Below are 55,080 nucleotides of genomic sequence, written 5' to 3' on the forward strand. Positions count from 1 at the left end.
CAGCGCCTCCTCCGACCGGCCGAGCCGGTGCAGCAGGTTGCCGCGTTCGAGGTAGTAGTCGGGGTAGCCGGGGTCGGCCTCGACGGCCCGCGTGTAGTCGGCCAGCGCCTCCTCCGTCCGGCCCGCCATGGCCAGGAGCTGCCCCCTGTTGGCGTGGAGCACGAGCCGGTGGATCGGGTGCTCGCCGGCCAGGTCCGTCTCCGCCAGGTCGATGGCCTGCCGCACGAGCTCCATCGCCGCCTCGTGACGGCCCATGCGCACCTCGACCAGGGCCTTGCCGTTGAGGTCGAACCCGAGGTGGAAGGCCCGCTCGCGGCGGTCGGGCAGCAGCGACGTGATCGTGATCGCCTCGTTGATCCAGGCCAGGGCCTCTTCGGGGTCGCGCCGGGCGGGGTCGTGGTGGCGTACGAGGATCATGGCGGTGGCGTACGCGACGGTGGCGCGGTGCTTGGGCTCGGTGCTCACGCGCCTGGCCCGGTCGTAGAGCTCGCGAGCCTCGTCCTCGCGCTCGATGGCCTCCAGGGCGCCGGCGACGCGCTGCAGGAGGTGCTGCCAGCCCTCCGGGTCGTCCTCGTACGCCATCCCGCGCAGCACCGCCAGGCCCGACTCGGCCATGGCGTGATGGAAGCCCTCGTCGCGGAAACGGTCGAAGTCCGCGCACAGCGGTCCGGCACCGGGGGCCGTCGGGCCCTCGTCGATGCGCAGCAGCCCCGGGTCGAGCCTGCGCCGCAGCACGGCCACCAGCTCGGTGTCGGTGGGGTCGGCCGCGCCCAGGTTCGTCACGGTGAGCGCGAGCGGGCCCGCGTCGCGCAGGTGGTCGCGGACGAACTCGGCCAGCCCGTTCGCGATCCTGAGGCTGCGCCGGGCGCCGGGCACGAGGATGCGCTGCCCCTGGGGCAGGCGGCCGGCCAGCGAGCTCCTGCGCTCGGGGACGGACGCGCGCAGCTGCGGCGCGGCGGTGCGGATCTCGATGTCGTGCGCGGCGACCAGCTCGGGCCGGCGCTCCAGCGCCCGGGGGACCAAGTGGCCGAGGAGCCCGGCCGCGAAAGTGTAGGGGCCGCCGATCCGGCGGTCGGCGTCAAGGGAGATCGTGTCCACGAAAGGCCTTCCGTGCTGGCCGGCGCCCCACGAGACGCCGGCCGGGCGGCTCAGGCGCTGTGCCTCGGCGCGGCCGCTGCGGTCGGCTTCACGGTTCCTGGCCGATGAACGACGATCTTCTTCATGGCGCCCCTTTGCGCGGAACGAGCGATCATTGATGACCGCTACATGTCAGCACGTGAGAAGCTCTCAAACAATTGTTTATCTGGTAATGGCTATTATCCGGACAATTACCGCGCGCCCGAATCGTTTCGCGTCACTCTCCCAGGATCGCGTCCACGAACACCTCAGGGTCGAACGGCGCCAGGTCGTCGGGCCCCTCGCCGAGCCCCGCGAGCTTGACCGGCACCCCCAGCTCCCGCTGCACGGAGATCACGATGCCGCCCTTGGCGGTGCCGTCGAGCTTGGTCAGCGCGATGCCGGTGATGTTGACCACCTCGGCGAACACCTGGGCCTGGCGCATGCCGTTCTGGCCCGTGGTGGCGTCGAGGACGAGCAGCACCTCGTCGACCGTGGCCTTCTTCTCGATGACCCGCTTGACCTTGCCCAGCTCGTCCATGAGGCCGGTCTTGGTGTGGAGGCGGCCCGCGGTGTCGACGATGACCACGTCGACCTTCTCCTCGATCCCCTTGGCGACGGCGTCGAACGCCACGGAGGCCGGGTCGCCGCCCTCGGGACCGCGCACGACGTCGGCCCCCACCCGCTCGCCCCAGGTCTGGAGCTGGTCGGCGGCGGCCGCACGGAAGGTGTCGGCCGCGCCGAGCACGACCTTCTTGCCGTCGCCGACGAGCGAGCGGGCGAGCTTGCCCGTGGTGGTGGTCTTGCCGGTGCCGTTGACGCCCACGACGAGGGCCACCGCCGGCCGCTCGCCGTGCTTCTGGATGCGCAGCGTGCGGTCGAGGTCGGGGTCGATCTGGGCCAGCAGCTCCTCGCGCAGCAGGCCGCGCAGCTCCTCGGGGGTGCGGCTGCCCAGCACCTTGACCTTGGTGCGCAGGTCGTCGACGATCACGCGGGTCGGCGCGACGCCGACGTCGGCGGTGATCAGCTTCTCCTCGACCTCGTCCCACACGTCGTCGTCGAGGCGGTCGCGGGAGAGCAGCTCCAGCAGGCCGCGCCCGAGGGCGCTCTGCGAGCGTGCCAGCCGTGAGCGCAGCCGCACCATCCGGCCCGCGGACGGCGGCGGCACCTCGATCTCGGGCGTGACGACGGCCGGCTCGGCGGGCTTGACCGGGGGCGGCAGCGTGGTGGTCGCGCCCTCGCCCTCCTCGCCCGCCACTCCCGCGGGCCGCTCCTCCTGCTCGGGAAGAACGGGTTTCTCCGGCGGTTTGACCGGCGGGGCCGCCTTGCGACCCGGCTTGAAGTACAGCAGAAGGCCGCCGGCCGCCAGCAGGGCGACGACGGCCACGATCACTATGACGCCGAGGTAACCATCCACAAGATGTCAGTTTTCCAGATCGACCGGCATGGTCATGCCCAAGGCACCACCGATCAGGCCCAACTCACGCCCTCCGACCGGCTGTCCGGCGCGCCGCCGGGCAGGGGCCAGGGTCAGGCCGGCTCGCGTTCGCGCAGTCGCTGGCTGACGACCTGCGTCACGCCGTCGCCGCGCATCGAGACGCCGTAGAGCGCGTCGGCGATCTCCATCGTGCGCTTGTTGTGGGTGATGACGATCAGCTGCGAGCTCTGCCGCAGCTCCTCGAACAGGGTCAGCAGCCGCTGCGTGTTGGTGTCGTCGAGCGCGGCCTCGACCTCGTCCATCACGTAGAACGGCGAGGGCCGCGCCTTGAAGATGGAGATCAGGAACGCCACGGCGGTCAGCGAGCGCTCCCCGCCCGACAGCAGCGACAGCCGCTTGACCTTCTTGCCCGGCGGCCGTGCCTCGACCTCGATGCCGGTGGTCAGCATGTCGGCCGGCTCGGTCAGCACCAGCCGCCCCTCGCCGCCAGGGAACACCCTGGTGAAGATCTGCTCGAACTCCCGGGCCACGTCCTCGTACGCCGAGGCGAACATCTGCTCCACCCGGTCGTCGACCTCCTTGACCACGGTCAGCAGGTCGCGCCTGGTCTTCTTGAGGTCCTCCAGCTGCGAGGTGAGGAACGCGTGCCGCTCCTCCAGCGCCGCGAACTCCTCCAGGGCGAGGGGGTTGACCTTGCCGAGCTGGTTCATCTGCCGCTCGGCGGCCCTGGCCCGCTTCTCCTGCTCCTCGCGCACGTAGGGCACGGGCGGGTCGCCGGGGACCGGGACCTCGGGCCCGTACTCGGAGATCAGGGCCTCGATCTCGACCCCGAACTCCTCCAGCGCCCGCTGCTCCATCTGCTCCAGCCGCAGCCGCTGCTCGGTGCGGGCGACCTCGCTGCCGTGCACCCGGTTGACCAGCTTGTCCAGCTCCTGGCCGAGCTCGCGGACGCGCAGGCGCACCTGCTTGAGCTCGGCGTCGACGGCGACCCTGGCGAGGTCGGCCTCGTCGCGCTCCCTCGACGCGAGCCGGATGGAGGACTCCAGCTCCCTGAGCACCTGCTTGGCGCCCTTGCTGACGGCCTCGGCCACGGCGGCCTGCCGGCGGCGCCTGGCGCGCTGGGCGGCGGCCTGGGCGCGGTCCTGGCGCTCGCGCTGGGCGGCCCGGACGAGCCCGTCGGCGCGGCCCTCGATGCCCTTGACCCGCTCCTCGGCGGTGCGGACCTGGAGGCGGGTGTCCATCTCGCGCTGCCTGGCGGCCTCGCAGGCGCCGGCCAGGTCGTCGCGGAGGTCGGTGGTGGGCTCGGACTCCAGCTCCTGGGCGTATTCGGCCTCGGCCAGGCGGATCTCCAGCTCGGCCAGCTCCTCCAGCCCTTCGGCGCGGGCCTCCTCCGCCTTGGTGACGCTCACGGCCAGGCGCTCGGCCTCGTCGCGGGCGGCGTTGGCGGCGGCCTCGAGCTGGGCCAGCCGCTTGGCGGCGGCGGCGTTGCGCTGGTCGGCCTCCCGCTGGCGGCCCCTGACCTGGTCGAGGGCCCCCTGGGCGGCGCTCACGCCCGCCTGCGCGGTGGTGACGGCGGTCTGGGCCTCGTTGACCTTCGCCTGGGCGGCCTCCAGCGCCGCCTGGGCCGCCTGCTCCTGCTCGACCGCCTGGTCGAGGACGACGACCGTCTCCTCCGCCCGGCTCTCGGCCTCCTCCAGGTCCCTGACGGCCTCGTCGAACGCGGCCCGCACCTGCAGCACGGAGGTGCCGCCCTCGGAGCCGCCGCTGACCAGGTGCGCGCTCACCAGGTCGCCCGCCTTCGTGACCGCCCTGAGCCCGGGGTGGCCCTCGACGACCGCGCGGGCGGCTTCGAGGTCCGCCACGACCACGACGTCCGCGAGGACGTGGTCGAGGGCGGGCCGCAGGTGGTCGGGGACCGTGACGAGGTCGGCGGCCCACTGGCCGCCCTCGGGAGCGGTCGTACGGGCGCGCCGGGCCTGGTCGCCGTCCGCCCCCACCAGGAGGGTCGCCTGGCCCGAGCCCTGGGCGCGCAGCAGGTCGAGGGCCTCGACGGCCGTGTCGAGGGTCTTGACCGCGACGGCCTCGGCGACCGGGCCCAGCACGGCCGCCACCGCCGGCTCCGCGCCGGGCGTGACCTGCATCGAGGCGGCCAGCGGCCCCAGCACCCCGGCCAGGTCCGCCTCCAGCAGGGCCGCGCCACCGTCGCCCTTGGCGAGCCCCAGCTCCAGGGCGTCCCGGCGGGCGATCAGCGCGGCCACGGACCGCTGGGCCTCCTGGTCGGCGGCGCGCGCGGTGGTCATCCCGGATTTTGCGGCCTGCAGGGCGGCGCGTGGCGCGTCGAGGCCCGCCTTGGCCTCCTCGGCCGCCGCCCGCGCCTCGTCGGCGACCGCCCTGGCCTCCTCCACCAGCGCCTGCGCCGTGGCCAGCTCCTCGGCGAGCGCGGGATCGACCGCGGGCTCCTCCAGCCGCTGCGCCTCCAGGTCCTCCCTGGCCCGCCGCTCGCGCCCGGTGGCGTCGGCCACGGACTGCTGGAGCCGCCCGATCTCCTCCTGGGCGGCCCGCGTCCGGCTCCGTACGGAATCGACCTGGCCGCGCAGCTTGGCCAGCCCCTCGCGGCGGTCGGCGGCGGCCCGGGCGGCCAGGGCGAGGCGGTGCTCCTCGGCGCTCAGCTCGGCCTCGGCCTCGGCCCGCCGCTGGACGGCCTCCTCCAGCAGCTCCTGCGCCTGCTCCAGCTCGGCCCTGAGGATCAGCTCCCGCTCGCGCACCTCGGCGGCCTCGCGTTCGAGGTCCTCGGGGTCGCGGCCGCGGCGCTCGATGGCGGCGGCGTCGAGCGCGTGCCGGTGGCGCTCGGCGGCGAGCTGCGCCAGGCCGGTGATGCGCTCGCGCAGCGACGAGAGCCGGAAGTACGTCTCCTGCGCGGCGCTCAGCCGCGGCTGGGTCTCGGCCTCGGCCGTCTCCAGTGCCGCCTCGCGCTGCTGGCCCTCGGCCAGCTCGGCCTCGACCTTGTGCCGCCTCTCCGTGATCGCGGCCTCGTCGGCGGCCTCGCGCTGCAGCGTGGTGCGCAGGATGCACACGTCGTCGGCCAGCAGCCGCAGCCGGGCGTCACGCAGGTCGGCCTGGATGACGGCGGCCTTGCGGGCGATCTCCGCCTGCCGGCCCAGCGGCTTGAGCTGGCGGCGCAGCTCGGTGGTGAGGTCCTGCACTCGGGTCAGGTTGGCCTGCATGGAGTCGAGCTTGCGCAGCGCCTTTTCCTTGCGCTTGCGGTGCTTGAGCACGCCCGCGGCCTCTTCGATGAACGCCCGCCGGTCCTCCGGCCCCGCGTGCAGGACGGCGTCGAGCTGGCCCTGGCCGACGATCACGTGCATCTCGCGGCCGATGCCGGAGTCGGACAGCAGCTCCTGGATGTCGAGCAGGCGGCAGGTGTCGCCGTTGATCGCGTATTCGCTCTGCCCCGACCTGAACATCAGCCGGCTGATCGTGACCTCGGTGTAGTCGATCGGCAACGCGCCGTCGGAGTTGTCGATGGTCAGCGTCACCTCGGCGCGCCCGAGCGGCGGCCTGGAGGAGGTGCCGGCGAAGATGACGTCCTCCATCTTGCCGCCGCGCAGCGACTTGGCGCTGTGCTCGCCCATGACCCAGGCCAGGGCGTCGACGACGTTGGACTTTCCCGAGCCGTTGGGGCCGACGACGCAGGTGATGCCCGGCTCGAGACGCAGGGCGGTCGCCGAGGCGAAAGACTTGAAGCCGCGCAGGGTGAGGGTCTTCAAATACAAGCGCGGCCCCCTTCTGCCTGATGCGGACTCCGGAAAGCCTACTGGTCCTCACTGCCCCACGCGGGCCGGTGCGGTACACGCCGGCCCGACCTGGGCAAAGGAAGCTTTCCGAATATGCGCAAATAACAAGGGACGCCTCTTTGAGACGTCCCTGGGGTCTTGCGCTCCGATCACTCTCAGGTGAGTGCCGGCTCGCGCTCTTGCATGCGGCTTAGTGCCTCGTCGCGGGTTTGCGCCGCAAGAGCGTCATTGGTGGCCTGAAGTCGGATGAGTTCTGCCTCCAGATCCCGGATACGCTGCTGCAGGCGGCGCATCTCCGAGACCATCCGAGGGTCAGGACCGCCGACGTGGCCGAGTAGAGCCTTCGCCATGGTAAAGGGTCCTCCACGCTGAGTGACCAGACTGGTTCGCGCACTTCTATTCCGCGGGAGGGGTGCGCGTGGTACCTAACAAGAGTCGCACCGGCAGTGTGGGCGGTCAAGTCGAACGAACCGCTGAGCCCTACTGATGGGCACTCCCGACATACAACTATACCCTATTTGAGCGGTTAAACGGAAGCCACTACCGCTCCACAAACCCACCCAAACTACCTCGGGGTTCACTCCAACGTTCCACTACTCCATCGACCCTGCCCGGCGTGTCGCAACCTCTGAGCAGCGCCAGCAGCTTGACGCACGCCTCGCGCGGGCCCTCCGCGACCACCTCCACCCGTCCGTCCTCGGTGTTGCGCGCCCATCCCACGAGCCCCAGCTCCAGTGCGCGCGCACGGGTCCACCAGCGGAACCCCACCCCTTGGACCCTGCCCCGTACCCAGGCGGTCAGCCGTGAGTTGTCATTGTTTTCCTGCATTTCATCTCCCGTCAGGCCACAAGGGACTCCATCCGGTGTGCGTGCCCGACGGCCGCCTCGTCGAACGCCAGCACGGCGGCGGTCTCGGCCGCCTTCACCCAGGCCAGGCCCATGACCGACGGGCTCAGCCCGGCGACGGGGACGAAGCTCACGTCGGGCCGCCGGTGGTGGGCCGCCGTCGGCGCGCAGAACAGCATGCCACCCCGGTCGAGCGCCACCTGGGTCAGGCCCTCCTGGCTGGTCGCCACGGTGCCGGCCCGGGGAATCGGACGTCCGGAAGGGGTTACGGACGGTGCGATCCGCTCGCGCCAGGTGCGCGGGGCCGGGCCGTCCATTCCGATCAGGGGCACGTTCGCCAGCTCCTCCGCGGCGATGCCCGGGCGGGCGGCCAGCGGATGGCGGATGGAGACGCCCAGCTGGTAGCCGACCTCGTTCAGCCCCTCGCCGGTCGCGAGATCCGGCTCGTTCACCGGGAGCAGCGTGAACGCGAGGTCCACCTGCCCGGCGCGCAGCTTGCCGAAGGGGTCCGAGAGCGGGATCTCCACCAGCTCCACCTCGCACTCCGGATACCGGCGTTCGAAGGCCCGCACGCTGCCGGTGACGACCTCCGTGGGCGTGGCCAGGAAGCCGACCCTGAGCCGGCCGGTCACCTCGCGGGCGGCCGCCTTGGCCCGGCGCACCGCGTCGGCCAGGCCGTCGTAGGAGGGGCGCAGGTCCGCCAGGAAGCGCTCGCCCAGGGGCGTGAGGCGCACCCTGCGGCTGGTGCGCTCGAAGAGCCTTCCGCCGATCCTGGTCTCCAGCGAGCGCATGAGCTGGCTCACCCGGCCGGGCGACAGATAGAGGCGCTCGGCCGTACGCGCGAAGTGCAACTCCTCGCTGAGCACCACGAAGCACTCCAGCTCCCTGAACTCCATCCCCATCCCCCCGGATCGCTTAGCCTGCCTAAACCAAGCCTTCGGACTTCGTCATTGTTCCCGTCCGGCGCCGAACCCGAGGCTGGGGGCATGACCATTACCGATGTCTCCTCCGCCACCCGGGCGCGCTGGCTCGCCGTGTCGTCGGTGGCGGTGGGCACCTTCACCATCGTGACCAGCGAGATGCTGCCCGTCGGCCTGCTGACCTCGATCGGCGCCACCCTCGGGGTGTCCGACGGGACGGCCGGGCTGATGATGTCGGCCCCCGGGCTGGTCGCCGCCGTGTCCGCGCCGGTGCTGGCGCTCACCGCCCGCCGGCTGGACCGGCGGGCCATCCTGATCGGGCTGATGGCGCTGCTGGCGGTGGCCAACCTGGTGGGCGCGTTCGCGCCCGGCTACCCCGTCATCCTGGCCGCCCGGGTGCTGACCGGGGTGAGCATCGGCGGGTTCTGGGCGTTCGCGGCCGGCCTCGGGACGCGGCTGGTGCCGGAACGGTCCGTCGGGCGGGCCACGTCGATCATCCTGGCCGGGGTGTCGGTGGCGTCGGTGCTGGGGGTGCCCGCGGCGACGTTCGTGTCGTCGTTCGCGGGGTGGCGCAGCGCGTTCGCCGCGATGGGGGTGGTGGCGCTGGCCCTGGTCGCCGTCCTGTACGCGACCCTGCCGCCCCTTCCGGGCGAGGCCCCTGCCCGGACCTCGGGACCGCGGCGCGGATGGCTCTCAGGGCCGCTCAAGACCGTCCTCGTCATGACCGTGCTCGTCGTGTCCGGCCACTTCGCGGCCTACACCTACGTCCGGCCGTTCCTGGAGCAGGTCTCGCACGCCGGGCCCGCCCTCGTCAGCACGATCCTGCTCCTGTACGGCGCCGCGGGCGTGGCGGGCAACTTCGCCGCCGGCGCGTGGGCGGCCAGGAACCCCAAGCCGGTCCTGATCGCCCTGGCCGCCCTCATCGCGCTCGCCACGGCGGCGCTGGCCTCGATCGGCCTGCCGCTGGTCGTGCTGCTGGTGTGGGGCTTCGGCTACGGGGGCGTCGGGGTGACCCTGCAGCTGTGGATCATGCGTGCGGGCGGCGGGGAGCTCGGCACGGCGCTCTTCGTCGGCGCCTTCAACGTCTCCATCGCGCTCGGCGCGTTCGCCGGCGGCCGGGTCGTGGACGGGGTGTCGACCACCGCGGTGATGTGGCTGGGCTCCGGGCTCGCCGTGATCACCGCGGCCGTCGCTGGCATCTGGGGCAGGAGTAGGACGAGCGGTTCATGAACGGCTCGCGCCTGATCGCGGTGCCGCAGCGGGAGCAGGGCAGGTCGCGCCGGCCGTAGACCTCAAGCGAGCGCTCGAAGTAGCCGCTCTCGCCGTTGACGTTGACGTACAGGCTGTCGAACGAGGTGCCGCCCTGCTGAAGCGCGGAGGACATGACGGCACGGACGCCGGCCAGCAGCTCGGCGATCTTGGGACGCGTGAGCGTCTCCGTCTGCCGGGCCCCGTGCAGGCGGGCGATCCACAGGGCCTCGTCGGCGTAGATGTTGCCGACGCCGCTGATCAGCGACTGGTCGAGCAGCGCGCGCTTGATCTCCGTGTGCCTGGCCCTGAGCCTGCGGGCGAACTCCGCGTCGTCGAACACCGGCTCGAACGGGTCGGGGGCGATGTGGGCGATCGGCTCGGGGACGCCCTCGGCCAGGCCGGTCAGCATGACGTGCCCGAACGTCCGCTGGTCGACGAAGCGCAGGTCGGGGCCGCCGTCCTCGAAGCGGAGGCGTACCCGCAGGTGCTTCTCCAGCGGCGAGTCGGGCTCGACGACCAGCAGCTGGCCGCTCATCCCCAGGTGGGCCAGCAGGGCCTCCTCGGCGCCCGACAGCGGGAGCCACAGGTATTTGCCGCGCCGCTCGGCGGACAGCACCGTGCGGCCCTTGAGGCGCGCGGCGAACTCGTCGGCTCCGGGCGCGTGCCGCCTGATGGCGCGGGGATGCAGCACCTCCGCCGAGGCGATCTCGCGCCCGGTGACCCACTGCGCGAGGCCGCGCCTGACGACCTCGACCTCCGGTAGCTCAGGCACCTCAGACCCTTTCCGGCACCAACCTGCTTGTGCGGCCCGCTTCGGGCGACCTGCTTATGCGGCTTATGCGGCCCGGTCCGGGCGTCCTGCCCATGGCTGGCCCCGGGCGGGGGCGTTCAGCCGGCGGGCTGGCTCTCGCGCTGCTCCCGCCGGGTTTTGATCCGGGTCCAGGCCGCCTCGGCCGCCTGCTGCTCGGCCTCCTTCTTGCTGCGCCCGTTGCCCGAACCGTAAGACTCGCCGCCGACCCGCACCATCGCCGTGAACGACTTGGCGTGGTCGGGGCCGCTCTCCTCGACGTGGTATTCGGGCACGCCGAGCGCCTCGGAGGCGGTCAGCTCCTGCAGGGAGGTCTTCCAGTCGAGCCCGGCGCCGAGCGAGGCCGAACGGACGATCAGCGGGTCGAACAGCAGGTGCACCACCCGGAACGCCTCGTCGAGCCCCTTGTCGACGTAGATCGCGCCGATCAGGGCCTCGAGGGTGTCGGCCAGGATGGACGACTTGTCGCGCCCGCCGGTGCCCTCCTCGCCCCTGCCGAGCCGCAGGAACCGGCCCAGGCCCAGGTTGCGGGCCACGTCGGCCAGCGCGCGCATGTTGACCACCGCGGCACGCAGCTTCGCCAGCTGGCCCTCGGGCAGGTCGGGGTGGTTGCGGTAGAGGGTGTCGGTGACCACCAGGCCCAGGACCGAGTCGCCGAGGAACTCCAGGCGCTCGTTGGTGGGCAGGCCGCCGTTCTCGTACGCGTAGGAGCGGTGCGTCAGCGCCCGCTCCAGGATGTCGGGGTCGAGGCCGACCGCCAGGACCCGCTCCAGCTCGTCTCGGGCGACCTCTACGGCCACCGGCTTAGGACCTGTGCCCACGTGCTTTCCTCCTCGGACATCTTCGCATGGTGCGCGGAGTGCGGAAGATGCCCGAAAACGTGGTGGGCGTCGGGGTAACGCGTAGCCCCGGCGTCCACCACGGCCGCGGGCGAACCGCCGCCGCACGCATCTGAGACGGTAACGCCGACCGAGGCACCATCGCACCCGGTCGGCATCACGTCAACTGCTGACGGATCAGGCGGACGGCTCGATGACCTGACGCCGGTTGTAGGTGCCGCAGGTGGGGCACGCGATGTGCGGCTGCTTGGGCGAACGGCACTGCGGGCAGCTCACCAGGGCGACAGCAGTCGTCTTCCACTGGGAGCGACGGTGGCGGGTGTTACTCCGCGACATCTTTCGCTTCGGGACGGCCACGTCACTTCTCCTGATCGTTATCTTTGTCGGTAATCAGACCTTGCAACGACGCCCAGCGGGCATCGATCTTCTCGTGCCGGTGATCCTCGCCGGCCTCGGCCAGCTTGATCCCGCACTCCGTGCAGAGCCCTTCGCAGTCCTCACGGCACACGGGGCTCAACGGCAGTGCGAGCACCACCGCGTCACGGAACGTCGGCTCGAGGTCGAGCAGCTCGCCGTCGAGCAGTGAGTCCTCCTCCGAGGCGTCCTCGTCGGAGTAGAAGAACAGCTCCTGCAGGTCGACCTCGAGGTCCGAGGTGACGGGGTCGAGACAGCGAGCGCACTCCCCGGCGAGCGGGGCCTGCGCCGTGCCCGACACGAGCACGCCTTCCATCACTGCTTCGAGCCGGAGGTCCAGCTCGACTTCGGCGTCTTTGGGGACACCGATCATGTCGACGCCGAGATCTGCCGGTGCCGGGAGGGTCAGAGTCATCTGCCGCATCGTGCCCGGCCGCTTTCCCAGGTCATGAGTGGAGATCACCCACGGGGAGCGGGGGTCGAGGTGCTGAGTCATCCTGCTCTCGCTAGGCATGGCGAGACGATCGCCGTCGTACAAGGCCGAAATGAAAGGATAGCAGGTCGCGCTCAGCCCCTGAGCCGCTCGATGAGCAGCTTGTGCACGAGATCGGGCACGAGGCCCGAGACGTCCCCACCATACCTGGCGATCTCCTTCACCCTGCTGGAGGACAGGAACGAGTATTCGGGGTTCGTCGGCATGAACAGCGTCTCGACCCCCGACAGGCGGTAGTTGAGCTGTGCCATCTGCAACTCGTAGTCGAAGTCGCTGACCACCCTGATGCCTTTGACGATGGCGGGGATGTCGTTCTGCCTGCAGAAGTCGACCAGCAGTCCGTGGAATTTCCGCACCGTGACGTTCGGATATTCCTTGGTCACGGTCTGCAGGATCTCAATTCGTTCGTCCACCGTGAACAGGCTGCTTTTCTCGACGTTGATGAGGACTGCCACGGTCACCTCGTCATAGAGCCGGGCGGACCGGCCGATGATGTCGAGGTGGCCATTCGTGATGGGGTCGAACGACCCCGGGCAGACTACGCGGCGCAAGACGCCTCCCAGGTTTACGGGTTCCCGGCGGCGCGACCGTACCAAACGGACGCTTCGCCATAACGACGGACCCTCTCCTCAACGTAGCCTTCCGGCCACATCAGTGCCTTTCCCCTGCTTTCCCTCTCGAATGCCACCAGCGCCTCATCCAACAGCCATCCGTTGTCGCGCAGCGCCTCCAGCGTCCGCCGGACCTCCTCGTCGGACACGGCGTAGGGCGGGTCGGCGAAGACGATGTCGTACGGCTCGGCGGGCGGCTTGCCGAGCACGCGCTCGACCTTGTCCGCGATCACCTGGGCGCCGTCGAGGCCCAGCGACTGGACGTTCGCCTTGATCGTCCTGACCGCCTTGGGGTCGGACTCCACCAGCACGGCCTCCTTGGCGCCCCTGGACAGCGCCTCCAGGCCGATCGCGCCGGACCCGGCGTACAGGTCGAGCAGGCGGGCGCCGGTGAGGCCGTACAGCGAGTCGAGCGTCAAGAAGATCCCTTCTCTGGCCCTGTCGCTGGTCGGTCTCGTCCCCCGCCCCGGCGGCACCGCCAACCGCCTGCCACCCGCGCTGCCTGCGATGATCCGCGTCATGTGACCCATTGTTCCGCATGTTCGCGCAGGTCAAGAGTGGACAAGTGTCTGCCTCGAGTGCGCAAGGGTGATTCACATCGGCGCGACGGGCCCGCATGATGAGTTCTGCGGCCTTCAAGGTGACCCACATGAAGGCCGACCGGCGTGATCGTGAGCCCTTCCGCACGCCGGTTCCCTCGGCACCTGACCCGAGGGTGGGCCCAGCCGGGGACGGCATTCGGGGGGAGGCCGTCCCCGCGGCTGGGCATCTCACTACCGTTCAGCTTCCCCACCGCCCCGGCGCCCCGACTACCGCCCGGGCAAAGCACCGCACGCCGCTCCCCGCCAGCAGCCCGGCCCCGACCCGCCGCACGCGTCGCGCCGAACACCACCGCACACCACCCCACCGCACCGTCGCCCGAGATCCCCTGTGCCACCCGACGGCCGCTATCCGCCTGGCGCCGCCTCCCGGGCGACCGTACGCCGCGTGCCGCTCCCCCAGCCCGGGGCTTGCTCAGGCGGCCCCGGCCATCGGGTCAGGTCTTCTCCAAGTACTCCGCGCGTTCGTCCGCCAGCAGCCGGGCGATCTCCGCCCGCAACCCCTCGTGCGACTTCAGGTCCGGATCCTCCTCCAGCAGGGCGGCGGCCTCGTCGCGGGCCGTGGCGATCACGTCCTCGTCCCGCAGGAGCTGCAGCAGCTTCAGCGACGACCGCTTGCCCGACTGGGCCGCCCCCAGGACGTCGCCCTCCCGCCGTTGCTCCAGGTCCACGCGCGACAGTTCGAAGCCGTCCAGGGTGGTGGCCACCGCGTCGAGGCGGGCGCGGGCCGGGGTGCCCTCGGAGAAGTCGGAGACCAGGAGGCACAGGCCCGGGAGGCCGCCGCGGCCGACGCGGCCGCGGAGCTGGTGGAGCTGGGAGACGCCGAAGCGGTCGGCATCCATGATGATCATGACGGAGGAGTTGGGGACGTCGACCCCGACCTCGATGACGGTCGTGGCCACCAGGACGTCGAGCTCGCCGCGCGTGAAGGAGCGCATGATCGCGTCCTTCTCCTCCGGCGGCAGCTTGCCGTGGAGCGTGCCCACCCGCAGGTCGTGGAAGGGGCCGCTCTTCAGGAGCTCGGCCACGTCGAGGACCGCCAGCGGCGGGCGGCGGTCGTCGTCGCCGGCCGGCGCCGCCGCCAGGTCGCCCTCGTCGCCCTCCAGGTCGCCGATGCGCGGGCACACGATGTACGCCTGCCGCCCCAGCGCCACCTCCTCCCGCACCCGCTGCCAGGTGCGTTCGAGGTAGTGGGGCTTCTCGGCGGCCGGGACGACGTGCGTGGTGATGGGGGCGCGGCCCGACGGGAGCTGGGACAGCGTCGAGATCTCCAGGTCGCCGAAGACGGTCATGGCGACCGTGCGCGGGATCGGGGTGGCCGTCATGACCAGGACGTGCGGCCGGCCGCCGGCCGCCTTCTCGCGCAGGGCGTCGCGCTGCTCCACGCCGAACCGGTGCTGCTCGTCCACCACGACCAGCCCCAGGTCGGCGAACTGCACGTGCTCCTGCAGCAGCGCGTGCGTGCCCACGACGATCCCCGCCGTGCCCGAGGCGGCGTCCAGGAGGGCCGCGCGGCGGGCGGCGGCGCCCATGGAGCCGGTCAGCAGCGTGACCGACGTGCCCCCGAACATGCCCCCCTGCGCCAGATCCCCGAGCATGCCGGTGATCGAGCGGTGGTGCTGCTGGGCCAGCACCTCCGTGGGGGCCAGCAGCGCCGCCTGGCCGCCCGCGTCGACCACCTGGAGCATCGCCCGCAGCGCCACCACCGTCTTGCCCGCGCCGACCTCGCCCTGCAGCAGCCGGTGCATCGGGTGCTCGAGCGCGAGGTCGGCGGCGATCTCCTCGCCGACCTGCGCCTGCCCCTCCGTCAGCGAGAACGGCAGCCGCGCGTCGAAGTCGGTCAGCAGGCCGTCGCCGCGCCTCGGCCTGGGCTTGGCGGGCAGCGCGGTGGCGGCCTGGCGCCGCCGCAGCAGCACGGCCTGCAGCACGAACGCCTCGTCGAACTTCAGCCGCTTGCGCGCCCGCCCCACCTCGGCGAAGTCCTTCGGCCGGTGGATGCCCGCCAGCGCCTCGCCCAGGTCCTGCAGCCCGTGGCGGGCCCGCAGCTCGGCGGGCAGCGGGTCGTCGAGCGGGCCCAGCGTGTCGAGCACGACGCCGACCGCGCGCCTGATCGCCCACGGCGTGACGTCCTTGCCCGCCGGATAGATCGGCACCGGCGCCGCCGCGAACTCCTCCGCGTTGGCCTCGCCCTCCTCGAACAGCTCGAACTCCGGGTGGGCGAGCTGCCAGCGCGGCTTGGCCCGGGCCCCGAACAGCCCCACCTTGCCCGCGAACATGCCCCGCTGCCCCGGCTTGAGCCGCGACTCGGCCACGTGGGAGCCCTTGCCGAAGAACGACAGGTAGAGCCGGTTGCCGTTGCCGTCGACGACCTCGACCTCCAGCCAGGTGCCGCCGCGGTTGCGCATGGGCTTGCGCATGAGCCTGGTCACCTCGCCGACCACGGTGACGTGCTCGTCGACCTCCAGCGCGTCGAGGGTGGTCAGCTCGCCGCGCTCGGCGTAACGCCGGGGATAGTGGCGCAGCAGGTCGCCGACCGTCTCCAGGTCGAGCACGCTGTGCAGCAACTTGGCGGTCTTCGGGTCGAGCGCCTTCGTCAGAGGCTCGTCGAAACGGCTCACGGCATTAAGTTCTACCGCGTCGGCCCGACAGGAATCCCGTCCATCGGTGTCACTCCACGCCGATCAGGAGCGGATAGCCGCCCTGCTCGCCGTCGTACACGACCAGATCCACGTCGGGCCGCGTGCCGCGCAGCTGTTCCTCCAGCCGCGCGGCGAGGCCCGGCGGCGCCTGCGCGCCCGTGACCAGGGTGACCAGCTCGCCGCCGCCGGCCACCATCCGGTCCACGACCATGGTGGCCACGCGGTCGAGCGAGCCGCCGATCACGGCGACGTCCCCGTCGATCATGCCGAGCACGTCGCCGGGGCGGCACAGCCCCGCGCTCGTCATCGCCTCGCGGTCCGCCACCGTCACGTGTCCGTACCGCGTGTGCCCGGCCGCGTCCGTCATCGCCACCACGTCGTCGTCGAAGCGGCGCAGCGGATCGTGTACGGCCAGCGCGGCGAGCCCCTGCACGGTCGCCTTCGTCGGCAGCACGCTGACCACGACCCCGTCCTCGCGGGCGACCTCCGCGGCCGCGGCGGCGACCGACCTGACGCCCTCGTCGTTCGGCAGGACCGCGACCTCGCTGCCCGCCTGCCTGATCGCGGCCAGCAGGGCGGGCAGGCTGGGCCGGGTGCCGGGCTCGCGGCGTACCACGACCGCGCCGCACTCCTCGAACAGCGCCGCGATCCCGTCGCCCGCGGCCACCGCCACCACGCCCCGGCCCGCGCTGCCGCGGTGGGTGCGTTCGGCCAGGTACGTGATCCTGATCCGGTGCGGCCGCCCCGCCCGCAGCCCGGCCTCGACGGCGGGACCGGCCTCGGCCACGTGGACGTGCACGTTCCACAACCCGTCGCCGCCGACCACGACCAGCGAGTCGCCCATGGCGTCGAGCTCCTCGCGCAGCGCGGCCACCGCGGCGTCGTCGGCGTCCAGCAGGTACATCACCTCGTAGCCCGCCCCCACCTCGGCCATCGGCGCGACCCGCGAGGTCGGCGCGGGCACGTCGTAGTGGTCGCTGTAGGAGTCGGTGATCACGGAGGCCAGGGTCTCCAGCACGATCGCCGCGCCCGCGCCGCCCGCGTCCACCACGCCGCTGCGGGCCAGCACGTCCAGCTGGGAAGGCGTGCGGCGCAGCGCGGCGCGGGCCTCGCCCGCCGCCTGCCGCGCCACCGTCCGCAGGTCGCCCTCCTCCACGTCCTGTACGGCTCGCGCGGCCGACTCCAGCACGCTCAGCACCGTGCCCTCCACCGGCCTGGCCACCGCCTCCCTGGCCAGCACGGCGGCCCTGAGCAGCCCGGCCCGCAGGTCGGAGCCGTCCTTGAGCACCTCGGCGAGGCCGCGTAACGCCTGGCTGACGATCACGCCGGAGTTGCCGCGGGCCCCGACGAGCGCGCCGTACGAGAGCGTCTGCCACACCACGGCCGCGTCCACGTCGTCGGGCAGCGACTCGACGGCCTCGGCCGCGGACAGCATGGTCAGGTGCAGGTTGGTGCCGGTGTCGCCGTCGGCCACGGGGAAGACGTTCAGCGCGTCGATCTCGGTCCTGGCCCGGCCGAGCGCGTCGGCGGCCAGGCGGGCCCAGCGGCGCACCGCCGGCGGGTCGAGGATCTTCATCTGCACCCTCCCGGCTCCCGGCGTCGCCCGAATGCGCTACGGTTGTCGATGGAGAATATCGCCGCCGGACCACCGGTCCAGCGTTCCGGTTCGCGCCCATCGGTGTGGATCGGATATTCTCGTCTGGCTGGCCGGTTGTCCCGGCATGCCCTCCGCCCGGAAAGCATCAGCGGACAGGGCTACATCGACTGTTTTAAGGAGCGAACCGTGGCTTCCGTCTGCGATGTCTGCCGCAAGGGCCCGACCTTCGGCAACAACGTGTCCCACTCCCACCGCCGTACCCGTCGTCGTTGGAACCCCAACATCCAGACGGTCCGCGCGGTCGTCGGCGGCACGCCGAAGAAGCTCAACGTGTGCACCTCGTGCATCAAGGCGGGCAAGGTCACCCGCTAGTCTTCCCACTTTCGCGCAAGCCCGTAGCTCCCCAGGGAGCCGCGGGCTTGCGCGTTTTCTTCACCAAAGCGTTTTCTTCCCCGAAGTCAGCGCCAGCGCCAGGCGTGGTCCACCGGGCCGATGCCGCTCCCCAGGGGGAAGCCGCGCGCGATCGCGCCCGTCACGTACTCCTTCGCCTTCCCCACCGCCTGCGGCACGTCGTCGCCCAGCGCGAGCCGGGAGGCGATGGCCGAGGCCAGCGTGCAGCCCGTGCCGTGGGTGTGGCGGTTGTCGAGGCGCTCGGCGGCGAACCGGTATTCGTCCGTGCCGTCCGTGAGCAGGTCCACCGGCGCGCCCGGCAGATGGCCGCCCTTGATCAGCGCCCACCTGGGCCCGAGCTCCAGAACGGCCTCGGCCGCCGCCCGCAGCCCGTCCTCGTCCTCCACCTTGACGGAGGTGAGCTGCTCCACCTCCCACAGGTTCGGCGTCACCACGGTGGCCACGGGCAGCAGCAGCGTCCGCAGCGTGTCGACGGCCTCGGGCGCGAGCAGCGGGTCGCCGTGCTTCGACACACCCACGGGGTCCACGATCACCGGCGCGGCGTACGAGCCGAGCGCGTCGGCCACGACCTCGACCAGCGCCGGGGAGGCCAGCATGCCGGTCTTCACCGCCTGGGCGCCGATGTCGCCCAGGACGGAGTCGAGCTGCGCGCGTACGGCCTCGGGCGGCAGCTCCCAGTAGCCCTGGACGCCCAGGGAGTTTTGAGCCGTCACCGCGGCGATGACGCTCATGCCGTGGACGCCCATGGCCAGCATGGTCTTCAGGTCGGCCTGGATGCCCGCGCCGCCCCCGGAGTCGGAGCCGGCGACGGTCAGCACGCGTGGAGGGGTCGAAACCGTCATGTCCCCCATCCAACCACTCAGCTGATGGCGCAGTCCCCGCTGACCAGCCCGCAGTTGGCGGCCTTCTGGCCCTTGCCCGTGGCGGTGAACGAGACGTTCACCGAGTCACCGGCCGACAGCGACGCCGACAGGTCGAGGATCAGCAGATCGCCGTCCTGCGTCCACTGGGCGCCGGTCACGGTCATGACATCGCCCTCGACCGGGACGGAGACCGTCGGGTTCTCCAGCGTCTCCTTGGAGGAGTTCGAGAGCGTCATGTCGGCCCGGTAGCTGAGCACGCGCTGCTTGATGGTCTGGGTGATGTTCATCGCGCCGCTCTGGCCGGACCCGAACGTGTTCGTGCTGGACGGGAGCGGGGTGCTGCCGCCGCTGGTCCCGCCGCCGGTGTCGGAGTCGTCGATCGTCGAGGGCTCCTCGGTCGGCGTCTCGGAGGCGAGCTCCTCGACGGGCGGCGTCGGCTCCTTCGTCGGCTTCGCGGAGGTCTTCACCTTGGTCTTGGTGGGCGTGGGGGTCGCGGAGGCGGTGCGGCGCGGCGTACGGGCGCTGTACGAGGCCGTCGGCGCCGCGGTCTTGGACGGCGTCGGCTCGTCCGTCGCCGACTCCTCCTCGGACGGCTCCTCCTCCGGCGTCGTCTCCTCCTCGGTCGGCTGGGAGGCCGCGGGACCCGGCTGGTTGTTCGTCGCCTGGACGGCGGCGCAGGTCGCGCCCGCGCACTTGTCGGGCGTACCCGGCGAGCTCATGAACTTGACGCCCGCCACGGTGCCGCCGAGGACGACGGCGACCGCCGCGACCGACAGCAGCGCGACGCGGCCCTTGCCGCCGCCCGACGACGGGGGCGGGGTGAGCACGTCGTCGCCGCCGCGTCCGCCCTTACGGCGCCCGCGGCGGCCCTTGGACTCGTCCGGCCCGTCGAGGCCGGGGTCGGCCGCCCAGTCGGAGGCGAGGAAGCCGGTCTCGGCGTTCGCCCAGGCGGGCGCCTGCACGGCCGTGGGCTCCCCGGCCACCTTGACGTCCCCTGGCTCGGGAGGACCGGCCGACATGGGCACCGCGCCGGTACGGTCGCCGGGCCCGTCGAACGGCCCGGGCCGGTCGCCGGGAGGTGGTCCGCCGAAGGCGCCACCCGGCACGTCGGGGCCGTCGAAGAAGGCCGTGTGCTCCATGGGCCCGTCAAAGGGACCAGGCGTCTCGAAGGGGCCGCGCCCGGCGGCCGGCCCCGGACCCGGCCCTCCAGGACCGGGGGGAGCGTCCGGGCCGCCGAAGAAGGCCGTACGCTCGGCGGGCCCCTCCATGGGAGCCGCGGCGTCGAAAGGGCCCCGCCCGCCGGGCGCGCCCGGCGGGCCGTCGAAGAAGGCAGTGCGTTCCATCGCCCCGTCGAAGGGGCCGGGACGGTCGGCGTCAAAAGGGCGGTCGCCCGGTTGGCCCCATTCCGGCGGCCGGGCGAAGGCGCCCGTCGTCTCGAACGGCCCGGCCTCCTCCCCAGGACCCGGCTGCGGGAAGCCACGCACGGGGTCGTTGGCCGAGGGGAAGCCGCCGTCGGAGTTGTTGGGCAGCGCGAAGGCACCGGTGGTCTCGAACGGCTCGGACTGCGGCCCGCGCGGAAGCGGTCCGTCAGTGCGCCGCGGCATGGGAGCCCACTGGCCCGTCACCTCGGGTTCGTCCGGCAGCGAAGGCCAGCCCGGCGGCTCGGCCTGCTCGTCAGGACCCCAGAATGCGCTGTTGTTCCCCCGTTCATCCCCGTCGTCGGATCCACCTGTGCCGTGGCGGCCCATGGCTGCCCTTTCTCGCGGTTACAGTGGCCGCCAATCTTCATAACACCTTTGCGACACCGTTGTCACAGCAATCCCCGGAGTCCCACCACAAATCCGGAAAATGTCACTTAAATCGGGACAAGTCATCACCGAAAGTGATCCCAGCCGCGGCGGCCGATCTCCCGTCCCCGCACCAGCACGCCTTCGCCCTCGACCACCCGGCCCACGACCTGCCACGACGGCGGCAGACGTACCTCCGCGGGGAAGACCGCGGCGAGCGCGTGATCCTCACCACCCGTGAGCACCCACTCCAGCGGATCGGCCCCCAGCTCCTTGGCCGCGACCGAAACCGGCTCCCCCACGGCGAACGCCCCCGGATCCAGCTCGATCCGCACGCCACTGGCCTCGGCGACGTGGCCGAGGTCCTGCAGCAGCCCGTCGCTGACGTCCAGCATCGCGCTCGCGCCCAGCTCGGCCGCCCCCGGCCCCATCGCGTACGGCGGGCTCGGCCGCCGATGCGCGACCACGACCTCCTCCACGACGGGGTTGTCCGGCACGCCCGCCTCCAGCAGCGCCCACCCGGCGGCGGCGTACCCCAGCCGCCCGGCCACCGCCACCACCTGCCCGGGCCGGGCGCCCGAGCGCGTCACGGGAGCCCGCCCGCCCAGGTCGCCCAGCGCGGTCACCCCGATGACCACCAGGTCGCACCGCGTGATGTCGCCCCCGGCCACGCTCGCCCCGACCACCGCGCACTCGTCGCGGAACCCGTCGGTCAGCCCGTCCAGCCACTCCAGCGGCAGGTCGGCGGGCACGCCCAGCCCGACCACGAGGGACGTCGGCACGGCGCCCATGGCGGCCACGTCGGCGAGGTTCTGGGCGGCGGCCTTACGACCCACGTCGTAACCGCTGGACCAATCCCGCCGAAAATGTCTACCCTCGATCAGCAAATCCGTTGAGACCACGACCCGGCCGTCAGGCGCGCTGACCACGGCGGCGTCGTCCCCCGGACCGAGCATTACCGCCGCACCCTGGGGCAGACGACCGGTAATCCGATTTATCACTCCGAATTCGCCGAGATCTCCGACTGTGATGACGCACCTCCTGACGCACACAGGGTACGGTGGCCCTTCGGCGTGATCCAATCGCCCGGGAGGACGTGATGGTGCAGGCCTACATCCTTATCCAGACCGAGGTCGGCAAGGCCGCTGCCGTGGCTCGCGAGATTTCCGGGATTCCCGGGGTCACTCAGGCGGAAGACGTGACGGGGCCCTACGACGTTATCGTGCGCGCGGAGGCCAACAACGTCGACGAGCTGGGCAAGCTCGTCGTCGCGCAGATTCAGGCGGTGGAAGGGATCACGCGTACTCTTACGTGTCCGATCGTCCACATTTGAAGGTAGTCGTCGCATGCGTGCCGCCGCCGCCCTGCTCGTTCTCCTCGCGCTCGCCGGTTGCGGCGGCACCGTACAGGTCGATCCGCCCAAGCCGACGGGCGAGGCGGTGACGGCCTGCGGCAAGCTGGCGACGCTGCTGCCCCAGACGCTCGACGGCGACCGGCGTGGCACGTCCACGCCCGAGTCGCCGTACGTGGCCGTCTGGGGCGACGGGAGCATCGCGCTGCGCTGCGGCGTCCCGAGGCCCGCCAGGATGGCGCCCACCGACCAGCTCCAGGAGATCGGCGGGGTGGGGTGGTTCGCCGATCCCGACAAGCCCACGTTGTTCACCGCGGTCACGGACGCGGCCTACGTGGAGGTCACGGTCGGCGGCGAGCACGTGGCCGCCGAGGTGCTGGCGGACCTGTCGAAGCCGATCGCCCAAATCTCGCCGCCGTCCCGGTGACCGCGCGAGCTCAACGCAGGCCAGCCGAGCGCGACAGCGCGAGCTGGATGAGCCGGTCGACCAGCGCCGGATAGTCCAGCCCCGAGGCGGCCCAGAGCTGCGGTGCTACCGACAGCGACGTGAACCCCGGCATGGTGTTGATCTCGTTGAAGACCAGGTGGCCCTCGGGCGTGTAGAAGAAGTCGACCCGCGCGAGCCCCTCGCAGTCGAGCGCCTCGAACGCGCGCACCGCCATGGCCCGCAGCTGCTCGGCCGCCTCCTCGGGGAGGTCGGCGGGCACGGTGAGCGACATCTGGTCCGGGTAGTACTTCGCCTCGAAGTCGAAGAACTCCTGGCCGCCCTCGACCTTCACCTCGCCGGGCCGTGACGCGACCGCGGGCTCGTCGCCGAGCGACTCCAGCACCGCGCACTCGATCTCGCGGCCCACGATGGCGGCCTCGATGAGCACCTTGGGGTCGTGCTGCCTGGCGAACTCCACGGCCGCCTCCAGCTCGCCCAGGTCGTGGGCCTTGGAGATGCCCTGCGAGGACCCGGCCCTGGCGGGCTTGACGAACACCGGCCAGCCGAGCCCCTCCGCCTCCTTCAGCACGCGGTCGCGGTCGAGCCGCCAGTCGCGGTCGCGTACGACGACGTGGCGGCCGATCGGCAGACCGGCGGCGGCCATCACGGTCTTCATGTGGGCCTTGTCCATGCCCACCGCGCTGGCCAGCACGCCCGAGCCGACGTAGCGCACCCCGGCCATCTCGAGCAGCCCCTGGATGGTGCCGTCCTCGGCGAACGGGCCGTGCATCACGGGGAACACCACGTCCACCGCGCCGAGCTCCACGGGGATGCTGCCGGGGTCGTACGCCACCAGCGAGCTCCCACCGGACGGCAGCGCCAGCGCCGCGCCCGAGGTGTCGACGATCGGCAGCTCGCCCGACTCGATGGCGAACCGCTGGTCGGAAGCCGCCAGCACCCACCTGCCGTCCTGGGCGATCCCGATGGGGATCACCTCGTACTTGCTCCTGTCGATCGCATCCAGCACACTGCCCGCGCCCATCAGGGACACGGCGTGCTCCGAATTGCGGCCTCCGAAAACAACGGCGACGCGTGGCTTGCTCATGGTGTCCGAATCTACCGGGGTGTCCGGGTCACAGCGAGCCGAGCACGCCGTAATCAGGACTTTCTCCCACGCTCATACCCCGTAACGCTCCGGCTTGGGCGATCGGGACATGAGCAACATACCCGCCTCCGCCGGCGACATGCCGTCGTGCACGACCCCGACGACGACCTCGGTGATCGGCATCTCGACGTCGTGCTTCCTGGCCAGCTCCAGCACGGACTCGCAGGACTTCACGCCCTCGGCGGTCTGCTTGGTGGCGGCCACGACCTCGGCGAGGGTCATGCCCCTGCCCAGGTTCTCGCCGAAGGTGCGGTTGCGCGACAGCGGCGAGGTGCAGGTGGCCACGAGGTCTCCCATGCCCGCGAGCCCCGCGAACGTGTGCTGGTCGGCCCCCAGGGCCGCGCCCAGGCGGGAGATCTCGGCCAGCCCCCTGGTGATGAGCATGGCGCCGACGTTGTCGCCCATGCCCATGCCCGCGGAGACGCCCACGGCCAGGGCGATCACGTTCTTCACCGCGCCGCCCAGCTCGACGCCGACCACGTCGGGGTTGGTGTACGGACGGAACCACGGCGGCAGGTGGCAGATCGCCTGCAGCCGGGCGGCGACCGACTCGTCGGTGCAGGCGACGACGGTGGCGGCGGGCTGGCGTTCGGCGATCTCCCTGGCCAGGTTGGGGCCCGAGACGACCGCGACCCGCTCCTCGGGCACCTCGGCGACCTCGCGGATCACCTCGCTCATCCGCTTGGTCGTGCCCAGCTCGATGCCCTTCATCAGGCTCACCAGGACCGCGTTCGGCGGGAGGTGCTCGCGCCAGGCGGCCAGATTGGGCCGCAACTGCTGCGACGGCACCGCCAGCACCACGAACTCGGCCCCGTCGAGCGCCCGGGCCGGGTCGGTCGTGGCGCGCAGCCGCTCCGGGAGGGGGATGCCCGGCAGGTAGTCGGGGTTGACGTGGTCGCGGTCGATCGCCTCGACCAGCTCCCGCCTGCGCCCCCAGAGCGTGACCTCGTTGCCTGCCTCGGCCAGGATCATCGCGAACGTGGTCCCCCAGGAACCCGTGCCGAAAACGGCCACCTTTGTCATGCCATCACCGCCCGGCGGGATCGTAGGGAGTCTCGGGGGCCTTCTCGCCACGCAGCTCGGCGAGCTGCTGGGTGATCGCGGCCGTGATGTCGGCCGTCGCCGCGCGCAACACGTCCGCGTGCAGCTCCTTGCCTTCGTACTTCGACAGGTCCACCGGTGGGCCCACCGACACGCGGAACGTCTTGCGCGGGAACAGCCTGGGCTTCTTCTCCCCGTACGGCAGCAACTCATGCGCGCCCCAGTGGGCCACCGGGATGACCGGCGCGCCGCTCTCCAGCGCCAGCCGCGCCGCGCCCGTCTTGCCCACCATGGGCCACAGATCGGGATCGCGGGTGCAGGTGCCCTCGGGATAGAACAGGATCGCGCCGCCGTCCTTGAGCCGCTGGGCCGAGATGTGCAGGGACTTCGCCGCCTCGGCGCTGCCCCGGTCGACGGGGATGGCCAGGAGCGCCGTCACCGCCCTGCCCAGGAACGGCACCCTGAACAGACCGGCCTTGGCCAGGATTACCGGCCAGCGCCCGTTGTTGTAGAGGAAGTGCGACAGCAGGACCGGATCAGTCCATGAGAGGTGATTGGCCGCGATGATCACACCGCCGGTGCGCGGGATGCGCTCCCCACGACGCCAGTCCCTCTTGACCAGGAGCCGGGACAGCGGTTTCACGAGGACGACTGCCAGGGTTTCCCAGAAACGCGACGGTCGCGCGGGGCGGCTCATGGTCTCCTCCAACACGTACGGGATGCGCCCCAAGTCTCCCGGTTGGCCGCGCGGGATGTCGAGGCGGGATGCTTAAGACTATGAGCATCCGCTGGTCGCTGGTCATCCCGGTGAAGACGCTGGTCGCGGCGAAGACGAGGCTGGCGGCGGCCACGGGCCCGCACCGGACCCGGCTGGCCGTGGCCGTGGCGAGTGACACGGTGGCGGCGGCGCTCGCGTGCGCGCGGGTCGCCCGGGTGATCGTGGTGACGGCCGACCCCGCCGCGGCCGGGCCGCTGGGCGCGCTGGGTGCCGAGGTGGTGCCCGACCCGGACCGCGGCCTGAACACCGCCCTGCGCACCGGGGCCGCCCATGCCGTACGCGTGGCGCCCGGCGACGCGGTGGGGGCGCTCCAGGCGGACCTGCCCGCCCTGCGGTCGCCGGAGCTGGGGACGGCGCTGGAGGCCGCCGCCGAGTTCGACCAGTCCTTCGTGCCGGACGCGCTCGACGTCGGGACGACCTTCTACGGGGTGCGGCCCGGGATGCCGTTCACGCCGAGGTTCGGCGGGGAGTCGCGGGCCAAGCACCTGGCGGGCGGGGCGAAGGAGCTGTGCGTGCCGGGGATCGACTCGGTGCGGCGGGACGTGGACACGCCCGACGACCTGCGCGCGGCCATCGCCCTGGGCCTCGGCCGCCACACGGCCGCGGTCGTCGCCGAGCTGTGGCCCGGCTCATGACGTCTTGCCGGAGATCCTCATGACGTCTTCGCGGAGGTCCTCATGACGTCTTCACGGAGATCCTCATGACGTCTTCGCGGAGATCCTCATGACGTCTTCGCGGAGGTCCTCATGATGGCGGGCGAGGTCGCCACCGCCAGGTGCGCCAGGCCCATCACGGCCACGCCCGCGGCGAAGGCCGCGTAGCCGCCGAGCCACTCCCCCAGCGCGCCCCCGGCCAGCCCGCCGAGCGGGTACGCCCCCCACATGAGGAAACGCATGCTGGCGTTGACCCGGCCCATCAGGTGGTCGGGAGTGATGCGCTGGCGGTAGCTGAGCTGGGCCACGCCGAAGATCGAAGTCACCACGCCGAACAACGACGAGGCCACCGGGAAGATCAGCAGCCGCCAGCCGGGGCCGGTCGCCAGCGCGGGCAGGTAGAGCACGGTCGCCAGGACGGCGGAGCCGTACAGGGCCGGGCCGCTGCCGAAGCGCGCGGTGACGCGGGCCACCAGCGCGGCGCCCACGAGGGAGCCGACGGCGGCGGCCGACAGCAGCAGCCCGTACTGGGCGGAGCCGACTCCCAGCTCCTTGACCAGGTAGAGCGGCAGGCCGACCGTGGAGATGCCGTTGGCCGTCATGACGAGCGCGCCCCCGACCGCGACCCTGCGCAGCACCCGCTCTCCCGCGACGAACCTGATGCCCTCCGACACCTCCTGGCGCAGCCTCCGCTCGCTTCGCCGCGGGCTCTCCTCGGCCCGCACGCCCGACAGCAGGAGCGCGGAGAGGAGATAGCTGACGGCGTCGGCGAGCAGCGCGATCGGCGCGGTGAACACGGCCACCGCCCAGCCTCCTAAGCCCGGCCCCGCGAGCAGCGAGGTGTTCCTGGTGACCTCCAGGACGCCGTTGCCGCGTTCGAGGCGCTCCTTGGTCACGATGGCGGGCAGGAAGCTCATGTGGGCGACGTCGAAGAAGACCGTGCCCACGCCCAGCACGAGGGCGACCGCGTACAGCTGCGGCAGCGTCAGCACGTCGAGCCAGGCCGCCACCGGGATCGACAGCAGCGCCACGCCCCGCGCGACGTCGGACCAGATGAGGATCGGGCGGCGCCGCGACCGGTCCACCCACACGCCCGCGGGCAGCCCGATCAGCAGGAACGCGAGCATCTCGGCCGCCGACAGCAGGCCGAGCTCGAAGGCCCCGGCGTCCAGGACCAGGAGCGCCGCCAGGGGCAGGGCCACGACCGTGACCTGCGTTCCCGTCTGTGTGATGGCGTTCGCCCACGCGAACCGCCAGAAATCGCCCGTACGCCCCATGTCGCTTCATCCTGGTGGCCTGGCCGGGCGAGGGGCAAACGAATTACGCTGATCAGCGTGCAGGGAACGGTACGCAGCTTCGACGAGACCACGCGCTCGGGGACGGTGTTCCTCGACGACGGGACCGTGCTGGAGTTCGGCACGCCCGCCTTCGACGCGGGGCCGCTGCGGCTGCTGCGCACGGGGCAGCGGGTCAACCTCGGGATGTCCGGCGGGCGGATCGCCTACATCACGCTCTCGACCTTCCCGGTCCCCGACGCCTTCGGCGGCCGGCCGCCGGCGGGCGATTCCGAGTAACTTTTGCCGGGTCCCGGCCGCGCCGATTGCGGGCCGAAAAGCGAAACGCCCGGGCCGATGGCCCGGGCGGAAGCGCGTGCTGGGTTTACTTCTTCTTTCCGACTTTCTTGCCGCCCTGGTTGACCAGTTCCTTGAAGTCGGATCCCGGGCGGAACTTCGGCCCCCAGCTCTCGGGAACGTTGATTTCCGCGCCGGTCGACGGGTTCCTGGCCGTGCGGGCGGGCTTGTTCACCATCTCGAATGCGCCGAAGCCCGTGATCGAGACCTTGTCGCCGCTCGCCACGGCTTTCTGGATGGTGTCGATGACCGCGTTGACGGCCTCGGTGGCCGTCTTCCTGTCGCCCACCCGATCAGCGATGGCCTCGACGAGTTCTCGCTTGTTCATGAAAGTCCTGCTCCCCCAGTTACGGCTCGGGGTTCCAGCTCACGAGTTCGCCCTAGAAACCCCTTACGCGCTTGAAAGTAGGCGGGATCGCGAGTGAACTCAATCACCTAGCGCGTTTTCCTCACTACGTGGCGTGTCGAGAGCGGCCAGAAACGCGTCGAGGCGGGCGGCAGCCCTTTCCGGGTCGCGCTTCGCCAGATCGCAAATCGCGAGGTAGCGGCGGGCCAGCCGGTCCTTCTCGGCGGCGGGGAGCAGGCGGACGCGGCGGTGCGCCTCGCGCAACCGCCGCGCCAGTTCGTCGTCTTCTAGACGGTCGTCGGCAGCCATGGCTGCCGACCATTCTCGTACGCCGCCACTTCGTCGGCGTGACGCAGGGTCAGCCCGATGTCGTCGAGGCCCTCCATGAGCCGCCAGCGGGTGTAGTCGTCGATCTCGAACGGCACGACCTCATCGGCCCAGCGGACCTGGCGTTCGGCCAGGTCGACGGTGACCTCGAGCTTCGGGTCCGCCTCGACGGCCGACTGCAGCGCCTCGACCTTGTCGCCCGGCAGGGCGACCGGCAGCAGGCCCATCTTGGTGGAGTTGTTGCGGAAGATGTCGCCGAAGCGGGCTGCGATCACGACGCGGAACCCGTACTGCTGCAGCGCCCAGACCGCGTGCTCACGCGAGGAGCCGGTGCCGAAGTCGGGGCCGGAGACGAGGATCGAGCCGCCCTCGTAGGACGGGTCGTTCAGCACGAACGTCGGGTCCTCGCGCCAGGCCGAGAACAGGCCCTTCTCGAATCCGGTGCGGCTGACCTGCTTGAGCCAGACGGCCGGGATGATCTGGTCGGTGTCGACGTTGCTGCGGCGCAGCGGCACCGCCGTACCGGTGTGGGTGGTGAATGCTTCCATCGGTCCAGGTCTCCTTTTACAGGTCGGCGGGCGCGGTCAGACGGCCGGTGACGGCGGTCGCGGCGGCGACCTGCGGCGACACCAGGTGGGTGCGGCCACCCTTGCCCTGGCGGCCCTCGAAGTTGCGGTTGGAGGTGGAGGCGCTGCGCTCGCCGGGCTGGAGCGTGTCGGGGTTCATCCCCAGGCACATCGAGCAGCCGGCCTCGCGCCACTCGGCGCCGGCGGCCTTGAACACCTCGTGCAGGCCCTCCTGCTCGGCCTGCAGCTTGACCAGCATCGAGCCGGGGACGATCAGCGTGCGGGTCCTCACCTGGCGGCCGCGCAGGATCTCGGCGGCCGAGCGCAGGTCCTCGATGCGGCCGTTGGTGCACGAGCCGACGAACACCGTGTCGACCTCGATCTCACGCAGCGGCGTGCCGGCGGTCAGGCCCATGTACTCCAGCGCCCGCTCGGCGGCCGAGCGCTCGACCGGGTCGGAGAAGCTCTCCGGCGACGGGACGGACTCGCCCAGCGGCAGGCCCTGGCCCGGGTTGGTGCCCCACGTGACGTACGGGGTCAGCGTCGAGGCGTCGATCTCCACGACCTTGTCGAACACGGCGTCGTCGTCGGTGCGCAGCGTCTTCCAGTATTCGACGGCCTCGTCCCACGCCTGGCCCTCGGGCGCGTGCGGGCGGCCCTTCAGGTACTCGAACGTGGTCTCGTCCGGCGCGATCATGCCGGCGCGGGCGCCCGCCTCGATCGACATGTTGCAGACCGTCATGCGGCCCTCCATGGAGAGCTTGCGCACGGCCTCGCCGCGGTACTCCACGATGTAGCCCTGGCCGCCGCCGGTGCCGATCTTGGCGATGATCGCCAGGATCAGGTCCTTGGCGGTCACGCCGGCGGGCAGCTCGCCGGAGACCTCGATCGCCATCGTCTTCGGCCGGTACGCGGGCAGCGTCTGCGTGGCCAGCACGTGCTCGACCTCGGAGGTGCCGATGCCGAACGCGATGCCGCCGAACGCGCCGTGCGTCGAGGTGTGGGAGTCACCGCACACGATCGTCATGCCCGGCTGCGTCAGCCCGAACTGCGGGCCGATGATGTGCACCACGCCCTGACCGGCGTCGCCCATCGGATGGAGCCTGATGCCGAACTCGGCGGCGTTCTTGCGCAGCGTCTCGACCTGCGTCTTGGACACCGGGTCGGAGATCGGGCCGAGCACGGTCGGCACGTTGTGGTCCTCGGTGGCGATCGTGAGATCGGGCCGCCGCACCTTCCGGCCGGCGAGACGGAGCCCGTCGAACGCCTGCGGGCTGGTCACCTCGTGGATGAGGTGCAGGTCGATGTAGAGCAGGTCCGGTTCGCCCTCGGCCCGCCGGACTACGTGTTGCTCCCAGACCTTCTCGGCCAGTGTGCGGCCCATGATCTCCTCCTGTTTGTTCGCGATGCGCCATCGCACCGCTTGCTCAGGCCCGGTCCCGCCGGTCGCCGCCCTTGCTTACTGCGATGCTGCGCATCGCGGCTCGGTCGCTGAGGTCCGGTCTCTTCCCTCGTCACTCCGGTCGCTACGCTCCCTTCGTTCCTCAGTCCAGAGACCGGCGCTCCCTCGCGGGGGAGTTTGCCTCCGACTTGCCTTCTCATATGTCGAGACGGCAGTATCGGTTTATGGACAACTCTAGCGGAGTCGGAGTACTCGACAAGGCAGTTCTTGTACTCAATGCCCTCGAAGCGGGACCCGCTTCCCTGGCGCAGCTCGTCCAGGCCACCGGTCTGGCCCGCCCCACGGCCCACCGGCTGGCCGTCGCACTTGAGCACCACCGCATTGTGAGTCGTGACACACAGGGCAGGTTCGTACTGGGTCCCCGGCTTTCCGAGTTGTCCACCGCGGCCGGCGAGGACCGGCTGCTGGCGGTGGCCGCCCCCGTGCTGATGCAGCTCAGGGATCTCACCGGGGAGAGCGCGCAACTCTACCGCCGCCAGGGCGACGAGCGCGTCTGCGTCGCGGCCGCCGAACGCGCGAGCGGCCTGCGGGACACCGTGCCGGTGGGCTCCGCGCTGCCCATGGGGGCGGGCTCGGCCGCGCAGATACTGCTGGCGTGGGAGGAGCCGGACCGGCTGCACCGCGGCCTGCGCGGCGCCAAGTTCAGCGCCGCGACCCTCGCCTCCGTACGGCGCCGCGGCTGGGCCCACAGCGTCGGCGAGCGCGAGCAGGGGGTGGCCAGCGTGTCGGCGCCCATAAGGGGCAGCGGCGGCAAGGTGATCGCGGCCGTGTCGGTCTCCGGCCCCATCGAACGGCTCACGAGGGCACCGGGACGGCTCCACGCGGTGCCCGTTATGGCGGCGGCCGAACGTATAACGGAGGCAATGCGCCGCACGTCATGATCGGCGAAACCAGGTATTTGGGGAGCCGAGTGCCTCGTGGGCGCACTAGCCTGAGTGCGTGACAGATCGCATCGAGGTAGCCGCCACTGAGCTGCGACCCCTGCTCGAAGAGTTCATCATGTGGGCGCGTGCGAACGCGCCCGGAAGCGACCCCGAGCTCGTGGGGCCCGCCGCACTGTGGCACCGTCTCGCCTTCTCGCAGGACCTCGGCACGTGGAAGCGTGCTGACCTGCGCAACCTGCTGCTCGACCGCATGCCCAAGGTCGTGGAGGATCCCGACGCCGCCGCGGACGGGATGCTCCCGGCCGTGGACGCGTACCTGACGTTCCTCTCCCAGACCGGCAGGCTCGCCAAGGGCTCGGACTCCCTCGCCGATCTGCAGGCTGAGCTCGACGACGTCGAGGACGAGTTCGTCGACCTCATGGAAGAGCTGCTCGACGACGCCGAAGGCGACGACGAGGAGGAGGACGAGGTCGGCGACCTGGGCGATTTCGAGCCGTTCGCGGACGACCTCGCCGAACTCGACACGATCAGGCTGCGGCCCGACTCGGAGCTGGCCGCGGCGGCCCGGCAGGCGCCACTGGTGGCCAAGGCCCGCGACCTCGCCCTCTGGGTGGGGTCCGGTCGCCGGGTGGGCGAGGACACCCTGCTCACCGACGCCGAGGTGGAGGAGGCGCTGGCGGCCGTCGGGCTGCCCAGGCCCGACACCGAGGGCCCGATCGCCGAGGCCGTCCCGCAGCTGTGGAACATCTGGAACCTGGCCGTGGACCTGGAGTTCCTCCAGCCCGGCGAGGGCAACACGGTCGCGGTGCAGGACGATACCTCGGAGTGGCCGTTCGACGACGACGAGGACGTGCTCGACGCCTGGATGCTCGGGCTCCACTCCGTCGACTACGGCGACCCCGAGCTGAGCGACGAAGACCTCACGATGGCGCTGGCTGGCCTGACCCGCGGCCTGCTGGTCAGGCTGCTGCTGGCGGGCGGCTCGCGCGACCTCGACGACCTGGCGCAGGACCTGGCCGAGTCCGCCGCCGACCTCGACGAGCTGGGCTCGGACGCGTGGGAGGCGGCAGGCGACCCGCTGGCCCCCGCCATCGACTGGCTCGCCGGATACGGCATGGTCGAGCTCGACGGCAGCACCCTGCGCCTCACGCCGCTCGGCACCGAGGGCGTCGTCCACCTGGTGGACGACGCCGACATCGAGGTGGACGCGCGGCCCGCGATCGAGTCCATGAGCGCCCACGAGCTGCTGGCGCTCAGCGCCGAGCTGCCCGAGGAGGAGGCCGACGCGGAGTTCGCGGCCTGGATGCGGCTCCGGGAGCCGGGCAAGGCGGCCGAGGAGCTGCTGGAGGCGGCGGCCGAGGACGAGAGCGACGCGCTGATCAGGGTGCAGGCGGCCAGCGTGGTCGGCACCCTGGGCGAGGCCGCCATCCCGGCCTGGCAGGCGGCCCTCAAACAGCCCTCGCTCCGGCCCTACGCGGCCACGCACCTGAGCCAGCTGGAGATCGAGGGGGCTCCCGAGCCCACCCAGGACGACACCCACTGGCTGATCCTGGACATGTGGACGATCTCGGCCGGGCTGGGGCGTTCGGAGTTCGTGAGCAGCCTGCGGGACATCGGGCCGGAGATGGTCAACGACCTGCTCGAGGTGATCTGGCGGATTCCGCACTCGCACGTGGAGGAGCTGCTGGACCTGATCTCCCAGGTCCACCCGGACAAGCAGGTCGCCAAGGCGGCCCGCCGCGCCCTCTTCAAGGCCCGCTCGGTGTAACCACCGCCCTTCGGGAGGCCCTCGCCACTCGGCGGGGGCCTTTCCATTTCAAGCACACCAGGGCCTCCCGGGACTCTCCGTTCTTCCGGCGAGCAACCCACCGCACACGGCCAGGTCCATCGACCCTGCACGTCGGCAGCGAGCACCCACCGCGCAAAGCCAGGCGCCTCGGGTGGGCAAGCCGCCGCTCGCGGCCGGGGGCCCGTGGGTCTCGCACGCCACAGCGAGCACCCACTGAACGGGGCCGGACGCCTCGGACCGGACACCCACCGAATGGGGGCCGGACGCCTCGGACCGGACACCCGCCGCAAGCACGCGGCCAGCCCTTGGACCGGACACCCAGCGCACGCGGCCGGCCCCTCGATCCTGCACGCCTGCAGCAAGCGCACACCGAACGGCGGCGGGCGCCTCGGGTCGGCATTCACGCGCACGTGGCTCGATGCCTCGGGTCGGCAACCCCACCGCACCCGGCCCGGGTCCTGTTCGGGGAGGCGGTCGGACCTCCCGTGGAAGTGGCAGGCGAGGCCGGAAAACAGAAACGCTCCGGGGCTGTGAGCGCCGGAGCGAGTGTGATAGACGTAGTCCCGACCGGATTCGAACCGGCGCTACCGCCTTGAGAGGGCGGCGTCCTGGGCCACTAGACGACGGGACCTTCGCGGGCTTGTGACAGTGGTAGTCCCGACCGGATTCGAACCGGCGCTACCGCCTTGAGAGGGCGGCGTCCTGGGCCACTAGACGACGGGACCCTGTCCACAAGCTGCTGGTGCCGGGATCTCCCCGGCAACGCAGGTAACTCTACCGCACCCCGGAGACCACACCAAACCGCTTAACGGCCCATCAGGTCGGGTCTGTGGCGGCGTACCCAATCCCCCATCGCCCCGCCTTCCCACAGCGGGTCGAACTCCCCGAGCGGGATCGCCACCTCCGGCCGGCCGGTGGCCGGGTCCACGGGAACCCGGGCCAGCCGCTCGCGCGTCCAGCCCGGCACGCGGGGCGGCACCGTACGCTCGCCCCACCCGACGAGCCCCACCGAACGCAGCGGCTCCACCCGTACCCGCACGCCGCCCGGACGGCCGATGCGCCTGGGACTGGCCAGCCGGGTGTCCACGACGTCGATCCTGGTGATGTCGGGCCAGCGGAGGCGGACGCGGAAGCCGTACGAGTCGGTCAGCTCCACGCCGTCGGCGGAGAAGCGGACGACGGTGCCGGTGGTCAGGCGGCGGTGTTTGGCCACGAGCACGGCCAGGAGGGCAGCGGTGGCCAGCGCCCCGATGACGGCGCCCAGCGGGGTGCTGCCGGTGAAGATGGCGCCGAGGAGCAGGCAGACGGCGAAGAAGAGGGCGAGCGGAGCGGCGAACGGGGCGACGAAGCGCGGGAAGTTGCCCGCGCGAATCCGAAACTCATCCATAAGCCGGGCGGACTTTACCCAAACCGCTGCCGTGTCTCCACCCTCACGGCCCTGGCACGCTGTCAGTCGGTGAGGAGGCCGCGGCGGTAGGCCTCGGCCACGGCGGATGCGCGGTCGCGGACGTCGAGCTTGGCGTAGATGTGCAGGAGGTGGGTCTTGACGCTGGCCTCGCTGATGAACAGGCTCGCCGCCGCCACCTTGTTCGTCGCTCCCCCGGCCACCAGGCGCAGCACCTCCAGTTCCCGTTTGCTGAGCCTCCCCCTGGTGGGCTTGCGAAGGGCCGCCGCGAGCCGGCCGGCCACGGCCGGGGCGAGGACGGTCTCGCCCCGGTGGGTGGCGCGGACGGCGCGCACCAGCTCCTCCGGCGGGGCGTCCTTCAGCAGGTAGCCGGTGGCGCCCGCTTCGAGGGCGGGCAGGACGTCGGTGTCGAACGTGGTCAGGACCAGCACCCGCGGGCCCGTGCCGCTGAGGCGGCGGATGGCGGTGACGCCGTCCATCCCCGGCATGCGCAGGTCCATCAGGACGATGTCGGGCTCAAGCTCGGCGGCCAGGCGTACGGCCTCCGCGCCGTCGGCCGCCTCGCCGACGATCTCAAGGTCGGGCTCGCCACCGAGTGCCGCGCGCAGGCCGTCGCGCACGATGGGGTGGTCGTCCGCTATCAGCAGCCTCAGCCGCATCTCTCCCCTTCCGGCCGACACTCGTCTCTCTCTCCCTCGTCAGGCTCTCATCCATCGCCCCTCCTTGGGCCGGCTCCGACCACGCGTCCGCCGGCCAGGGTGCGGGACCGGCTCTGACTATGCGTGCGCCAGCCAGGGCGCGGGGGCGGCTCTGACCACGCGGGCGTCTGCCAGGGCGCGGGGGCGCCTCAAGTGCTGCCTTGGGATCAGGGGCGGAGGAGGGCGGGGCTGGCGAGCGTTGGGGATGGGGAGCAGGGCGCGGTGGTCTATCTCGGGTGATCGCCGTGGACGGCTCGCGGATCATGGGTGGTCGTCCTCGGCGGGGAGCATGGGGATGGCGGCGGCCACGGCGGTGCCCTGGCCGGGGGTGGACTCGAGGTGGAGGGTGCCGCCGACGGCGCGGACGCGTTGGCGCATTCCGTCGAGGCCGAAGCCGTCAGCGGGCTTCTGCGGGGCGAACCCGGCGCCGTCGTCTCGAATGTCGAGGAGGACGGTTTCGTCCGTGTACGACAGGGTCAGGCCCGTCCTGGAGGCTCTGGCGTGCTTGGCGACGTTGGCCAGAGCCTCCTGGGCCACGCGGAACAGCGTGTCCTCGATGGGGGCGGCCAGGGCGACCGGGGTGCCGGTGATCTCGAGGATCAGGTCGACGCCGGCCGACCGGGACCACGACTCGGCCAGGTCGGTGATCGCGTCCGGGAGCTTCGAGGTCTCCAGCGGCTCCGGGCGCAGGGCGCGTACGGACCGGCGGGCCTCGGAGAGGCTGCGGCGGGCCAGGTCGGCGGCCTGGTCGAGGTGGCGGCGGCGGGTCTCGGCCCTGGAGGTGCGGTCGGCGGCGTTGAGCTGGCCGATCAAGGCGACGAGGTCCTGGGCGACCGTGTCGTGGATCTCTCCGGCCACGCGGTGCCGCTCGTCGAGCATGCCCGCCCGCCTGGCCTGGTCGAGGAGCCGGGCGTTGAGTGAGGCGTTCTCGGCCATGGCGGCGCGCAGGCGCTCGACCAGGCGGCGGCGCTTGTCGTGCTCGGCGGAGACGTACCAGCCGGCCGCGACCAGCGGCAGCGCCACGCCCGCGATCACGGTGAGCAGGGTGCCTCGGGCGCCCGGCCCCGCCTGGGCCGTGACGATGACGATGGCGGTGAGCGTCACGCCCGCCATGGTCAGCCGGGCCGGGAGCAGGGCGCTGGCCAGCGGGTAGCCGATCGAGGCGAACACGATGAAGGCGGGGCTGGCGGCCGTCAGCGCGGCGGCGAGCGCGATCAGCACGAGGAAGTGGCCCACGGCGAGCGCGCGGCGGGTGTCCCGGCGGGGGTGGAGCCAGCCGATCGGCGCCACCCACACCGCGGCGGCCAGCGCGACCGCCGGCCACCACGCCGCGAACGACGCCGGGCCGCCACCTTCCGGCCATGCCGTCGTGAGGCCGCCCGTGGCCGCCCAGCCCGGGCCTGCCGCCTCGGCGAGCCAGGCCGGCAGGGGGCCGGCCAGCCAGCGCAGGAGGGGCCAGGGCGCGCCGGTGGGCGGCGCGTCCGCGAGGGCGGCCGCGGTCGAGGAGATCCCGAGCAGTCCGTAGGCGAGGCACAGAAAAACCCCGCGCTCGCGCCCGTCCAGCCAGCTCATGAGGTCAAGCCTGGCATGGCGTCAACCGATCGGTGGATGCCGGACGTCCACCGCACGACGAGCCGGGCAGGCGATGCGCACCCGCTCTGAGCTGGGCGAACATCGAGTCATGAGCTTTCCGACCCGTAGGGACATGTTTCAGTACGCCGCCGTCGCGGGCGCGGGCGCCGTGGGCTCCGCGGCCGCCAAGCCGAGGCGGGAGGTGACCACGTACGTCTTCGTGACCGGCGCGAACGGCGTGGCCAGCGGCGACTCCGAGCTGGCGCTGCGCGGCCACCGCACCGTGGGCGTGACGCTGCCGGGGCACGGCCCCGAGGAGCAGTTTCACGTCGCCTACCAGACCCCGCAGGACCTGGAGACGCTGGCCACGCTGCCGTCGCCGGTGGCGGGGGTCACGCTGGACGACTATGTCGAGGCCACGGTGGGCACCGTGCGCCGGGTCTCCGGCCACGGCCCGGTGATCCTGGTGGGCGGCAGCCTCGGCGGCGCGACCATCACGAAGGCGGCCGACGCGGTGCCCGACCTGATCGACCTGCTCGTCTACGACACCGCGTTCTGCTGCACGGAGCTGAGCTCGCCCAACGACTATCTGGCGACGCCGGAGGGCAAGGAGAGCCTGGCGGGCAGCGTGGTGTCGGGCATCATCGCCGACCCGAGGGTGATCGGCGCGATCCGGATGAACTGGCGGACCAACGACAGGAAGTTCCTGGACGCGGTCAAGGCGGCGTTCATGGCGGAGGCGAGCGAGGGCGAGCTCCTGGCCATGCTGAACACGTTGCTGCCGGATGAGAGTCTCCAGGTGGGGAGCGCCGACGCTCGGGGGCGCAAGGAGGCGTGGGGAAGGGTGCCGCGCGTCTACATCAGGCACACGCGGGACAGGGTGATCCCGCTCGCACTGCAGGACAGGATGATCAAGGAGGCGGATGCGGCCACGCCAGGCAACAAGTTCGAGGTTTTCTCGGTGGAGGCTTCGCATGCGCCGACGGCGCGAACGTACCGGCTGATTACCGAAATCCTGCACAAACTGGCGAAATGATAAAGCTGGGGTACCAGGACTCGAACCTAGACTAACTGAACCAGAATCAGTCGTGCTGCCAATTACACCATACCCCACCGCTCGCGACCCCTGGGGGCGCTCTCGGCGACGTCCGAAAGAATAGCCCAGCTCTGGGGGTAAGACCAAAACGAATAGCCAACGAGCCCTCCATCGCCCACAGCACCGGCCCTCACGTGCCAAGCTGAAGGGGACAAAACACCACGTGGAGGAGCCTCACCGTTGGCCGGTAACCCGTTCTTCACCTCTAGCGACCTGCCGTACGAGCTGCCCCCCTTCGCCGACATCCGCGAGGAGCACTACCTGCCCGCGTTCGAGCGCGGCATGGCGGAGCAGCTGGCGGAGGTCGACGCGATCGCAGGCAGCAGCGAGGCGCCGACGTTCGACAACACGATCGCCGCGCTCGAGCGGTCGGGACGGATCCTCGACCGCACGGCCACGGTCTTCTTCAGCGTCGCCGCCTCCAACACCACCGACGGCATCATGGAGATCGAGAAGGAGATCTCTCCGCAGCTGACCAGGCACGGCGACGCCATCCGGCTCAACCGGGCGCTGTGGGCGCGCATCAAGCAGGTGTCCACGGAGGACCCCGAGGAGGCCTGGCTGCTGGAGAAGTACCGGGAGGACTTCATCAGGGCGGGCGCCGACCTGTCGGAGCCGGACCAGGACCGGCTCCGGCAGCTCAACGAGGAGCTGTCGAAGCTCTCGACGGAGTTCGCGCAGACGCTGCTGAAGGCCTCGACGGAGTCGGCGCTGGTGGTGTCGGACCCCAAGGAGCTCGACGGCCTCGACCAGGCCAAGATCGAGTCGCTGCTCAAGGACGGCAAGTACGTCCTGCCGCTGCTCAACTTCACCTCCCAGCCGGGCCTGGCCCAGCTCACCGACCGCGACGTGCGCCGCAGGCTCTACGAGCTGAGCGTCGGCCGGGCGCCCGGCAACTTCGGGCTGGCGGCCAGGATGGCGGCGCTGCGGGCCGAGCGGGCGGCGCTGCTGGGGTTCCCCAGCCACGCGGCGTACGTGGTGGCCGACCAGACGGCCAAGACCGTCGAGGCGGTGGAGGAGATGCTCGGCCAGCTCGTCGCCCCCGCCGTGCGCAACGCGCGCAAGGAGGCCGAGGCCCTGTCGGAGCAGGCCGGGTTCGAGATCGAGCCGTGGGACTGGTCGTACTACTCCGAGAAGGTGCGCCAGGCCCGCTACGACTTCGACGCCGCCGAGATGCGGCCGTACTTCGAGCTCGACCGCGTCTACCGTGACGGCATCTTCTTCGCGGCCGGGAAGCTGTACGGCCTCACCTTCACCGAGCGGCCCGACCTGGGCGGGTATCACCCCGACGTGACGGTGTACGAGGTGTTCGAGGAGGACGGGAGCCGGCTCGGGCTGTTCGTGCTCGACCCGTACGCGCGGGAGACCAAGCGCGGCGGCGCGTGGATGAACAACCTGGTCGACCAGTCGTTCCTGCTCGGTCAGCTGCCGGTGGTCGTCAACAACCTCAACGTCACCAAGCCGGCCGCGGGGCCGACGCTGCTGACGTACGACGAGGTCAACACGGCCTTCCACGAGTTCGGGCACGCGCTGCACGGGCTGTTCTCCCAGGTGCGCTTCCCGCGCGTGGCGGGCACCCGCGTGCCGCGCGACTTCGTCGAGTACCCGTCACAGGTCAACGAGATGTGGGTGACCTGGCCCGAGGTGCTGGCCAACTACGCCAGGCACCACGAGACGGGCGAGCCGATGCCGGCCGAGCTGGTGGAGAAGCTGCAGGCGGCGGAGAAGTTCAACCAGGGCTTCAAGACCGTCGAATATCTCGCCGCGACCCTGCTCGACTGGGCCTGGCACAAGCTGGCGCCGGGAGAGACGGTGGCCGACCCGGAGGGGTTCGAGTCCGCGGCCCTGGAGGCCGCCCAGATCGCCCTGCCACAGGTCGGGCCGCGCTACAGGACCAACTACTTCGCCCACATCTTCTCCGGCGGCTACAGCGCCGGCTACTACTCCTACATCTGGAGCGAGGTGCTCGACGCGGAGAGCGTGGAGTGGTTCAAGGAGAACGGCGGGCTCACCAGGGCCAACGGCGACCACTTCCGCCGCGAGCTGCTCTCCCGTGGCGGCAGCCTCGACCCGCTGACCGCGTTCCGCAACTTCCGCGGGCGCGAGCCCAGCATCCAGCCGCTGCTCGTCCGCCGCGGCCTCGACTGAGCCTGTGCTCCGGCGGCCCGCCGTGCGGGCCGCCGGGCGTCGGCTCAGCCCTTCAGGCGGGCCAGGGCGGCGCGCAGGCGCTCCTGCGCGCGACCGCGGCCGAGCACCTCGATCGACTCGAACAGCGGCAGTCCCACCGTCCGGCCGGTGATCGCCACGCGGACCGGCGCCTGGGCCTTGCCCAGCTTGAGCCCGTACGCGGTCCCGACCTCCTCCAGCGCCTCCTTGAGCGACTCGGGGTCCCAGCTGACCGTCTCCAGCCGCGACAGGTAGTCGGTGAGGATCTCCACCGGCGAGTTCTTCATCGCCTTGTCCCAGGACGCCTGGTCGAAGACCGGCTCGTCGAGGAAGAGGAAGTCGACGTTCTGCCGGATCTCCGACAGCACGGTGATCCGGGTCTGGGCCAGCGCCGCGACCTTGCTGAACAGCTCGCGGTCCCAGGACGGGTCGAGGTAGGGCGCGCAGCGATCCTCGAACGTCTCCAGCGGCAGCGCCCGGATGTACTCGCCGTTGAACGCGCGCAGCTTCTTCTCGTCGAAGAACGCGCTGGCGGAGTTGACGTCCTCCAGCCTGAACAGCGGCATCATCTCGGCCCACGGCATGATCTCGCGGTCCTCGCCCGGCCCCCAGCCCAGCAGCATGAGGTAGTTGACCATGGACTCCGCGAGGTAGCCCTCCGCGCGGTAGTCCTCCAGGGCCACCTTGTCGCGGCGCTTGGACAGCTTCTTGCGCTGCTCGTTGACGATCACCGGCAGGTGCGCCCAGACCGGCGGCGTGGCGCCCAGCGCCGGCCACAGCAGCATCTGCTTGGCCGCGTTGCCCAGGTGCTCCTCGCCGCGGACGACGTGGGTGATGTTCTGGGTGATGTCGTCGACCGCGTTGGCCAGCACGTAGAGCGGCGAGCCGTCGGTGCGGGCGATGACGAAGTCCTCCTGCGCCTCGTTGGGGAACTCCACGTTGCCCCGGATGAGGTCCTCGACGACCGTGACGCCGTCGTCGGGGGTGCGGAAGCGGACCGCGCCCTCGGTCAGGCCGCGGTCGCGGCAGTGGCCGTCGTAGCCCCGGTGCTCGGAGCCGGTGCGGGCCACCAGCAGCTCACGCGTGCAGTCGCAGTAGTAGGCGCGGCCGTCGGCCAGCAGCTTCGCCACCGCCTCGCGGTGCTGGGCCTCGTACGCCGACTGGAAATAGGGGCCCTCGAACGCCGGGTTGCCGCCGTTGATGCCGATCCAGTCGAGGGCGGAGATGATGCCCTCCGTCCACTCCGGCCGGTTTCGTGAGGCGTCGGTGTCCTCGATGCGCAGCACGAAGTGGCCGCCGGACTGCTCGGCCAGCGCCCAGTTGAACAGCGCCGTGCGGGCGCCGCCCACGTGGAACATGCCGGTTGGGGACGGGGCGAACCGCACCCGTACTTCAGTCACGGGAGACCACCTTGTTCGTGAGTGTGCCGATGCCTTCGATGCCGACGCTGACCTCGTCGCCGATCTCGAGGGGACCGACGCCCGCGGGGGTGCCGGTCAGGATGACGTCGCCGGGGATCAGGGTCATGACCGCGCTGACGTAGGCCACCAGCGCGGGGATGTCGTTGATGAGCTGGCTGGTGCGGCCGCTCTGCCGGATCTCGCCGTTGACCGTGGTCGTCAGGGCCAGGTCGCTCGCGTCGAGGTCGGTCTGGATCCACGGCCCCAGCGGGCAGAACGTGTCGAACCCCTTGGCCCGGGTGAACTGCACGTCCTTCTTCTGGAGATCGCGCGCGGTGACGTCGTTGGCGCAGGTGTAGCCGAAGATGACGTCCTTGACCCGCTCGACCGGCACCTCGCGGCACAGCCGGCCGATCACCACGGCCAGCTCCCCCTCGTAGTCGACGCGGTCGGACAGCGTCGTGGGGTACGCGATGTTCTCGCCGTGGCCGATCACGGACGTGGACGGCTTCATGAAGATCAGCGGTTCCTCGGGCACCTCGTTGCCCAGCTCGGCCGCGTGCTCGGCGTAGTTTCTGCCGATGGCGACCACTTTGCTCGGCAGCATCGGGGCCAGCAGCTTCACCTGGGACAGCGGGTGGCGCTCGCCGGTGAACTGCACCTGGCCGAACGGGTGACCGGCGACCGCGGAGACGACCTCCTCGCCCGGGCCGCCCTCGACCACGCCGAACGACACGCCTTCGCCTGTGGAGAACCTCGCTATACGCACCTGACAAGGCTATCGCCGCCACCGCCAGGCTCCGCCCAACGCGTACCTCGTGCCGCGCCGGACCGGCCCGGGGTCGCCCGCGTTAGCCTGGACCTGTCGCCGACGAAAGGGGTCCCGTTGTCCGTCGTGAAGATCAACGTCCTTGACGTGCCCGCCGACATGCGCGAGGAGCTCGAAAAGCGCTTCGCCAACCGGGCGGGCATGGTGGAGTCGGCCGACGGGTTCGAGTGGTTCGAGCTGCTTCGGCCGGTGGAGGGCACCGAGCGCTACCTCGTCTACACGCGCTGGCGCAGCGAGGAGGACTTCCAGAACTGGCAGCAGGGTGAGGCCTTCCGGCGCGGGCACGCCCAGGCGGCCCAGGCCGCGCAGGGACAGGGGCACGGCCACGGGCAGGGGCCCGCGGCGACCGGCTCGGAGGTGTGGACCTTCGAGGTCGCCGAGAGCACCGGCCCCAAGTCGTAACGGCTCCGGCCTCCACGGCCCTTTCGAGATCAGGCGTCCAGCGGGTTGCGGGCGATGCGGTCCACGATGCCGGCCCGGACGAACTGGCCGGCGAGGCTGGACGGCTTGCGCGCGCCCTGCTCGGACATGCACGCCCCGAACTCCTTGGCGATCTGCAGCCTGGGGTGGCGCTCCAGGACCTCCCGCCTGATCTCCTCGGGGATCTCCTCCGTACGGCGGCCGGAGATGTCCATGCCCGTCGAGAGCTCCAGCAGGTGGCCCTCCGGGTCCTCCTCCAGCGGCACCTCGTCCCACATGTGCCGGATGATCACCTCGCGGGCGCGTACCCTGCGCTCGGGCGACCAGCCGGCGCCCGCGCAGAAGACCCAGGCCACGTCGCCGCCCGCCTCCTCGAACGCCACCGAGTGGCTGTCGAACTCGGCCACCAGCCCGAGGTCGTGCAGCATGGCCGCCACGTAGAGCAGCTCCGCGTCGAACGCGATGCCGTGCTCGCGCGCGTACGCGGCCGCCCACAGGTAGGCCCGGATCGAGTGGTTGAGCAGCGAGGGCGTGTGGTAGCGGGCGGCCACCTCCAGCGCCCCGCGGCAGGCGGGTGTGTCCGGGATCACGAGGTCGTCGAATGTCACCGCACCAGCATGTCGCGCCAGGTACGGCTACGCCATCCGGGACACCGGGGGCGCATCGAGCATCTAACGAATCCGCCACTCAACTTGACCCATTGATCGCGATTCGGAAAGCATGTTCCACCTTCACTCTTTGTCCCGAAAGGAACTGGCGTGCGCCGGCTCGCGATACCTCTTGCCCTTTTGCTGGCGCTCGGCGGGTTAGGCAGCCCCGCGCATGCCGACAAGGTGACCCGGACGGCGGAGTGCCAGGGCGACTGGCTGCCCGGCACGCCCACGGCCGACGACGTCATGAAGGGCGAGATCTCGCTGGTCGGGCTGCCGACGTACAAGCTCGGCAAGAAGATCAACTGGAGCGCGAGCCCGTACCGGAACCGTTCGTGGGAGTTCGTGTTCCAGTCGCTGCGCTGGATGGGGACGCTGGTCGTCGCGTACGAGAACAGCGGTGACCGGAGCTACCTGGATCGCGCCACCGAGATCACCAAGGACTGGGTCGCGAACAACAAGCTCGGGGCGCGCGGCACCCAGCCGTACACGTGGAAGGACCACCCGGTCTCGCTGCGCACGCAGCCGCTGCTCTGCCTGAGCATGCACGTCAAGGAGAGCTGGCTGAAGGACAGCCTCGCCGACCACGCCAAGCTCCTGTCGAACGCGCGGCTCTACAAGAAGGGCCACAACCACGGCATCGACCAGGACATCGCGCTCATGGGCATCGGCTGCAGGTACGGCCGCAAGGACTGGTCGGACCTGGCCTCCCGCCGGCTGACCGGCACGGTGAAGCTCGACGTCGACTCGCAGGGCGCGCTCATGGAGCAGGCTCCGCGCTATGCGGTGTACGTCTACAGCCGGCTGCAGGTCGCGATGACCAACATGAAGGCGTGCGACAGGAAGGTGCCCGGCGAGATCTCCAAGCGGGCGGAGGCGATGAAGGACTTCATCGCCCACGCCACCATGCCGACCGGCTACATGGTGCCCATCGGCGACGGCACCGCCGAGACCGAGCCGAAGATCGAGACGGGGACGCCGAAGCAGGAGGTCAAGGCGTACCGGGCGGGCTACGTCTTCGGCCGCACGGCCTGGGGCAAGCCGGAGTCGGCGTACTACTCGATCAGGTTCGGGCCCGGGCTGAAGTTCCACGGCCACGAGGACCACCTGGGCGTCACGTACTACGCCCAGGGTCGCAACCTCCTGGTGGACGGCGGCTTCCACTCCTACGAGAAGAGCGCCTACCGCTACTGGACGCTCTCCCCCGAGGCCCACAACGTGCCGACGGTGGCCGGGGCCCGCTTCAAGCCGCGGACCGCCTCGAAGCTCGTGGCGTCGAAGTACGGCAAGGACCGGCAGTCGTTCAAGCTGACCGACAAGGCGTACGGGGTCAGCCGCACCAGGTCGGTCCTGGTGAACCACGGCGAGGACCTCATGGCGGTGCTGGACACGGCGTCGGGCGGCAAGAAGGTCAGCAACCTCTGGCGGTTCGACCCGTCGCTCAAGCTCGTGTCCAACGGCGGGGGCAAGGTCGTGCTCGGGGACGGCAAGTTCAAGGTCACCCTGCTGCAGTTCTCGGCGTCGTGCGAGCGGGTCGGCGGGCAGAAGGTGGAGCGCGGCGGGAAGGTGGGCTGGGTCTCGCCCACGTACCTGTCGAAGCTGCCGACCAATGTGGTGGTGTCGCCGGCGGCGCCGTCGCTGCTGACGGTGATCGTGCCCGGGACGGACTCGCCCAAGGTGTCCTGCTCGGGCGGGAAGGTCACGGTGGACGGCACCTCGTTCTCCGCCAAGGCGTTCTAGCCCAGGCGTCCTGGCCATGGGTGGGCGGGCGCCGTCCACCCATCAGCCCAGGAACGCGCCGCCTCCAGCTCGTCCGGCCGCGTGTCGAAGTAGGACTTCGCCCCCTCGCTGAGCGCGAAGGGGCAGATCGCGTTGACCGTGATGTCGTGGGCGCCCCACTCGCGGGCCGCGGTCCTGGTGAGGCCGCCGACGGCGGCCTTCGCCGAGACGTACGCGGCGTAACCGACCAGCCCCTGGACCTCGGAGCCTGAGCGCAGGTTGATGACGCGCCCGCCGCCCTTGAGGTGGGGGAAACAGGCCCGCATGAAGTACGTGCCGGCCATGGGGCCGGTGCGGAAGGCCAGCTCGAGATCCTCGTCGGTGATCGCCGTTGAGGTCGACGACGGCGATCGAGGCGCCCTCCTTGGCCATGGCCGTCGCGATGCCGCGATCCCTGGCCGCGCTGCAGCAGGCGCTGCTGGATCTGGTCCTGGACAAGGAGCTGGGGCAGATCACGGTGGCCGACGTCACCAAGCGGGCCGGCACGTGATGGCCCAGAGCGAGCCGCCCGTCCAGACCACACGGTTGTTCGCACACGTCGCCGAGCACGCGCACCTGTACCGGGCGCTGCTGGGCCCCGACGGCAGCGCCCGGCTCCAGGACCACCTGCGCCATCGCATGACCGTCGCCATCCACGTCAGCAAACAGCACACCGCACCGGACGACGGCGACTCCACGCACGTCGATGATCCTGCGGACATCCCTCATGACGTTCCGGCGGCGTTCATCGCGGGGGCGCTGCTGTCGGTGGCGGCGGACTGGGTGCGGCGGGGGTGCCCGGGCACCCCCGAGGAGCTCTCCGCGACGGTCTGGCCCCTGATGGTCGGCGCCTCACCGTGAGTTCGCGGCCGCCGTCAGAACATCCCGTTCGGGAGCTCATCCGGGTCGGGCACCGGCTGCACCACGTCCCAGTGCTCGACGATCCGCCCGTCCACCATCCGCCAGATGTCCACGACCGCGATCCCGCGCCCGTCCCCTGGCGGGACCATGTGATAGTGCAGCATCACATGATCGTCCTCGGCGATGACCCGCTTGAGGTCGAGCTTCGCCCCCGCGACCGGGGCGCTCGCGATGAACTCGACGAACGCGTCCCTGCCTGAGGGGTTTCCCGGGCTGTGCTCGACGAAGTCCTCCCGGAGCAGCTCCCGGAGTATCTCCACGTTCCCCGCCGCGAACTCCGAGAAGCCGCGCAGGACGATTTCCTTGTTGCGTCCGGCAGTGCCGTTCTCACTCATGCGCCCACCCTGCGGCGCACCGGCCCGGCCCGTCGATTACATCCCATGTAATTGACGGCGTTCAGTGGGCTTGCGCGGTGAAGGCCAGGAGCAGTTCGGCGGTCCGCTGCGGATCTTCCACGATGGGCGAGTGCCCGGCGCCGGGCAGCAGTTCGACCTTCGCGTCCGGAACGACGCTGTAGTCGGCCGCGGACGAGGATCGCCATCTCCGGTCCTCCTCGCCGAAGATCACCAGCAGCGGCTTGCCGAGGACCTTCAGCCGATCCGGGAGCGCCTGCTCCTCCAGGTATTGGCGGGGCGCCTGCATGATCGCGGCGAACGCGTGGAAGCTCATACCGCGCAGCTCGTCCATGAACTCCTGCGGGATCGGGTAGTCCGGGCGGCTGAAACCGGTGCCGGCGAACTGGCGGATCAGCTCGTCGCTCGGCGGCCACTGCGAGGGGCCGATCGCGGCGGACTCCTGTGGGATGAGGGCGTCCATGCCGGGTCCGGTGTTGATGAGCGCGAGCGCGGTCACCAGGTCGGGCCGTTGCTCGGCGAGGGCGGTGGCGACCACGCCGCCGCTGGAATGGCCGGCGACCACGGCGTGCTCCACTCCGAGCCGGTCCAGGGCCGCGCCGGCCCGGCGGGCCTGGTCCGGGATCGCGTAGCTGCCGTCGGCCGGTTGGCCGGACCGGCCGTGCCCGAGCAGGTCGATCCGGATGACGCGATGAGATCCGGTCAGCAGCGGAACCAGCAGGCCCCACCACCTGGCCGAGGCTGCCGTCCCGTGGATGAGCAGGAGCGCGGGGGCGTCGCGGGGGCCGTCCTGGCGCACGTGGATGTCGCCTTCGTCCAGGGACAGGGTCGAGCTGTCGCCGTTCATACCGTCAGAAATGGTCATGAGGCCACTGTCGCCGTCTGCGGGCGCCGCTGGATTGAACAAATGTTCCCTCGATCAGCGCGCGTAGCATGGGGCAGTGCGGACATTCGTGCACGGCGCGGCTGTGTGGGGCGTGGCCTGCCCGCGGCGGCCCAGCCGGGTGGCCGGTGTCACCATGGCGGGGTTCCGGGTCCGTAAGCTGGACACGCTCCGGATGGTCCCGCATCCGGCCGTGACGCTGCTGGTGGAGTTCGGCGGCGGTTCGCCGGTCATGGACTGTGCCGCCGGGCGGCAGCAGCGGGGAAGCGTCGTCGCCGGGCCCGGGCTCGGGTCCGGAGGCTCGGTCCGGGCGCGGGGCGAGAACGTCGAGTGCGTGCAGGTACGCCTGTCCCCTGCGATCGCGCGCGCGGTCCTGGACGTCTCCCCCGCCGACCTCGACGGCACCGTGGTGGCCCTCGACGACCTGTGGGGCCGCGAGGCGTCACGCCTCCGCGAGCGGCTGAGCGAGATCTCGTCGTGGCAGGAACGCTTCGCGTTGACGGACGCGCTGCTCGCCCGCCGGCATGACGCGGGGTCGCCGGTGGACCCCGAGGTGGCCTGGGCCTGGCAGCGGATCGTCGCCGGCCGCGGCCTGGTCAGGGTCGACGGCCTGGCGGCCGAGGTCGGGTGGAGCCGTAAGCGCCTGTGGTCCAGGTTCCGCTCGCAGATCGGCCTGCCGCCCAAGCGCGCCGTGAAGCTGGTCCGCTTCGACCATGCCGCCCACCGCCTGGTCGCGGGTGAGGGCGCGGCCCGGGTCGCGGCCGACGCCGGCTACGCCGACCAGTCCCACCTGCATCGGGACGTCGTGGCGTTCACCGGGGTGACCCCCGCGACCGTGGCCGGCGAGCCGTTTCTGGCGGTCGACGACCTCGCGTGGCCCAACCAGGAAACCTCCGCCGACCGGACGTGAGGCGGCTGCTGCTACTGGGCGGTCACGAACTCCCGCGCACCGCGCAGCCTGGTCCGCAGCCGCCGCTGGGTCAGGGCGCAGTCCAACCGCACGTCGAGCGGCCCGGGCAGGTCGGTGTCGGCCCGCCGGCCGGACGGCAGCCGGGCCGGATCCAGCCCGTCGCGCCGGGCGACGAGGCAGCCCAGCTCATACCGGCTCACCGCGTCTGCCCCGGCCACGTGGTGGATCCCGGCGCGGTCCTCCGAGTTCGCGAGCTCCAGGAGGGCCGCCGCCAGATCGCGGACGTGGACCGGGCAGCGCACGTCGTCGGTGAACAACACCCCGTGCGTGCCGCCCGTGGCCAGCGCGTGCACGAAGTCCTCGTGCTGGGAGCCGCCGTCGCCGATGATCAGCGACGTCCGTACGACCACCGCCATGGGGTCGATCGCATGCACGGCCACCTCCGCCGCCGCCTTCGCCGCCCCGTACGGGCTGACCGGGTCGGGCACGCGGTCCTCGGCATAGGTGATCGCCTTGCCCGAAAAGACGGCATCGCTGGACACGTGCACCAGGCGTGCGCCGTTCGCGGAGGCGGCGACGGCCACGTGAGCGGCGCCCATGGCCGTCGTCGCCCAGTCCGACTGGCGGTAGGCCGCGTTGATGACGACGTCAGGGGCGAACGCGCCGATCAGGTCGGCCACAGCCGTACGGTCGCGGACATCCAGCGGCAGCCACTCGACCCCCGCCGCCCTTCCTGGCCGCGTCAGACAGGTCGCGGCCACGACCTCGCCGGCCGCCGCGGACTGCCGCACGAGTTCGGCGCCGAGAAAGCCGCTGCCGCCCACGATGAGGGTTCTCATGAGCTGTGACCGTAGTGGAGGACTGCGCCACGTCACGACCGTCGAGCCACGTACTGATCCTTTCCGCTCGCCCGGTAGAACTGGGGCATGCATCGCGATCGCACGGTCGGCGAGCTGCTGCGGGAGTGGCGCCGGCGGCGCCGCCTGAGCCAGCTCGACCTGGCCGTCCAGGCGGACGTGTCCAGCCGGCACATCAGCTTCGTCGAGACCGGCCGTACGATCCCCAGCCGCCGGATGCTCCTGCACCTGGCCCAGCACCTGGACGTCCCCCTGCGCGAACGCAACCGGCTCCTGGTCGCCGCCGGGTACGCCCCCGCCTATGAGCGGCGCCCGCTGGAGGACCCGGAGCTGGCCCGGGCGTACGAGGCCATCCAGGGCGTGCTGCGCGGGCACGAGCCGTTCCCCGCCGTCGCCGTCGACCACCACTGGAACGTGCTGCTCAGCAATCCGGCCATGGAGATCTTCCTGGACGGCGTCGACCCGGAGCTGCTGAGATCGCCGGTCAACATGATGCGGCTCGGCCTGGACCCGCGCGGGTTCGCGCCCCGGCTGCAGAATCTGGGGCAGGTACGGGCGTACCTGCTGCCTCGGCTCGCCCGCCAGGCCGCCCGCACGGGAGATCCCCAACTGAGTGCGCTGTACGAGGAGCTCCGGTCCTACGGCACCGAGGACGACCCGCCCACCGCCGGACCCACCGACATCGCCATGCCCATCCGGCTCCGGCACGACGGGGTCGAATTGAGCTTCTTCAGCACGATCACGACGTTCGGCGCGGCCTTTGACATCACCCTCGAAGAGATCGCCATCGAGACCCTCTTCCCCGCCGACGCCACGACCACCGCCTACCTGCGTCGTCCTGCTCCACTGCGTGGATCACGCTGAAGCAGAAGCGGCGCTCGCCGTCCGGGACCGCAGGTGCGGCCTCATCGCCGCCGGCCGCAGGGCGCTGGGCGCCGGGGTAAGGGCGCCTGGTCCGCCCTCACCCCCTTAACCGTAGGAGCCGGCAGTTCCAGGTGGCTCCCGTGACGCCCGTGCGGTCGCGGTGATCAGGCGGCCTCGCCGCGGGCGATGTAGAGGTTCATGTCGGTGAAGTCGACGGTGATGTTGTAGGGCTTCCAGAAGCAGTGGGAGAACCAGCCCATCGTGTCGATCCCTGTCCCATAGGGCCAGGGCACGTTGACCTTCTGGTTTGGGTTCGTGTAGCAGTAGACCTCCTTGGCGACGGCGTTGCCGAGGCGGATCTCCTTCGGGTAGCAGGGGTAGACGGCGGCCGGGTGGCTTTGGGCGAAAGTCCCGATCTGGCGGTCGTAGTCGGCGCGGACCCCCAATTGCTTGGCCGTTTCCCCGACCATGCCCGCGGCGATCTCGCTGACTCCGCCGAAGTTCACACCCACCACCCCTGTGCGGGAGCCCGCAACGCCGGCGAAGCTGCCCGTGCTGTGCAGGTATTGCTCACGGGCCAGCCACAGCGGCAGGGGATCGGCGCCCGCCCGTGCGGCGGCGGCGCGTGCCTTCCTGGCCGTTTCGGGGGTCCGGCGGCGCAGGATCAGCTGTCGGCCGGCGTAGTCGAAGGTGGTCAGCAAGTGGTAGAAGACCCACGTGCCGATCAGGCCATCGCTGTCGATGCCGACGTCTTCGCCCGACTCCGTCGACGACCAGCCCACCGGGACGTTACGCAGTTCGATGCCGCCGAGCTTGAAGGAGTCCAGTATCCCCCAGTACGCCCATATGGTGCTGCCCTCGAAATCGGTCTTCTGGCTGGCGACGGGGCTCAGCCCGGCCTCCTTGGCCACCGACGCGCGCACGCTCAGGTTCGGGGCGCCGGTGTAGAACGTGAAGCGCTTCGTCGGCCCTCCGTTGACCGAGGCCTCGACCAGCGGCATCGGGTCCATCTGCTGGAATGGCAGCCGCGCGGTCTCGCCGTGGATCTGATACGCCTCGCCGCGGACCGCCGCGAACCACTTGGCGTAGCTGTCCTCGCCGGCCGCTTTCCAGTGGGGTGCGGAGAGAGCCAGTTTGTCCTGCCGGATGTAGCAGTCGGCCAGGAAGTAGTTGGTGTTCTTGTCGTCGGGCGCCAGAGCGAGGGCCATCTTGAGGTACTTCTCGGCGTCGGCGAACCGGTTGGCCAGCAGCCCGACATAGCCGCGCTGGCGGGCCGCGTGCAGGTTCTTGGGGTCCTTCTTGAGGATCTCCTCGTACGCGCGGCCGGCCTCCTCGAACTTGCCGGCCTTGAACAGCGCGTCCGCGTCACCGCTGCCGGCCAGCGCGGTGGCCGCGCCGCCCAGCAGCGGCGCGGCCGCGGCGCCACCGGCCAGCACGGCGGCGCCCCGCAGCAGCGAACGCCGGTCCCATTGCCTGTCATCAGCCACACCTTCTCCTTTTCGTGATCACCTTCGCCGTGACTTTCTGTCCGGCGGACGGGCACGACACCTCCGGCCGGTTCGTCTCGCCCTGCTCGATGAGGGCGAGGCCGTGGTGCCGGGGCCACCCAGGCCGTACAGCGTCGTCCCGATGCGGGGCGGCGGGATCGTTTCGCAGTGCGCTCCGAAACTCGCCCGCCGGCCGACCCCGTCCACTGTCGGCCAGCCGTGTTCGCGCCTCGTCCGCGCCGTGTCATGGTCGTGTCACGGCCCCGACCGACGGTGGCCGCCGTCGGCGAACCGAGACATGCGGCAGGCAACGCGCACACACTCGGCATCGATCGTGGTTCGTGATGAGTTGAGGAGATGTGCCCGGCAGGGGACGAGGTCGTCAGCAACCTGGACGGGTGTCTTCGATCCCGAGTGCAAGATCGTGATGTGGCTGAGCTACGGTCGGTTGATCATGACCAATCTGCTCGGAATCAACCATCTGACACTGTCCACGACCGAACTCGACCGGCTCGTGGCGTACTACACGGAGTTGCTCGGAGCAACGCTCGCGTTCGAGCGCGCTGCTACCTCTGCTGATCCTCGGATCGCAGTCCTCGATGTCGGCGGGGCCGACCATCTGATGATCGTCGAAACCGCCACCGTCCCCGCCCTCGATCTTGATCCCCTGAACCGGGCGGGTTGGGGGCTACGCGTGGGCACATACGCACAACTGTGTGAGCTTCGCGAACGGATTCTGGATGCCGGGCGGCCGGTCGGACAGATCGAGACACTGCCTACGCAATGGACGATGATGGCTCGCGATCCCGATGGACGCCCTGTGGATATCCGGGCCCATCGCCCTCGATGATATTCCTCTGCGAACAAGGTCTTTCCGGCAGTGTTGCCCCCGGGCCAGATCACGATCTTGCACTCGGGATCGAGACATCCTCTGACACCCGGGGTCCTCAGGGTGCGAGATGCTCCCTCAGACGCGGCGGCCATGCCTCGAGTTCCCGGTCTACCAGCAGTTCCGCGTGCTCAGGCGGTCCTTCGACCCGGAACAGTACGACCCGTCCCTCCGGCTCGGGCGCGGCCACAACGCGGTGCGTGATCTTCGTCGGGTCGAACGGGAAGTCCCAGTGCGCCAGCCGGCCGTACACCCGGCCGGCGGCCACCAGCTCGGACTGCCGCACCCACCGGATCCGCGAGTCGCCCACCGCCGCGCGAAGCAGGAAGCTCCCCGGGTGCGCCCACCCCGCATCGGACTCGTCCACGATCACGGCTGATCCGGACCGCAGCCGCAGCGGCTGTGTGGTGGCCTCGGTCAGTGCCGCCAGCAAAGATTCGTCCGCGACCGTGAGCTGAGCGAGCAGCAGGGCCGCGTCCACGGCGTCGACGTCGCCGTGCACGTCATAGAACGAACCCGCGATGCCCCTTGCGAGCGCGGGATGCAGCGCCGGGACCTCGGCCGCCTCCTGGAACACATGATGCTTGGCGTCCCAGGGCACCGGACCGGCGCCGCTGATCAGGCGATCCCAGTGGGACTGCGGCAACTGAAGGGTCAGCGCCGTGAAGACCTGCGATGCCTCAGGCGATTCGAAGTAGTCGACCCACAGCCCGTACTCGGCCGAATCGGCCACCGGGGCTGGACCGTACATCAGCATCGCGGCGAACTGGCGCAAAATCCAGTCCTGCAGCGCGTGATCACCGCGCGACCAGCACATTCGCAGGTACATCAAGATCCCATAGGAAGGGAACCTCTGGTGCAACAGGACCCAGTCAGCGGCGATCTCGGCATCTGTCCCGAAGAGGTTCAGCCCATGCGGGTCGAACTCGCCATGGGCGTCCGTGGTCGCCAGCACGGCATCCACATCGGCGTCGCCCCCTCGCCGATCCAGCCCGATGTTCGCGAGTTCCCGGTCCCATTCGGGGGATCCGATCCGCGGCGGGGGCGATGTCGGCTCTGACACCCGCCAACCCTAAGGAACCGGTGGGCGCGGGGACAAGGCTGAGGGGAAAGGAGGCGGTCGGGGCGGTTTGCGCCGTCTTCGAAAACGGGCCCCGAGGGAGTCGCCGCGCTGTTCCTCTTAGGGCGTGTCCCGTGGATCTTTAGTGGCGTTTGGTGTAGATCAGTCCACTGGAAGAGCGCCTGAGCCCGCCGCCGGCCGCCGGCCGATTTCCCGTCAAAGGGGGCGGCGTAGATCACAAGCCGGTGAAGGGACGAGAGGCGCTGGGCCGTTCGCGTGGCGGGTTGAGCACGAAGGTGCACCTGGTCGCCGACCGGCGTTGCCGTCCGATCGCCCGGATCAGCAGCTCTGGCCAGCATGGCGACAGTCCGTACTTCCGGCGTGTGGTGGAAGGTGTGCGCATCCAGCGCCGCGGGCTGGGCCGTCCCCGCAAACAAGCGCGAGCGCATCTACCAGGGCACCGTCGACGTCGCCTCGATCAGGATCTGGCTCCGTGACCCGGTTCAATGACGACACTCCCTAGACGGTAGAGAGGTGGTCGTCGATGAGTGAGAGGACGAGAAGGCGTGGATGTGTATGAAGCCGTGGACAGTCGCCGGGCCGTGCGGGCGTTCAGCGATGAGCCCGTGCCCAAAGAAGTACTCGAACGAGTGCTGACCGCAGCGACGCGGGCTCCATCGAGCGGGAACCTCCAACCGTGGCATCTGTACGTTGTGGCCGGTGAGCCCTTGGCCGAATTGAAGAAGCACGCGACGGCCAGGGCACTGGCAGGAGACCCGGGCGATGAGCGGGAGTATCCGATGTACCCGGCAGAACTGACCTCGCCGTATCTGGACCGCTTTTCCGCCGCTGCTGCCCAGCGGTACAAAGCGCTGGGAATCGAGCGCGACGACCCCGACAGGCCCATGAAGATCGCCGCCTTGAACTCGGAGGCGTTCGGGGCGCCGGTCGTACTGTTCTGCTATCTCGACCGGACGATGGGGCCCGGGCAGTGGGGGGACGCGGGGATGTACCTGCAGACGGTCATGCTGTTGCTGAGGGCGGAAGGGCTGCACAGCTGTCCCCAGGTGATGTGGACGATGTATCGCAAGACCGTCAGCCGCATAGTCGGAGCCGATGACACGCTCGCACTGTTCTGCGGTGTCTCGGTGGGGTTCGAGAAGGAAGACGTGCCACGGCTGCGTACCGAGCGCGCGGACATGACGGAAACAGTGAGCTTCATCGGAGCGTGACCGTCAGGCAGTCAAGATCTACGGGACAGACCCCTAGTGCTGGGGCGCGCCGTTCGGCCGGGCTGCGGTCGAAGCCACCAGGCGTCAGCCGAGTGCTCGCAGATGGCGGGCCGTCAGGGAGCCCGGCGCGTGGACGAGGTCGCGTGGCGGGCCCTGGAAGACCACCTGCCCGCCGTGGCGGCCCGGCCCGGGGCCGAGGTCGATGACCCAGTCCGCCTGGCTGATCACGTCGAGGTCGTGCTCGACCACGACCACCGTGGCGCCGCCGTCGACCAGGCGGTTCAGCAGCTCGACGAGGCCGGCGACGTCGGACATGTGCAGCCCCGCGGTGGGCTCGTCGAAGATGTAGACGCGGCCGGGCCGGTCGAGCTCGCTCGCGAGCTTGAGCCGTTGCCGCTCCCCGCCTGACAGGGTGCTCAGCGGCTGTCCAAGCGGCAGGTAGCCGAGCCCCACGTCCACGAGGCTCTCGAGCACCCGGCGGATCCGCCGTTCGGGAAAGACCTCGAGCGCCTCCCGTGCCGTGAGGTCGAGCACCTCGCTGATCGTGCGACCGCGATGGCGGTACCGCAGGACGCGAGGGGTGAACCGGCGGCCGTCGCACTCCTCGCAGGTGCTGACCATCGGGTCCATGAACGCCAGATCCGTGTAGATCACGCCGAGCCCGCCGCACCGCGGGCACGCGCCTTCGGCGTTCGGGCTGAACAGCGAGGCGCTCACCCCGTTCTCGGCGGCGAAGAGCGCGCGGACGGGATCGAGGATCCCGGTGTACGTCGCGGGGCTGGAG

At 71.0% G+C, this 55,080-nt stretch carries 57 protein-coding genes and 3 tRNA genes (2 of these 60 running past the window's edge); 19 read left to right on the top strand and 41 right to left on the bottom strand.

The genetic code is table 11. The annotated features are described in order from the left end of the window. The 6 genes from H4W80_RS63795 to H4W80_RS26575 form a co-directional block, all read right to left on the bottom strand. On the bottom strand, positions 1-1,098 hold the 5' portion of the coding sequence (locus tag H4W80_RS63795; protein WP_192787575.1) for a tetratricopeptide repeat protein. Its footprint begins 579 nt before the window's first position; only the first 1,098 of its 1,677 coding nucleotides appear in the window; the start codon lies at positions 1,096-1,098; its stop codon lies beyond the left edge, outside the window. Between the two features lie 256 nt (positions 1,099-1,354). After that, entirely contained in the window at positions 1,355-2,533 is a 1,179-nt protein-coding gene (ftsY, locus tag H4W80_RS26555; RefSeq protein WP_192787576.1) for a signal recognition particle-docking protein FtsY, read from the bottom strand. Positions 2,534-2,646: 113 nt separating this feature from the next. Next, a complete protein-coding gene (smc, locus tag H4W80_RS26560; protein ID WP_192787577.1) occupies positions 2,647-6,327 on the bottom strand; it encodes a chromosome segregation protein SMC in 3,681 nt (1,226 codons plus the stop codon). Positions 6,328-6,503: 176 nt separating this feature from the next. Then, on the bottom strand, positions 6,504-6,698 hold the full coding sequence (locus tag H4W80_RS26565) for a hypothetical protein (RefSeq protein ID WP_090938435.1): 195 nt from the start codon (positions 6,696-6,698) through the stop codon (positions 6,504-6,506). A 190-nt stretch (positions 6,699-6,888) separates the two neighbouring features. Continuing rightward, positions 6,889-7,176 (bottom strand): acylphosphatase, encoded by a 288-nt coding sequence (locus tag H4W80_RS26570; RefSeq protein WP_192787578.1) that lies wholly within the window; start codon positions 7,174-7,176, stop codon positions 6,889-6,891. Positions 7,177-7,187: 11 nt separating this feature from the next. Continuing rightward, positions 7,188-8,090, bottom strand: a complete 903-nt coding sequence (locus H4W80_RS26575) for a LysR family transcriptional regulator (RefSeq protein ID WP_192787579.1) — start codon at positions 8,088-8,090, stop codon at positions 7,188-7,190. A gap of 90 nt (positions 8,091-8,180) precedes the next feature. Here H4W80_RS26575 and H4W80_RS26580 point away from each other — a divergent pair, with 90 nt between their 5' ends. Continuing rightward, positions 8,181-9,344, top strand: a complete 1,164-nt coding sequence (locus H4W80_RS26580; protein ID WP_192787580.1) for an MFS transporter — start codon at positions 8,181-8,183, stop codon at positions 9,342-9,344. On the opposite strand, the gene mutM is transcribed toward H4W80_RS26580, so the two are convergent. From mutM to H4W80_RS26620, 8 genes are all read right to left on the bottom strand, one after another. Next, the gene (mutM, locus tag H4W80_RS26585) at positions 9,292-10,137 is read right to left on the bottom strand and encodes a bifunctional DNA-formamidopyrimidine glycosylase/DNA-(apurinic or apyrimidinic site) lyase (protein ID WP_192787581.1); all 846 of its coding nucleotides are present in this window, start codon (positions 10,135-10,137) and stop codon (positions 9,292-9,294) included. The two genes, H4W80_RS26580 and mutM, sit on opposite strands and share 53 nt — an antisense overlap. 116 nt (positions 10,138-10,253) lie before the next feature. Continuing rightward, positions 10,254-10,994, bottom strand: a complete 741-nt coding sequence (gene rnc / locus H4W80_RS26590; RefSeq protein ID WP_378525617.1) for a ribonuclease III — start codon at positions 10,992-10,994, stop codon at positions 10,254-10,256. 195 nt (positions 10,995-11,189) lie between these two features. After that, positions 11,190-11,369, bottom strand: a complete 180-nt coding sequence (gene rpmF, locus H4W80_RS26595) for a 50S ribosomal protein L32 (protein WP_139632166.1) — start codon at positions 11,367-11,369, stop codon at positions 11,190-11,192. A gap of 1 nt (position 11,370) precedes the next feature. Further along, positions 11,371-11,940 (bottom strand): YceD family protein, encoded by a 570-nt coding sequence (locus H4W80_RS26600; protein WP_378525625.1) that lies wholly within the window; start codon positions 11,938-11,940, stop codon positions 11,371-11,373. A 53-nt stretch (positions 11,941-11,993) separates the two neighbouring features. Further along, entirely contained in the window at positions 11,994-12,470 is a 477-nt protein-coding gene (gene coaD, locus H4W80_RS26605; protein ID WP_192787583.1) for a pantetheine-phosphate adenylyltransferase, read from the bottom strand. Positions 12,471-12,484: 14 nt separating this feature from the next. Continuing rightward, positions 12,485-13,051, bottom strand: coding sequence for a 16S rRNA (guanine(966)-N(2))-methyltransferase RsmD (gene rsmD, locus H4W80_RS26610; RefSeq protein WP_192787584.1), 567 nt, complete (start codon positions 13,049-13,051; stop codon positions 12,485-12,487). Between the two features lie 515 nt (positions 13,052-13,566). After that, positions 13,567-15,747, bottom strand: coding sequence for an ATP-dependent DNA helicase RecG (gene recG, locus H4W80_RS26615; protein WP_192787585.1), 2,181 nt, complete (start codon positions 15,745-15,747; stop codon positions 13,567-13,569). A gap of 49 nt (positions 15,748-15,796) precedes the next feature. After that, the gene (locus tag H4W80_RS26620) at positions 15,797-17,344 is read right to left on the bottom strand and encodes a DAK2 domain-containing protein (RefSeq protein ID WP_192787586.1); all 1,548 of its coding nucleotides are present in this window, start codon (positions 17,342-17,344) and stop codon (positions 15,797-15,799) included. Between the two features lie 207 nt (positions 17,345-17,551). Here H4W80_RS26620 and rpmB point away from each other — a divergent pair, with 207 nt between their 5' ends. Continuing rightward, on the top strand, positions 17,552-17,737 hold the full coding sequence (gene rpmB, locus H4W80_RS26625) for a 50S ribosomal protein L28 (protein ID WP_043618345.1): 186 nt from the start codon (positions 17,552-17,554) through the stop codon (positions 17,735-17,737). Between the two features lie 86 nt (positions 17,738-17,823). Here the strand turns inward: rpmB and thiD are convergent, their stop codons facing one another. From thiD to H4W80_RS26640, 3 genes are all read right to left on the bottom strand, one after another. Next, entirely contained in the window at positions 17,824-18,627 is an 804-nt protein-coding gene (gene thiD / locus H4W80_RS26630) for a bifunctional hydroxymethylpyrimidine kinase/phosphomethylpyrimidine kinase (protein ID WP_192787587.1), read from the bottom strand. A gap of 8 nt (positions 18,628-18,635) precedes the next feature. Then, complete coding sequence (locus H4W80_RS26635; RefSeq protein WP_192787588.1) at positions 18,636-20,243, bottom strand: hypothetical protein; 1,608 nt, start codon at positions 20,241-20,243, stop codon at positions 18,636-18,638. Positions 20,244-20,512: 269 nt separating this feature from the next. Then, complete coding sequence (locus H4W80_RS26640) at positions 20,513-21,478, bottom strand: thiamine-phosphate kinase (protein ID WP_318787071.1); 966 nt, start codon at positions 21,476-21,478, stop codon at positions 20,513-20,515. A 47-nt stretch (positions 21,479-21,525) separates the two neighbouring features. On the opposite strand from H4W80_RS26640, the gene H4W80_RS26645 reads away from it, so the two are divergent. Together H4W80_RS26645 and H4W80_RS26650 are read left to right on the top strand one after the other, a co-directional pair. After that, positions 21,526-21,759 carry an Lrp/AsnC family transcriptional regulator gene (locus H4W80_RS26645; RefSeq protein WP_106249262.1) on the top strand — a complete coding sequence of 78 codons (234 nt, stop codon included), beginning with the start codon at positions 21,526-21,528 and terminating at the stop codon, positions 21,757-21,759. Between the two features lie 13 nt (positions 21,760-21,772). Next, complete coding sequence (locus tag H4W80_RS26650; RefSeq protein ID WP_192787589.1) at positions 21,773-22,204, top strand: DUF3515 domain-containing protein; 432 nt, start codon at positions 21,773-21,775, stop codon at positions 22,202-22,204. Between the two features lie 10 nt (positions 22,205-22,214). Here H4W80_RS26650 and H4W80_RS26655 read toward each other — a convergent pair whose 3' ends face one another. The 3 genes from H4W80_RS26655 to H4W80_RS26665 form a co-directional block, all read right to left on the bottom strand. Further along, positions 22,215-23,309 carry a D-alanine--D-alanine ligase family protein gene (locus tag H4W80_RS26655; protein WP_192787590.1) on the bottom strand — a complete coding sequence of 365 codons (1,095 nt, stop codon included), beginning with the start codon at positions 23,307-23,309 and terminating at the stop codon, positions 22,215-22,217. Positions 23,310-23,381: 72 nt separating this feature from the next. Further along, positions 23,382-24,392, bottom strand: a complete 1,011-nt coding sequence (locus tag H4W80_RS26660; RefSeq protein ID WP_192787591.1) for an NAD(P)H-dependent glycerol-3-phosphate dehydrogenase — start codon at positions 24,390-24,392, stop codon at positions 23,382-23,384. 4 nt (positions 24,393-24,396) lie between these two features. Further along, on the bottom strand, positions 24,397-25,107 hold the full coding sequence (locus H4W80_RS26665) for a lysophospholipid acyltransferase family protein (protein WP_192787592.1): 711 nt from the start codon (positions 25,105-25,107) through the stop codon (positions 24,397-24,399). An 80-nt stretch (positions 25,108-25,187) separates the two neighbouring features. On the opposite strand from H4W80_RS26665, the gene cofC reads away from it, so the two are divergent. Further along, entirely contained in the window at positions 25,188-25,823 is a 636-nt protein-coding gene (gene cofC / locus H4W80_RS26670; protein WP_318787072.1) for a 2-phospho-L-lactate guanylyltransferase, read from the top strand. 86 nt (positions 25,824-25,909) lie between these two features. Here the strand turns inward: cofC and H4W80_RS26675 are convergent, their stop codons facing one another. Beyond that, positions 25,910-27,118, bottom strand: coding sequence for an MFS transporter (locus H4W80_RS26675; RefSeq protein WP_192787594.1), 1,209 nt, complete (start codon positions 27,116-27,118; stop codon positions 25,910-25,912). A gap of 57 nt (positions 27,119-27,175) precedes the next feature. Here H4W80_RS26675 and H4W80_RS26680 point away from each other — a divergent pair, with 57 nt between their 5' ends. Next, positions 27,176-27,415: a hypothetical protein gene (locus tag H4W80_RS26680; RefSeq protein ID WP_192787595.1), complete on the top strand. Its 240-nt coding sequence runs from the start codon at positions 27,176-27,178 to the stop codon at positions 27,413-27,415. Positions 27,416-27,500: 85 nt separating this feature from the next. Here H4W80_RS26680 and H4W80_RS26685 read toward each other — a convergent pair whose 3' ends face one another. From H4W80_RS26685 to leuC, 4 genes are all read right to left on the bottom strand, one after another. Then, positions 27,501-27,800: an HU family DNA-binding protein gene (locus H4W80_RS26685; protein WP_185068084.1), complete on the bottom strand. Its 300-nt coding sequence runs from the start codon at positions 27,798-27,800 to the stop codon at positions 27,501-27,503. 99 nt (positions 27,801-27,899) lie between these two features. Continuing rightward, positions 27,900-28,127: an SCO5555 family protein gene (locus tag H4W80_RS26690; RefSeq protein WP_192787596.1), complete on the bottom strand. Its 228-nt coding sequence runs from the start codon at positions 28,125-28,127 to the stop codon at positions 27,900-27,902. After that, positions 28,106-28,693 (bottom strand): 3-isopropylmalate dehydratase small subunit, encoded by a 588-nt coding sequence (leuD, locus tag H4W80_RS26695; protein WP_192787597.1) that lies wholly within the window; start codon positions 28,691-28,693, stop codon positions 28,106-28,108. The genes H4W80_RS26690 and leuD overlap by 22 nt, the downstream gene beginning before the upstream one ends. 16 nt (positions 28,694-28,709) lie before the next feature. Then, a complete protein-coding gene (gene leuC / locus H4W80_RS26700) occupies positions 28,710-30,095 on the bottom strand; it encodes a 3-isopropylmalate dehydratase large subunit (protein ID WP_192787598.1) in 1,386 nt (461 codons plus the stop codon). A 242-nt stretch (positions 30,096-30,337) separates the two neighbouring features. On the opposite strand from leuC, the gene H4W80_RS26705 reads away from it, so the two are divergent. Then, positions 30,338-31,054 (top strand): IclR family transcriptional regulator, encoded by a 717-nt coding sequence (locus H4W80_RS26705; protein ID WP_185068088.1) that lies wholly within the window; start codon positions 30,338-30,340, stop codon positions 31,052-31,054. A 58-nt stretch (positions 31,055-31,112) separates the two neighbouring features. Continuing rightward, entirely contained in the window at positions 31,113-32,825 is a 1,713-nt protein-coding gene (locus H4W80_RS26710) for a hypothetical protein (RefSeq protein WP_192787599.1), read from the top strand. A gap of 579 nt (positions 32,826-33,404) precedes the next feature. On the opposite strand, the gene H4W80_RS26715 is transcribed toward H4W80_RS26710, so the two are convergent. The 5 genes from H4W80_RS26715 to H4W80_RS26735 all read right to left on the bottom strand — a co-directional run bounded on the left by H4W80_RS26715 (position 33,405) and on the right by H4W80_RS26735 (position 36,521). Continuing rightward, positions 33,405-33,477, bottom strand: a tRNA-Glu gene (locus H4W80_RS26715). 18 nt (positions 33,478-33,495) lie between these two features. Beyond that, positions 33,496-33,571: transfer RNA gene (locus H4W80_RS26720), tRNA-Glu, on the bottom strand. Between the two features lie 80 nt (positions 33,572-33,651). Next, the gene (locus H4W80_RS26725) at positions 33,652-34,233 is read right to left on the bottom strand and encodes a hypothetical protein (RefSeq protein WP_192787600.1); all 582 of its coding nucleotides are present in this window, start codon (positions 34,231-34,233) and stop codon (positions 33,652-33,654) included. A gap of 62 nt (positions 34,234-34,295) precedes the next feature. After that, positions 34,296-34,910, bottom strand: coding sequence for a response regulator (locus H4W80_RS26730; protein ID WP_192787601.1), 615 nt, complete (start codon positions 34,908-34,910; stop codon positions 34,296-34,298). A 300-nt stretch (positions 34,911-35,210) separates the two neighbouring features. Then, a complete protein-coding gene (locus H4W80_RS26735; RefSeq protein WP_192787602.1) occupies positions 35,211-36,521 on the bottom strand; it encodes a sensor histidine kinase in 1,311 nt (436 codons plus the stop codon). A gap of 109 nt (positions 36,522-36,630) precedes the next feature. Between H4W80_RS26735 and H4W80_RS26740 the strand changes: the two genes are divergently transcribed. Next, positions 36,631-37,557, top strand: a complete 927-nt coding sequence (locus H4W80_RS26740; RefSeq protein WP_225963677.1) for an alpha/beta fold hydrolase — start codon at positions 36,631-36,633, stop codon at positions 37,555-37,557. A gap of 5 nt (positions 37,558-37,562) precedes the next feature. Here H4W80_RS26740 and H4W80_RS26745 read toward each other — a convergent pair. Then, positions 37,563-37,634, bottom strand: a tRNA-Gln gene (locus H4W80_RS26745). 163 nt (positions 37,635-37,797) lie between these two features. On the opposite strand from H4W80_RS26745, the gene H4W80_RS26750 reads away from it, so the two are divergent. Further along, complete coding sequence (locus H4W80_RS26750) at positions 37,798-39,765, top strand: M3 family metallopeptidase (protein WP_192787603.1); 1,968 nt, start codon at positions 37,798-37,800, stop codon at positions 39,763-39,765. Between the two features lie 44 nt (positions 39,766-39,809). Here H4W80_RS26750 and gltX read toward each other — a convergent pair whose 3' ends face one another. Both gltX and H4W80_RS26760 read right to left on the bottom strand, forming a co-directional pair. Continuing rightward, entirely contained in the window at positions 39,810-41,183 is a 1,374-nt protein-coding gene (gene gltX, locus H4W80_RS26755; protein ID WP_192787604.1) for a glutamate--tRNA ligase, read from the bottom strand. Beyond that, positions 41,176-41,952: a fumarylacetoacetate hydrolase family protein gene (locus H4W80_RS26760; protein ID WP_192787605.1), complete on the bottom strand. Its 777-nt coding sequence runs from the start codon at positions 41,950-41,952 to the stop codon at positions 41,176-41,178. The genes gltX and H4W80_RS26760 overlap by 8 nt, the downstream gene beginning before the upstream one ends. A 117-nt stretch (positions 41,953-42,069) precedes the next feature. On the opposite strand from H4W80_RS26760, the gene H4W80_RS26765 reads away from it, so the two are divergent. After that, positions 42,070-42,414: an antibiotic biosynthesis monooxygenase family protein gene (locus H4W80_RS26765; protein WP_192787606.1), complete on the top strand. Its 345-nt coding sequence runs from the start codon at positions 42,070-42,072 to the stop codon at positions 42,412-42,414. A 29-nt stretch (positions 42,415-42,443) separates the two neighbouring features. On the opposite strand, the gene H4W80_RS26770 is transcribed toward H4W80_RS26765, so the two are convergent. Continuing rightward, complete coding sequence (locus tag H4W80_RS26770; RefSeq protein WP_192787607.1) at positions 42,444-43,040, bottom strand: HD domain-containing protein; 597 nt, start codon at positions 43,038-43,040, stop codon at positions 42,444-42,446. A gap of 150 nt (positions 43,041-43,190) precedes the next feature. Here H4W80_RS26770 and H4W80_RS26775 point away from each other — a divergent pair, with 150 nt between their 5' ends. Beyond that, complete coding sequence (locus tag H4W80_RS26775) at positions 43,191-44,822, top strand: heparinase II/III family protein (RefSeq protein WP_318787073.1); 1,632 nt, start codon at positions 43,191-43,193, stop codon at positions 44,820-44,822. Here H4W80_RS26775 and H4W80_RS26780 read toward each other — a convergent pair. Further along, complete coding sequence (locus H4W80_RS26780; RefSeq protein WP_264086005.1) at positions 44,819-45,145, bottom strand: SDR family oxidoreductase; 327 nt, start codon at positions 45,143-45,145, stop codon at positions 44,819-44,821. The genes H4W80_RS26775 and H4W80_RS26780 overlap by 4 nt on opposite strands. Positions 45,146-45,192: 47 nt before the next feature. On the opposite strand from H4W80_RS26780, the gene H4W80_RS61105 reads away from it, so the two are divergent. Next, positions 45,193-45,351 (top strand): hypothetical protein, encoded by a 159-nt coding sequence (locus tag H4W80_RS61105; protein WP_225963678.1) that lies wholly within the window; start codon positions 45,193-45,195, stop codon positions 45,349-45,351. Between the two features lie 35 nt (positions 45,352-45,386). Continuing rightward, positions 45,387-45,701: a TetR-like C-terminal domain-containing protein gene (locus H4W80_RS26785; protein WP_264086006.1), complete on the top strand. Its 315-nt coding sequence runs from the start codon at positions 45,387-45,389 to the stop codon at positions 45,699-45,701. A 14-nt stretch (positions 45,702-45,715) separates the two neighbouring features. Here the strand turns inward: H4W80_RS26785 and H4W80_RS26790 are convergent, their stop codons facing one another. Together H4W80_RS26790 and H4W80_RS26795 are read right to left on the bottom strand one after the other, a co-directional pair. Then, the gene (locus H4W80_RS26790) at positions 45,716-46,096 is read right to left on the bottom strand and encodes a nuclear transport factor 2 family protein (protein ID WP_192787608.1); all 381 of its coding nucleotides are present in this window, start codon (positions 46,094-46,096) and stop codon (positions 45,716-45,718) included. A 61-nt stretch (positions 46,097-46,157) separates the two neighbouring features. Beyond that, positions 46,158-46,979, bottom strand: coding sequence for an alpha/beta fold hydrolase (locus tag H4W80_RS26795; RefSeq protein ID WP_192787609.1), 822 nt, complete (start codon positions 46,977-46,979; stop codon positions 46,158-46,160). Positions 46,980-47,055: 76 nt separating this feature from the next. On the opposite strand from H4W80_RS26795, the gene H4W80_RS26800 reads away from it, so the two are divergent. Then, entirely contained in the window at positions 47,056-47,907 is an 852-nt protein-coding gene (locus H4W80_RS26800; protein WP_192787610.1) for an AraC family transcriptional regulator, read from the top strand. A gap of 11 nt (positions 47,908-47,918) precedes the next feature. On the opposite strand, the gene H4W80_RS26805 is transcribed toward H4W80_RS26800, so the two are convergent. Continuing rightward, on the bottom strand, positions 47,919-48,746 hold the full coding sequence (locus H4W80_RS26805) for a sugar nucleotide-binding protein (RefSeq protein WP_192787611.1): 828 nt from the start codon (positions 48,744-48,746) through the stop codon (positions 47,919-47,921). A gap of 87 nt (positions 48,747-48,833) precedes the next feature. Here H4W80_RS26805 and H4W80_RS26810 point away from each other — a divergent pair, with 87 nt between their 5' ends. Further along, entirely contained in the window at positions 48,834-49,628 is a 795-nt protein-coding gene (locus H4W80_RS26810; RefSeq protein ID WP_192787612.1) for a helix-turn-helix domain-containing protein, read from the top strand. 164 nt (positions 49,629-49,792) lie between these two features. On the opposite strand, the gene H4W80_RS26815 is transcribed toward H4W80_RS26810, so the two are convergent. Beyond that, entirely contained in the window at positions 49,793-51,115 is a 1,323-nt protein-coding gene (locus H4W80_RS26815) for an aspartyl protease family protein (RefSeq protein ID WP_192787613.1), read from the bottom strand. Between the two features lie 454 nt (positions 51,116-51,569). On the opposite strand from H4W80_RS26815, the gene H4W80_RS26820 reads away from it, so the two are divergent. After that, the gene (locus tag H4W80_RS26820) at positions 51,570-51,965 is read left to right on the top strand and encodes a VOC family protein (protein WP_192787614.1); all 396 of its coding nucleotides are present in this window, start codon (positions 51,570-51,572) and stop codon (positions 51,963-51,965) included. Positions 51,966-52,062: 97 nt separating this feature from the next. Here the strand turns inward: H4W80_RS26820 and H4W80_RS26825 are convergent, their stop codons facing one another. Next, positions 52,063-53,067: a hypothetical protein gene (locus H4W80_RS26825; protein ID WP_192787615.1), complete on the bottom strand. Its 1,005-nt coding sequence runs from the start codon at positions 53,065-53,067 to the stop codon at positions 52,063-52,065. Between the two features lie 354 nt (positions 53,068-53,421). Between H4W80_RS26825 and H4W80_RS64650 the strand changes: the two genes are divergently transcribed. Further along, entirely contained in the window at positions 53,422-53,574 is a 153-nt protein-coding gene (locus H4W80_RS64650; RefSeq protein WP_192787616.1) for a hypothetical protein, read from the top strand. A gap of 56 nt (positions 53,575-53,630) precedes the next feature. After that, the gene (locus tag H4W80_RS26835; RefSeq protein WP_192787617.1) at positions 53,631-54,296 is read left to right on the top strand and encodes a nitroreductase; all 666 of its coding nucleotides are present in this window, start codon (positions 53,631-53,633) and stop codon (positions 54,294-54,296) included. Positions 54,297-54,380: 84 nt separating this feature from the next. Here the strand turns inward: H4W80_RS26835 and H4W80_RS26840 are convergent, their stop codons facing one another. Next, positions 54,381-55,080 carry the final stretch of an ATP-binding cassette domain-containing protein gene (locus H4W80_RS26840; RefSeq protein ID WP_192787618.1) on the bottom strand. Its footprint extends 1,553 nt past the window's final position, so 700 of the gene's 2,253 nt are visible here — the last part of the coding sequence; its start codon lies off the right edge, out of view; it ends in the stop codon at positions 54,381-54,383.

Source organism: Nonomuraea angiospora, assembly GCF_014873145.1.
Taxonomy (GTDB): Bacteria; Actinomycetota; Actinomycetes; order Streptosporangiales; family Streptosporangiaceae; genus Nonomuraea; species Nonomuraea angiospora.

Bases quoted from the DNA above. Each gene is read 5' to 3' on its own strand.
- H4W80_RS26735 (WP_192787602.1), bottom strand. From the start codon at position 36,521: ATGAGCTGGCTGGACGGGCGCGAGCGCGGGGTTTTTCTGTGCCTCGCC.
- leuC (WP_192787598.1), bottom strand. From the start codon at position 30,095: ATGGGCCGCACACTGGCCGAGAAGGTCTGGGAGCAACACGTAGTCCGG.
- H4W80_RS26705 (WP_185068088.1), top strand. From the start codon at position 30,338: ATGGACAACTCTAGCGGAGTCGGAGTACTCGACAAGGCAGTTCTTGTA.
- H4W80_RS26780 (WP_264086005.1), bottom strand. From the start codon at position 45,145: ATGGCCGGCACGTACTTCATGCGGGCCTGTTTCCCCCACCTCAAGGGC.
- H4W80_RS26820 (WP_192787614.1), top strand. From the start codon at position 51,570: ATGACCAATCTGCTCGGAATCAACCATCTGACACTGTCCACGACCGAA.
- H4W80_RS64650 (WP_192787616.1), top strand. From the start codon at position 53,422: ATGGCGACAGTCCGTACTTCCGGCGTGTGGTGGAAGGTGTGCGCATCC.
- cofC (WP_318787072.1), top strand. From the start codon at position 25,188: ATGAGCATCCGCTGGTCGCTGGTCATCCCGGTGAAGACGCTGGTCGCG.
- H4W80_RS26810 (WP_192787612.1), top strand. From the start codon at position 48,834: ATGCATCGCGATCGCACGGTCGGCGAGCTGCTGCGGGAGTGGCGCCGG.
- H4W80_RS26650 (WP_192787589.1), top strand. From the start codon at position 21,773: ATGCGTGCCGCCGCCGCCCTGCTCGTTCTCCTCGCGCTCGCCGGTTGC.
- thiD (WP_192787587.1), bottom strand. From the start codon at position 18,627: ATGGGGGACATGACGGTTTCGACCCCTCCACGCGTGCTGACCGTCGCC.
- H4W80_RS26690 (WP_192787596.1), bottom strand. From the start codon at position 28,127: ATGGCTGCCGACGACCGTCTAGAAGACGACGAACTGGCGCGGCGGTTG.
- H4W80_RS26580 (WP_192787580.1), top strand. From the start codon at position 8,181: ATGACCATTACCGATGTCTCCTCCGCCACCCGGGCGCGCTGGCTCGCC.
- H4W80_RS26635 (WP_192787588.1), bottom strand. From the start codon at position 20,243: ATGCCGCGGCGCACTGACGGACCGCTTCCGCGCGGGCCGCAGTCCGAG.
- H4W80_RS26675 (WP_192787594.1), bottom strand. From the start codon at position 27,118: ATGGGGCGTACGGGCGATTTCTGGCGGTTCGCGTGGGCGAACGCCATC.
- leuD (WP_192787597.1), bottom strand. From the start codon at position 28,693: ATGGAAGCATTCACCACCCACACCGGTACGGCGGTGCCGCTGCGCCGC.
- H4W80_RS26655 (WP_192787590.1), bottom strand. From the start codon at position 23,309: ATGAGCAAGCCACGCGTCGCCGTTGTTTTCGGAGGCCGCAATTCGGAG.
- H4W80_RS26725 (WP_192787600.1), bottom strand. From the start codon at position 34,233: ATGGATGAGTTTCGGATTCGCGCGGGCAACTTCCCGCGCTTCGTCGCC.
- H4W80_RS26645 (WP_106249262.1), top strand. From the start codon at position 21,526: ATGGTGCAGGCCTACATCCTTATCCAGACCGAGGTCGGCAAGGCCGCT.
- H4W80_RS26570 (WP_192787578.1), bottom strand. From the start codon at position 7,176: ATGCAGGAAAACAATGACAACTCACGGCTGACCGCCTGGGTACGGGGC.
- H4W80_RS26685 (WP_185068084.1), bottom strand. From the start codon at position 27,800: ATGAACAAGCGAGAACTCGTCGAGGCCATCGCTGATCGGGTGGGCGAC.
- H4W80_RS26665 (WP_192787592.1), bottom strand. From the start codon at position 25,107: ATGAGCCGCCCCGCGCGACCGTCGCGTTTCTGGGAAACCCTGGCAGTC.
- H4W80_RS26730 (WP_192787601.1), bottom strand. From the start codon at position 34,910: ATGCGGCTGAGGCTGCTGATAGCGGACGACCACCCCATCGTGCGCGAC.
- H4W80_RS26600 (WP_378525625.1), bottom strand. From the start codon at position 11,940: ATGCCTAGCGAGAGCAGGATGACTCAGCACCTCGACCCCCGCTCCCCG.
- rsmD (WP_192787584.1), bottom strand. From the start codon at position 13,051: ATGACGCGGATCATCGCAGGCAGCGCGGGTGGCAGGCGGTTGGCGGTG.
- H4W80_RS26795 (WP_192787609.1), bottom strand. From the start codon at position 46,979: ATGACCATTTCTGACGGTATGAACGGCGACAGCTCGACCCTGTCCCTG.
- H4W80_RS26620 (WP_192787586.1), bottom strand. From the start codon at position 17,344: ATGAAGATCCTCGACCCGCCGGCGGTGCGCCGCTGGGCCCGCCTGGCC.
- H4W80_RS26740 (WP_225963677.1), top strand. From the start codon at position 36,631: ATGAGCTTTCCGACCCGTAGGGACATGTTTCAGTACGCCGCCGTCGCG.
- H4W80_RS26660 (WP_192787591.1), bottom strand. From the start codon at position 24,392: ATGACAAAGGTGGCCGTTTTCGGCACGGGTTCCTGGGGGACCACGTTC.
- H4W80_RS26790 (WP_192787608.1), bottom strand. From the start codon at position 46,096: ATGAGTGAGAACGGCACTGCCGGACGCAACAAGGAAATCGTCCTGCGC.
- H4W80_RS26565 (WP_090938435.1), bottom strand. From the start codon at position 6,698: ATGGCGAAGGCTCTACTCGGCCACGTCGGCGGTCCTGACCCTCGGATG.
- H4W80_RS26575 (WP_192787579.1), bottom strand. From the start codon at position 8,090: ATGGAGTTCAGGGAGCTGGAGTGCTTCGTGGTGCTCAGCGAGGAGTTG.
- H4W80_RS26805 (WP_192787611.1), bottom strand. From the start codon at position 48,746: ATGAGAACCCTCATCGTGGGCGGCAGCGGCTTTCTCGGCGCCGAACTC.